Annotated in this window: 41 protein-coding genes and 1 pseudogene (2 of these 42 running past the window's edge); 11 read left to right on the forward strand and 31 right to left on the reverse strand. The window is 65.4% G+C overall.

Features of this window, described 5'->3' with window-relative positions; translation table 11 throughout:
* Nucleotides 1–955, reverse strand: the 5' portion of a protein-coding gene (locus N0B28_RS12725; protein WP_275732000.1) for an FAD-binding and (Fe-S)-binding domain-containing protein. 2,084 nt of this gene lie to the left of the window's left edge; 955 of the gene's 3,039 nt are visible here — the first part of the coding sequence; the start codon lies at nt 953–955; its stop codon lies beyond the left edge, outside the window.
* Nucleotides 956–1,114: 159 nt separating this feature from the next.
* Between N0B28_RS12725 and N0B28_RS12730 the strand changes: the two genes are divergently transcribed.
* From N0B28_RS12730 to N0B28_RS12740, 3 genes are all read left to right on the forward strand, one after another.
* Entirely contained in the window at nt 1,115–2,011 is an 897-nt protein-coding gene (locus N0B28_RS12730; RefSeq protein WP_078480977.1) for a LysR substrate-binding domain-containing protein, read from the forward strand.
* A 212-nt stretch (nt 2,012–2,223) separates the two neighbouring features.
* Nucleotides 2,224–10,815, forward strand: coding sequence for a glycoside hydrolase family 94 protein (locus N0B28_RS12735; RefSeq protein WP_275732003.1), 8,592 nt, complete (start codon nt 2,224–2,226; stop codon nt 10,813–10,815).
* Between the two features lie 26 nt (nt 10,816–10,841).
* Nucleotides 10,842–11,564 (forward strand): Crp/Fnr family transcriptional regulator, encoded by a 723-nt coding sequence (locus N0B28_RS12740; RefSeq protein WP_043862791.1) that lies wholly within the window; start codon nt 10,842–10,844, stop codon nt 11,562–11,564.
* A gap of 18 nt (nt 11,565–11,582) precedes the next feature.
* On the opposite strand, the gene N0B28_RS12745 is transcribed toward N0B28_RS12740, so the two are convergent.
* From N0B28_RS12745 to N0B28_RS12755, 3 genes are read right to left on the reverse strand one after another with little or no spacing between them, the layout of a single operon-like run.
* Nucleotides 11,583–16,655 carry an RHS repeat-associated core domain-containing protein gene (locus N0B28_RS12745; protein WP_275732004.1) on the reverse strand — a complete coding sequence of 1,691 codons (5,073 nt, stop codon included), beginning with the start codon at nt 16,653–16,655 and terminating at the stop codon, nt 11,583–11,585.
* Nucleotides 16,642–18,687, reverse strand: coding sequence for a hypothetical protein (locus tag N0B28_RS12750; RefSeq protein ID WP_275732006.1), 2,046 nt, complete (start codon nt 18,685–18,687; stop codon nt 16,642–16,644). The genes N0B28_RS12745 and N0B28_RS12750 overlap by 14 nt, the downstream gene beginning before the upstream one ends.
* A 47-nt stretch (nt 18,688–18,734) precedes the next feature.
* Nucleotides 18,735–19,223 (reverse strand): hypothetical protein, encoded by a 489-nt coding sequence (locus N0B28_RS12755; protein WP_146095014.1) that lies wholly within the window; start codon nt 19,221–19,223, stop codon nt 18,735–18,737.
* A gap of 557 nt (nt 19,224–19,780) precedes the next feature.
* On the opposite strand from N0B28_RS12755, the gene N0B28_RS12760 reads away from it, so the two are divergent.
* Nucleotides 19,781–20,488 (forward strand): MgtC/SapB family protein, encoded by a 708-nt coding sequence (locus N0B28_RS12760; RefSeq protein WP_043862787.1) that lies wholly within the window; start codon nt 19,781–19,783, stop codon nt 20,486–20,488.
* A gap of 6 nt (nt 20,489–20,494) precedes the next feature.
* Here the strand turns inward: N0B28_RS12760 and N0B28_RS12765 are convergent, their stop codons facing one another.
* From N0B28_RS12765 to N0B28_RS12780, 4 genes are all read right to left on the reverse strand, one after another.
* Complete coding sequence (locus tag N0B28_RS12765) at nt 20,495–21,412, reverse strand: pyridoxal-phosphate dependent enzyme (protein ID WP_054914512.1); 918 nt, start codon at nt 21,410–21,412, stop codon at nt 20,495–20,497.
* 52 nt (nt 21,413–21,464) lie between these two features.
* A complete protein-coding gene (locus tag N0B28_RS12770; RefSeq protein ID WP_054914513.1) occupies nt 21,465–22,151 on the reverse strand; it encodes a PAS domain-containing protein in 687 nt (228 codons plus the stop codon).
* Nucleotides 22,152–22,246: 95 nt separating this feature from the next.
* Nucleotides 22,247–22,516, reverse strand: a complete 270-nt coding sequence (locus tag N0B28_RS12775; RefSeq protein ID WP_043862785.1) for a hypothetical protein — start codon at nt 22,514–22,516, stop codon at nt 22,247–22,249.
* Between the two features lie 23 nt (nt 22,517–22,539).
* On the reverse strand, nt 22,540–22,749 hold the full coding sequence (locus N0B28_RS12780; protein ID WP_043862784.1) for a hypothetical protein: 210 nt from the start codon (nt 22,747–22,749) through the stop codon (nt 22,540–22,542).
* 220 nt (nt 22,750–22,969) lie between these two features.
* Here N0B28_RS12780 and N0B28_RS12785 point away from each other — a divergent pair, with 220 nt between their 5' ends.
* On the forward strand, nt 22,970–23,881 hold the full coding sequence (locus N0B28_RS12785) for a LysR substrate-binding domain-containing protein (protein WP_043862783.1): 912 nt from the start codon (nt 22,970–22,972) through the stop codon (nt 23,879–23,881).
* 125 nt (nt 23,882–24,006) lie between these two features.
* Here N0B28_RS12785 and N0B28_RS12790 read toward each other — a convergent pair whose 3' ends face one another.
* The 7 genes from N0B28_RS12790 to N0B28_RS12820 form a co-directional block, all read right to left on the reverse strand.
* On the reverse strand, nt 24,007–25,278 hold the full coding sequence (locus N0B28_RS12790; protein ID WP_078480984.1) for a DUF2599 domain-containing protein: 1,272 nt from the start codon (nt 25,276–25,278) through the stop codon (nt 24,007–24,009).
* A gap of 36 nt (nt 25,279–25,314) precedes the next feature.
* On the reverse strand, nt 25,315–25,809 hold the full coding sequence (locus N0B28_RS12795) for a DUF2599 domain-containing protein (protein ID WP_104572455.1): 495 nt from the start codon (nt 25,807–25,809) through the stop codon (nt 25,315–25,317).
* Nucleotides 25,810–26,092: 283 nt separating this feature from the next.
* Nucleotides 26,093–27,133 carry an ABC transporter substrate-binding protein gene (locus N0B28_RS12800; protein WP_043862780.1) on the reverse strand — a complete coding sequence of 347 codons (1,041 nt, stop codon included), beginning with the start codon at nt 27,131–27,133 and terminating at the stop codon, nt 26,093–26,095.
* 133 nt (nt 27,134–27,266) lie between these two features.
* Nucleotides 27,267–28,427 (reverse strand): acetylornithine deacetylase, encoded by a 1,161-nt coding sequence (argE, locus tag N0B28_RS12805; RefSeq protein ID WP_043862779.1) that lies wholly within the window; start codon nt 28,425–28,427, stop codon nt 27,267–27,269.
* A complete protein-coding gene (locus N0B28_RS12810) occupies nt 28,420–29,094 on the reverse strand; it encodes a DUF1028 domain-containing protein (protein WP_043862778.1) in 675 nt (224 codons plus the stop codon). Before N0B28_RS12810 ends, argE begins: the two co-directional genes overlap by 8 nt.
* 10 nt (nt 29,095–29,104) lie before the next feature.
* Nucleotides 29,105–29,515, reverse strand: coding sequence for a RidA family protein (locus tag N0B28_RS12815; RefSeq protein ID WP_003182257.1), 411 nt, complete (start codon nt 29,513–29,515; stop codon nt 29,105–29,107).
* Nucleotides 29,515–30,828: an NAD(P)/FAD-dependent oxidoreductase gene (locus tag N0B28_RS12820; RefSeq protein WP_255000942.1), complete on the reverse strand. Its 1,314-nt coding sequence runs from the start codon at nt 30,826–30,828 to the stop codon at nt 29,515–29,517. Before N0B28_RS12820 ends, N0B28_RS12815 begins: the two co-directional genes overlap by 1 nt.
* Before the next feature lie 184 nt (nt 30,829–31,012).
* On the opposite strand from N0B28_RS12820, the gene N0B28_RS12825 reads away from it, so the two are divergent.
* Nucleotides 31,013–31,528 (forward strand): GNAT family N-acetyltransferase, encoded by a 516-nt coding sequence (locus N0B28_RS12825; RefSeq protein ID WP_058540185.1) that lies wholly within the window; start codon nt 31,013–31,015, stop codon nt 31,526–31,528.
* Between the two features lie 61 nt (nt 31,529–31,589).
* Here N0B28_RS12825 and N0B28_RS12830 read toward each other — a convergent pair whose 3' ends face one another.
* Nucleotides 31,590–32,612, reverse strand: coding sequence for a DNA-binding protein (locus tag N0B28_RS12830; protein WP_116054003.1), 1,023 nt, complete (start codon nt 32,610–32,612; stop codon nt 31,590–31,592).
* A 177-nt stretch (nt 32,613–32,789) separates the two neighbouring features.
* On the opposite strand from N0B28_RS12830, the gene N0B28_RS12835 reads away from it, so the two are divergent.
* Nucleotides 32,790–33,752: a site-specific integrase gene (locus N0B28_RS12835; protein ID WP_275732015.1), complete on the forward strand. Its 963-nt coding sequence runs from the start codon at nt 32,790–32,792 to the stop codon at nt 33,750–33,752.
* 31 nt (nt 33,753–33,783) lie between these two features.
* On the opposite strand, the gene N0B28_RS12840 is transcribed toward N0B28_RS12835, so the two are convergent.
* A complete protein-coding gene (locus N0B28_RS12840; RefSeq protein WP_043862773.1) occupies nt 33,784–33,999 on the reverse strand; it encodes a TOBE domain-containing protein in 216 nt (71 codons plus the stop codon).
* A gap of 229 nt (nt 34,000–34,228) precedes the next feature.
* Between N0B28_RS12840 and N0B28_RS12845 the strand changes: the two genes are divergently transcribed.
* Together N0B28_RS12845 and N0B28_RS12850 are read left to right on the forward strand one after the other, a co-directional pair.
* Nucleotides 34,229–35,416 (forward strand): acyl-CoA dehydrogenase family protein, encoded by a 1,188-nt coding sequence (locus N0B28_RS12845; RefSeq protein ID WP_043862772.1) that lies wholly within the window; start codon nt 34,229–34,231, stop codon nt 35,414–35,416.
* 10 nt (nt 35,417–35,426) lie between these two features.
* Entirely contained in the window at nt 35,427–36,527 is a 1,101-nt protein-coding gene (locus tag N0B28_RS12850) for a sigma-54 dependent transcriptional regulator (RefSeq protein ID WP_043862771.1), read from the forward strand.
* On the opposite strand, the gene N0B28_RS12855 is transcribed toward N0B28_RS12850, so the two are convergent.
* The 13 genes from N0B28_RS12855 to N0B28_RS12915 all read right to left on the reverse strand — a co-directional run bounded on the left by N0B28_RS12855 (nt 36,528) and on the right by N0B28_RS12915 (nt 54,807).
* The gene (locus tag N0B28_RS12855; protein ID WP_238596448.1) at nt 36,528–37,937 is read right to left on the reverse strand and encodes an MFS transporter; all 1,410 of its coding nucleotides are present in this window, start codon (nt 37,935–37,937) and stop codon (nt 36,528–36,530) included.
* Between the two features lie 6 nt (nt 37,938–37,943).
* Nucleotides 37,944–39,164 (reverse strand): acyl-CoA dehydrogenase family protein, encoded by a 1,221-nt coding sequence (locus N0B28_RS12860; RefSeq protein WP_043862769.1) that lies wholly within the window; start codon nt 39,162–39,164, stop codon nt 37,944–37,946.
* A gap of 28 nt (nt 39,165–39,192) precedes the next feature.
* Nucleotides 39,193–41,031 carry an ABC transporter ATP-binding protein gene (locus N0B28_RS12865; RefSeq protein WP_275732019.1) on the reverse strand — a complete coding sequence of 613 codons (1,839 nt, stop codon included), beginning with the start codon at nt 41,029–41,031 and terminating at the stop codon, nt 39,193–39,195.
* Between the two features lie 3 nt (nt 41,032–41,034).
* Complete coding sequence (locus N0B28_RS12870) at nt 41,035–42,684, reverse strand: ABC transporter ATP-binding protein (protein ID WP_275732020.1); 1,650 nt, start codon at nt 42,682–42,684, stop codon at nt 41,035–41,037.
* Nucleotides 42,681–43,571: an ABC transporter permease gene (locus tag N0B28_RS12875; protein WP_063611979.1), complete on the reverse strand. Its 891-nt coding sequence runs from the start codon at nt 43,569–43,571 to the stop codon at nt 42,681–42,683. The genes N0B28_RS12870 and N0B28_RS12875 overlap by 4 nt, the downstream gene beginning before the upstream one ends.
* A 29-nt stretch (nt 43,572–43,600) precedes the next feature.
* Nucleotides 43,601–44,653, reverse strand: a complete 1,053-nt coding sequence (locus tag N0B28_RS12880) for an NADP(H)-dependent aldo-keto reductase (RefSeq protein WP_078480993.1) — start codon at nt 44,651–44,653, stop codon at nt 43,601–43,603.
* A gap of 22 nt (nt 44,654–44,675) precedes the next feature.
* Nucleotides 44,676–46,019, reverse strand: a complete 1,344-nt coding sequence (locus N0B28_RS12885) for an LLM class flavin-dependent oxidoreductase (protein ID WP_054914522.1) — start codon at nt 46,017–46,019, stop codon at nt 44,676–44,678.
* 25 nt (nt 46,020–46,044) lie between these two features.
* Nucleotides 46,045–47,280, reverse strand: a complete 1,236-nt coding sequence (locus N0B28_RS12890; RefSeq protein WP_104572449.1) for an acyl-CoA dehydrogenase family protein — start codon at nt 47,278–47,280, stop codon at nt 46,045–46,047.
* Between the two features lie 25 nt (nt 47,281–47,305).
* Nucleotides 47,306–48,238, reverse strand: a complete 933-nt coding sequence (locus N0B28_RS12895; protein ID WP_054914524.1) for an ABC transporter permease — start codon at nt 48,236–48,238, stop codon at nt 47,306–47,308.
* Nucleotides 48,235–49,950 carry an ABC transporter substrate-binding protein gene (locus N0B28_RS12900; protein ID WP_275732022.1) on the reverse strand — a complete coding sequence of 572 codons (1,716 nt, stop codon included), beginning with the start codon at nt 49,948–49,950 and terminating at the stop codon, nt 48,235–48,237. Before N0B28_RS12900 ends, N0B28_RS12895 begins: the two co-directional genes overlap by 4 nt.
* Nucleotides 49,951–50,005: 55 nt before the next feature.
* Nucleotides 50,006–52,135, reverse strand: a complete 2,130-nt coding sequence (locus N0B28_RS12905) for a TonB-dependent receptor (protein WP_229590261.1) — start codon at nt 52,133–52,135, stop codon at nt 50,006–50,008.
* Nucleotides 52,136–52,432: 297 nt separating this feature from the next.
* Nucleotides 52,433–53,572 (reverse strand): glycerate kinase, encoded by a 1,140-nt coding sequence (locus N0B28_RS12910; RefSeq protein ID WP_054914526.1) that lies wholly within the window; start codon nt 53,570–53,572, stop codon nt 52,433–52,435.
* Nucleotides 53,573–53,706: 134 nt separating this feature from the next.
* Nucleotides 53,707–54,807, reverse strand: a complete 1,101-nt coding sequence (locus tag N0B28_RS12915) for a sugar diacid recognition domain-containing protein (protein WP_258662855.1) — start codon at nt 54,805–54,807, stop codon at nt 53,707–53,709.
* A gap of 160 nt (nt 54,808–54,967) precedes the next feature.
* Here N0B28_RS12915 and N0B28_RS12920 point away from each other — a divergent pair.
* Both N0B28_RS12920 and N0B28_RS12925 read left to right on the forward strand, forming a co-directional pair.
* Nucleotides 54,968–56,271 (forward strand): annotated as a pseudogene (locus N0B28_RS12920) (MFS transporter).
* A gap of 135 nt (nt 56,272–56,406) precedes the next feature.
* Nucleotides 56,407–57,414, forward strand: a complete 1,008-nt coding sequence (locus tag N0B28_RS12925) for an aldo/keto reductase (RefSeq protein ID WP_043862758.1) — start codon at nt 56,407–56,409, stop codon at nt 57,412–57,414.
* Here the strand turns inward: N0B28_RS12925 and nahK are convergent.
* Nucleotides 57,392–57,671, reverse strand: partial view of a hybrid sensor histidine kinase/response regulator NahK/ErcS' gene (nahK, locus tag N0B28_RS12930; RefSeq protein ID WP_078481000.1) — the final stretch only. The gene runs 2,369 nt beyond the window's last position; only the last 280 of its 2,649 coding nucleotides appear in the window; its start codon lies off the right edge, out of view; the stop codon is at nt 57,392–57,394. The two genes, N0B28_RS12925 and nahK, sit on opposite strands and share 23 nt — an antisense overlap.

Below are 57,671 nucleotides of genomic sequence, written 5' to 3' on the forward strand. Positions count from 1 at the left end.
CCTTGGAGTCCACCGTCTCGATCGACAGCGGGCTGTGCGCCATCAGCGCCTTGGCGTCGCGCAGTGCATCCATGAACGCGGCGTACTGCACGTTGACCAGGATCGAGTGTTTGGGAATCGGCAGCACATTGAGCCTGGCCTCGACGATGAAGCCCAGCGAGCCTTCCGAACCGCACAGCACGCTGTTGAGGTTGAAGGTGTCCGGGGTTTCGCGCAGGTGCGCCAGGTCGTAGCCGGTCAGGCAGCGGTTGAGATTGGGGAAGATCGCCTCGATCAGCGCCGCCTTGCCGTCGGCAATGGCCTGGGCGCAGCGATAGACTTCGCCGACCTTGTCGGTACGGGCGGTACAGGCCTGCAACTGCGGGTTGTCGATCGGTGCGGTGTCCAGGCGAGCGCCGCCCAGCAGCACGGTGCTCAGTTCGAGCACGTGGTCGCGGGTCTTGCCATAGGTGCAACTGCCCTGCCCGCTGGCATCGGTGTTGATCATGCCGCCCACGGTGGCACGGTTGGAGGTGGACAGTTCCGGCGCGAAGAACAGGCCGTGGGGCTTGAGCGCGGCGTTCAGCTGGTCCTTGACCACCCCGCTCTGCACCCGCACCCAGCGCTGCTCGACGTTGATCTCGAGGATGTTGTTCATGTGCCGCGACAGGTCGACGATGATCCCGTCGGTCAACGACTGGCCATTGGTACCGGTACCGCCGCCACGCGGCGTGAGCACCACCGAGCGATGCTGCGGCTGGGCGACCAGGCGTGCCAGCAACTCGACATCCTGCGCGTCACGGGGGAACACGGCCGCCTGGGGCAGGCGCTGGTAGATGGAGTTGTCGGTGGCCAGCACGGTACGCAGGCCCATGTCGCGCGCGACCTCGCCCCTGAAGCCCTCGCTCTGCAGTGCATCGAGAAAACGCTGGTAATGGCTGGCGGGGACACGGTCGGGGGCAAGCAGAGCAATCATGACAAGGGATCCTGAGGCGATAAATGACGCAGCGTCACATTCAAAACACGTATGCTTGGCAGCCAGGCAAGGTCTGCCGCATGCTTTATGGGGCTATGTTCCCGTGTGCGGCGCGGGCCTACAACTGAATTTCGTGTGACTTTTGCATGAGCTTTATGAATGAATCCAAGACGACTCACCCCTTCCATGTCGGTGCTTATCGCGTTTGAGGCCTCGGCGCGCCATGGCAGCTTCACCAAGGCGGCCGAAGAACTGGCGCTGACCCAGAGTGCGGTCAGTCGCCAGGTGCAGGCGCTGGAGGCGCAACTGGAGGTGGCGTTGTTCAGCCGCGTGGGCCGGCATATCGAGCTCACCGCCGCCGGCGCCCTGTATCACCACGAGCTGGCCGCAGCCCTGGCCCGCATTCGCAACGCGACGCTGCAGACCATCGCCCACAAGGCCGGCGACGGGCCGCTGCACCTGGCGGTGCTGCCCACGTTCGGCTCCAAGTGGCTGCTGCCGCGCATGAATGACTTCTACCGCCGCCATCCCGGCGTGCTGGTGCACATGCATTCGCGCATTGCCCCGGCCGAGCAGGACAAGGATCAGATGCACGCCTTCATCAGTGTCGGCACCGGGCATTGGCCCGGTCATGTGGCGCATCGGCTGCTGTCCGAGACGCTGGTGGTGGTGGCCAGCCCTGGCGCCCTGCCCGGCTACGCCAGCCTGACGCCGGCGGACATCTCGCAGCAGGCCCTGCTCAGTGTGGTGTCACGCCCCCATGCCTGGGCCGACTGGTTCGAACAGAACGGCCTGCAGCACCGGGCCATGCGCATGGGGCCGGGCTTCGAGCTGACTGCCCACCTGATCCAGGCGGCGGTGGCCGGTATCGGCATCGGGCTGGTGCCACGCATTCTGGTGCAGGACGAGATCGCCAGCGGCGAGTTGGTGGCGTTGTTCGAGCCGGTGGACAGCGGGCGTGGCTACTACCTCACCTACGCCACGCGCTATCAGCAGTTGCCAGCGCTGCAGGCGTTCACCCAGTGGCTGCTGTCGGTCGAGTTTCCCGACAGCTGAGCGACGTTACCGGCGCCATGTAGGAGCCGGCCTTGCCGGCGAAGGCACCGACGCCGTTGCCACAAGGTGCGCGCTGCCCTCTTCGCTGGCAGGCCAGCGCCTACCGGGTTGCAGGGCACAAAGCCCACTGTGTTCGCTAGCGAACAGACGCCTGCGCCATGTGTCGCCACACTGGGGGCCAGACCCCGCGACGCGAGCACCTACAGGCCTTTATGGATAATTACTGGAGCCGTGCACGCGCCAGCCTGCGCAACGCAGGCCTTTGGCGCACCACACCCCGCAAGTTCGAATACGAAGCCATCCTGCGCTCCGAACTGTTCAGCGCCGAGCAGATGGCCGCCCACGGCACCTTTCTGGCCCAGCACCACGCCCTCAGCCCCCGCAGCGGCAAGGACACCCTGCTGGCACGGCTGGCCGACAACGAACGGACCCTGGCCAGCAGCTGCGCGGTGCTGATCGCCGAACAGCCCACCGCGCGACGGGTCACGCCGGCGGCCGAATGGCTGCTGGACAACTACTACCTGGTCGAAGAACACATCCGCATCGCCAAGACCCACCTGCCCAAAGGCTACAGCCGCGAGCTGCCACGCCTGGCCAACGGCGTGTCCAGCGGGCTGCCGCGGGTCTATGACATCGCCCTGGAAACCATCGCCCATGGCGATGGACGCGTCGACGTGGACAGCCTGAGCCACTTCGTCGAGGCCTACCAGAGCGTCACCTCCCTGGCGCTGGGCGAGCTGTGGGCCATTCCGATCATGCTGCGCCTGGCGCTGATCGAAAACCTGCGCCGGGTCGCCTCGCGGGTCATGGCCAGCTGGGCCGACCGCAACCTGGCCAACGACTGGGCCGACCGCCTGCGCGAGACCGCCGGGCGCGACGCCAAGAGCGTGGTGCTGGTACTGGCCGACATGGCGCGCTCGCAGCCGCCGATGACCGCCGCCTTCGTCGCCGAGCTCGCACGCCGCCTGCAAGGCCAGAGCGCCGCGCTGATCCAGCCGCTGACCTGGGTGGAGCAGATGCTCGCCGAATCCGGCCTGAGCATCGAGCGTCAGGTGCAGCTCGATGCCCAGCAGCAGGCAGCCGACCAGGTCTCGGTCAGCAACAGCATTGCCAGCCTGCGGCTGCTCGCCACCAGCGACTGGCGCGAATTCGTCGAGCACATGAGCCACGTCGAACGGGTGCTGCGCAGCGATCCTGCCGGCATCTACCCAGCCATGGACTTCGCCAGCCGCGATCATTACCGGCATGTCATCGAACGCCTGTCCCGGCACAGCGCACAGTCGCAGGCGGCAATCGCCCGCGCCGCCGTCGAACTGGCCGCCGGTGCGCCCAGCCCGCTGCCACACGCCAGCGCCACCACCCATGTGGGGTTCTACCTGGTCGGCGCCGGGCGAGCGCAGCTCGAGCGCCGCGTGCACGCCGGCGTGGCGCTGGGCGAGCGTTGGCGGCGCCTGCTGCATCGCGCGCCACTCACGTTCTTCCTCGGCCCGGTGGCGCTGCTCACGCTGGGCCTGAGCGCACCGCTGCTGTACACCACGCTGCGCGATGGCTGGCCACTGGCAGTGCTGCTTGCGCTGGCCCTGCCCACGCTGGTGATGACCAGCCGCCTGGCCATCGACCTGGTCAACTGGCTGGTGACCCTGAGCGTGACGCCCCGCCTGCTGCCGCGCCTGGATTTCAGCGAGGGCCTGCCCGCTGAGGCGCGTACTTTGGTGGTGGTGCCCACCCTGATGGCCAATGCCGCCGATATCGAGGAGTTGGCAGAGGGGCTGGAAGTGCGCTTTCTGGCCAATCGTGACGATTACCTGCACTTTGCCCTGTTGACCGATTTTCTCGATGCGCCCAGCGAAACCCTGCCTGAAGACGCCGCGCTGATGGCCCTGGCCGCCAGCCTGATCGAGGGCCTGAACCACAAGTACCCGAACGATGCGCGCTTCGTGCTGCTGCACCGTCCGCGGCGCTGGAACCCCGCCGAGCAGGTGTGGATGGGCGTGGAACGCAAGCGCGGCAAGCTGGCCGATCTCAATGCACTGCTGCGCGGGCACGGTGAGGGGCGTTTCATGTTGCAGGTGGGGGATGTCCAGGTGCTGGAGGCGGTACGTTACGTCATCACCCTGGACACCGACACCCAGCTGCCGCGCAATGCGGCCCGCCAGTTCGTCGGGGCCATGCAGCACCCGCTCAACCGCGCCCAGGCCGGCAGCGGCTACGCCATCCTGCAACCGCGGGTCGGCATCAGCCTGCCCAGCGCGGCGCGCTCGCTGTATGCGCGACTGTTCGGCAGCGACGCCGGCGTCGACCCGTACACCCGCGCAGTGTCGGACGTGTACCAGGACCTGTTCGAACAAGGCTCGTTCATCGGCAAGGGTATCTACGACGTGGATGCGTTCGAGCAGGCGCTGCAAGGCTGCCTGCCGGACAACCGCATCCTCAGCCACGACCTGATCGAGGGCTGCTACGCCCGCAGCGGGTTGCTCAGCGATGTTCAGGTGTTCGAAGAGTACCCGGCCCGCTACAGCGCCGACGTCAAGCGCCGCCACCGCTGGATTCGCGGGGACTGGCAACTGCTGCCGTGGGTGCTGCCCTGGGCGCCCACCGCTGGCGGCACCTATGCGCGCAACCGGCTGGACGCCCTGGCCCGCTGGAAGCTGTTCGACAACCTGCGCCGCAGCCTGGAGCTCGGTGCATTGCTGTGCCTGTTGCTGTGGGGCTGGCTGGCCTCGGGCCGGCCCGGGCTGTGGACCCTTGCCGCGCTGTTGCTGGTGTTGACCCACGCGGCGCTCGGCACCTTGCTGGAGATGCTGCGCAAGCCTGTCGACGTGCCCCTAGCGCAGCACCTGTGGGCGGCGCTGCGCGGCTGCGCCCTGCATTTCGCGCGCGCCGGCCTGCACCTGGCCTGGCTGCCGTTCGAGGCCTACTACAGCCTTGACGCCATCGTGCGCACGCTGTGGCGCATGCTGGTCAGCAAGCAGCGCCTGTTGCAATGGAGCCCGTCACGGGAAGTCGAACGCACCAGTGTCAATCGCCTGGGGGCTCTGTACCGCAGCATGTGCAGCGCCCCGATACTGGCTCTGGTCGTGGGCCTGTGCCTGCTGCCAAGCCCCATGACCCTGGCCCTGGCTGCGCCCTTGCTGCTGGCGTGGCTGGCCAGCCCGGCACTGGCCTGGTGGATCAGCCGCCCCTCCCCGCGCGCGCACTTCGACCCCACTGCCGAAGACCTGCGCTTTCTGCGCAACCTTGCGCGCCAGACCTGGGCGTTTTTCGAGCAATACGTCGGCCCCGACGACCACTGGCTGCCCCCCGACAACGTGCAGGAGCTGCCGGTTGCCCGCATTGCCCACCGCACCTCGCCCACCAACATGGGCATGGCATTGCTGGCCCACCTGGCCGCCCACGATTTTGGCTACCTGGGCGGCGGGCGGCTGCTCGAACGCCTGCAGTCCATGCTCGACAGCATGGACGGGCTGGAGCGTCACCAGCGCCACTTCTACAACTGGTACGACACCCTCACCCTGAAACCCCTGCCACCGCTGTACGTCTCCACGGTGGATAGCGGCAATCTCGCCGGTCTGCTGCTGACCTTGAAGCCCGGCCTGCTGGGCCTGGCCGACACACCGCTGGATGACCCGCGCCAAGCCCAGGGGTTGCTCGATACCCTGGACGTCTTCGGCCAGGCCTTGACCAGTGCCGGCCTGCCCGCCAACGAGGTACAGGCGTTATGCCGGCGTCTGCTGGCACCTCAGCCACACGATCTGGCGCAGCTGCTGCAGGACGCACTCGACCTGCCGGCGCCCGCTGACGATCCGGATGCGCGCTTCTGGTTCGACAGCCTGCAACGTCAGTGCACCGAGCAGCGCGACGAACTGCTGCGTTTTGCCCTGCCTGCCACCAACGAACCGGGCACGCGGCCGCCGACCGGTTGCTGGCGCGACCTGGCGCGGCTGGACGCCGAGCAGTGGTGCGCTGCCGATCGCCCGCAGGTGCTGCAGGTACAGGCCCTGGCCCGCCAGCGCATGCAGCAGGCGGCGCAGCTTGCCCAGCGCGTCGAGGCCATGGCCGACATGGACTTCGGCTTTCTCTACGATGCCCGCCGCGAGTTGTTCGTAATCGGCTACAACGTCGATGAGCGACGCCTGGACAGCGCCTTCTACGACCTGCTGGCGTCCGAAGTTCGCCTGACCAGTTTCGTGGTCGTCGCCCAGGGCCAGGTGCCGCAGGAAAGCTGGTTTGCCCTGGGGCGCCTGCTGACCAGCAATGCCGGGGTGCCGGTGCTGCTGTCGTGGTCCGGCTCGATGTTCGAGTACCTGATGCCGATGCTGGTGATGCCCAGCTACGAAGGCACACTGCTCGACCAGACCTGCCACGCGGCCGTCACCCGCCAGATCGAGCATGCCAGCCAGCTGGGCACGCCCTGGGGCGTTTCGGAGTCCGGCTACAACACCGTCGATGCGCACTTGAACTACCAGTACCGCGCCTTCGGCGTGCCGGGGCTGGGCCTCAAGCGTGGCCTGGGCGAGGACAACGTGGTCGCGCCCTACGCCAGTGCCCTGGCACTGATGGTCGCGCCCGCGGCCGCCTGCCACAACCTGCGGCGCCTGGCCAGGCAGGGGGTGGCCGGGCGGTTCGGGCTGTACGAGGCGGTCGACTACACCCCGGCACGCCTGCCCCCTGGAACGGATGCCGCCGTGGTGCGCTCGTTCATGGCACACCACCAGGGCATGAGCCTGCTGGCCCTGACCTCGCTGCTGCTGGGCCAGCCCATGCAGCGGCGCTTTGCCGCCGAGCCGGCCTTCCAGGCCTGTGCCCTGCTGCTGCAGGAGCGCGTGCCCAAACGCGCCACGCAATACCTGCATGCAGCCCAGGCGCCTACCGTCGACGATGCCAGCCAGGGCAATGAAACCAAGCTGCGCGTGTTCACCGACCCGGACCGTCGTCGGCCGGCCGTGCAACTGCTGTCCAACGGGCGCTACCACGTCATGGTCAGCAATGCCGGTGGCGGCTACAGCCGCTGCAACGACATGGCGGTGACGCGCTGGCGCGAAGACATCGCCAGCGACAGCCTTGGCACCTTCTGTTACCTGCGCGACGTGGCCAGCGGGCATTTCTGGTCCACGACCTACCAGCCCACCCAGCATCGCGCGCACAGCCAGGAAACCGTGTTCACCGATGCCCGCGCCGAGTTTCGCGTGCGCGAGTTCAACTTCGACTGCCACACCGAGATCGTGGTGTCCCCCGAGGACGATATCGAGCTGCGTCGCCTGCACCTGACCAACCGCGCCCGTACCCGTCGCACCCTGGAGCTGACCAGCTACGCCGAAGTGGTGCTGGCCTCGGCCATCAGCGATGCGCTGCACCCGGCGTTCAGCAAGCTGTTCGTGCAAACCGAGCTGGTGCGACCGCTGCAGGCGATTCTGTGCAGCCGGCGTCCGCGTGCCAGTGACGAAGCCGTGCCGTGGATGTGCCACCTGCTGGCAGCCCACGGGGCGGACATCGAGCAGATCTCCTACGAAACCGACCGTGCCCGCTTCATCGGCCGCGGCCGCACCCTGCAGGCGCCGGCCGCGCTGACTGACACCTGCGAGCAGCTGTCCGGCACTGCCGGTGCGGTGCTCGACCCGGTCGTGGCCATCCGCTGCCGTATCAGCCTGGAGCCTGGCCAGAGCGCCACCATCGACCTGGTCACCGGGGTGGCCGACAGCCGCGAGGCCTGCCTGCACCTGATCGACAAATACCGCGACCGGCACCTGGCCGACCGGGTGTTCGACCTGGCCTGGACCCACAGCCAGGTGCTGCTGCGCCAGCTCAACACCTCGATGGCCGATGCCCGGCTGTTCGAGCAGATGGCGGCCTCGGTGCTGTATGCCAACCCTGCATTGCGCGCCGAAAGCGCCGTGCTGGCCAGCAATCGGCGCAGCCAGTCGGGGCTGTGGGGCCAGGCGATCTCCGGGGACCTGCCCATCGTGCTGGTGCAGATCGCCGACCCGGCCAACATCGAGCTGGTACAGCAGATGGTCCAGGCCCATGCCTACTGGCGCCAGAAAGGCCTGGTGGTGGACCTGGTGATCTGGAACGAAGACCAGGCCGGCTACCGCCAGCAACTGCAGGACCTGATCATGGGCCTGGTGACCTCCGGGGTCGAAGCGGCCCTGCTGGACCGCCCCGGCGGCATCTTCGTGCGTCCTGCGCAGCAGCTGTCCAGCGAAGACCGCACGCTGATGCGCTCGGTGGCACGCCTGATACTCAACGACAGCCATGGCAGCCTGGCCGAGCAGGTCCACCGGCGGCGCATCGAGCCGGCCCTGGCGCCGTTCACCCCCAGCCTGCTGCAAGGGCCGCAGAGTGCCGGCTACACGCTGCAGCCGCTGGCCATGGCGCCCACGCTGGGCAACGCCTACGGCGGCTTCAGCGCCGACGGCAGTGAATACATCATCAATCATCGCCCGGGCCAGCCGACCCCGGCGCCCTGGGTCAACGTGCTGGCCAACCCCGGGTTCGGCAGCATCGTCTCGGAAACCGGCGGTGCCTACAGCTGGTACGAAAACGCCCACGAGTACCGTTTGAGCCCCTGGCACAATGACCCGGTCAGCGACCCCGGCGGCGAAGTGCTGTACCTGCGCGACGAAGATTCCGGGCAGGTCTGGTCGCCGACCCCGGCGCCCTGCCCGGGCAGCGGCGCCTACCGAACCCGCCACGGCTTTGGCTACAGCGTGTTCGAGCATGTGCAGGACGCCATACACAGTGAGCTGTGGGTGTTCGTGGCGCTGGATGCGCCGGTCAAATTCTCGCGCCTGGTGCTGCGCAACACCGGCGATCGTGCGCGACGCCTGTCAGCGACCTGCTACGTGGAATGGGTGCTGGGGGACTTGCGCAGCAAGTCGGCCATGCACGTCGTCACCGAAGCCGACCCGTTCAGTGGCGCACTGTTTGCGCGCAACGCCTACTCCATCGAATTCTCGGGTCGCGTGGGGTTTCTGGACTGCGACTGGCCCCAGGCCGGCCTCAGTGGCGACCGGGTCGAGTTTCTGGGGCGCAACGGTACCCTGGCCGACCCGGCAGCCCTGCGCCGGGCGCGCCTTTCGGGGCGCCTCGGCGGCGGCATGGACCCCTGTGGTGCGCTGCAGGTAAGCGTCGAGCTGGCGCCTGGTGAAAGCCGCGAAGTGGTGTTCCGCCTGGGCGCCGAGCAGGACGCCAAGGCCGCCACCCGGCGGGTGCAGCAGTACCGCGGCGTACGCGCCGCCAACGTCGAACTGGCGCGGGTCACGCAGCACTGGCGCACCATCCTGGGCAGCCTGCGCATCCACACCCCGGAGCCTGCGCTGGACGTGCTGGTCAACGGCTGGCTGATGTACCAGGTGATTGCCTGTCGCTTCCATGCCCGCAGCGGCTATTACCAGTCCGGCGGTGCATTTGGCTTCAGGGACCAGTTGCAGGACAGCATGGCCATGGTGCACGCCGACCCTGCCAGCAGCCGCGCCCACCTGCTGCTGTGTGCCCGCCACCAGTACGTGCAGGGCGACGTGCAGCACTGGTGGCACCCGCCGATGGATCGCGGCGTGCGAACCCGTTGCAGCGACGACATGCTCTGGCTGGCCCTGGCCACCAGCCGCTATGTGCAGATCACTGGTGACACTGCGGTGCTGAACGAGCCCGTCGGCTATCTGGACGGTCGCGCACTCAACAACGGCGAGGAGTCCTACTACGACCTGCCCGGTCATTCGCCCCTGCAAGAGCCCCTCTACCAGCATTGCCAGCGCGCGCTGGAGCACGGCCTTTGCGTCGGGGCCCACGGCTTGCCGTTGATGGGCAGCGGCGACTGGAACGACGGCATGAACAAGGTGGGTGAGCACGGCATAGGCGAAAGCGTATGGCTGGGCTTTTTCGCCCACGAGGTACTGCGTCGGTTCGCCGAAACGGCGCAGTTGCATGGCGATGCCCGCTTTGCCCAGCGCTGCGGCGAGCAGGCGCGGCGGCTGCGCAGCAATCTGCAGGCCCATGCCTGGGACGGCGCCTGGTACCGGCGTGCGTATTTCGACAATGGCCAGCCCCTGGGGTCGGCCAGCAACCAGGAGTGCCGCATCGACTCCATCGCCCAGAGCTGGTCGGTGCTGTCGGGCGCCGCGCCCATGGATCACTGCCGCAGTGCCATGGCATCGCTGGACCGCCACCTGGTGCGGCGTGATATCGGCATCGTGCTGCTGCTGGACCCGCCGTTCGACAAGGGCACGCTCGACCCCGGCTACATCAAGGGCTATGTACCGGGGGTTCGTGAAAACGGTGGCCAGTACACCCACGCCGCCGTGTGGGCGAGCATGGCGTTCGCCCGCCTGGGCGACGGCGCCCGCGCCTGGGAACTGATGCGCATGATCAGCCCCCAGAGCCAGGGCCATGCCACCCGCATCGAAACCTACAAGGTGGAGCCCTACGTGATGGCGGCGGATGTCTACGGTGTGGCGCCCCATGCCGGGCGCGGCGGCTGGAGCTGGTACACCGGTGCGGCCGGATGGATGTACCGGCTGATCGTCGAATCGCTGCTGGGGGTGGAGCGCCAGGGCAACACCCTGCTGCTGCAACCGCTGCTGCCGCCAGAATGGTCGGGCTTCAGCCTGCAGTACCGGTATGGCGCCAGCGTTTATCACATCGATGTGCACCGGGGCACACAGGCCGTACAGGTGCTGAGCCTGGATGGCGGGGTGATCGACGGCACAAGCCTGTCGCTGGTCGATGATGGCGCCGAGCATCAGGTCACCTTGCTGTGCGCTGCATCGGCAACCGCGACGTTACCCTTGCTAAAGGGAGTACCCTAGGGCCTTACCCTATGGATGCCGGCCCCATGTCCCATGATCCAGCCAGCGGGCAGAACCATCTGCTCGCCGCCCTGCCCGACCCGGTACGCGAGCGGCTGCTGCCGCACCTTGAGCAGGTTGCCTTGCCGCTGGGCAAGGTGATCTACGAGCCGGGCGACAGGCTGACGCATGTGTACTTTCCCACCGATGCCATCGTTTCGCTGCTGTATGTCATGGAAAACGGCGCCTCGGCGGAGATCTGCGTGGTGGGCAATGAGGGGCTGGTGGGCATTGCGGTGTTCATGGGCGGCGAAAGCACCTCCAACCGTGCCGTGGTGCAAAGTGCCGGGCTTGCCTGGCGCTTGCCGGGCCAGCGGCTCAAGGACGAGTTCGACCGCCATGGCGAGCTGTTGCTGCTGATGTTGCGCTACACCCAGTCGCTGATCACCCAGATGGCACAGACCGCCGTGTGCAATCGCCACCACTCGATCGATCAGCAGTTGTGCCGCTGGCTGCTGCTGTCGCTGGACCGCCTGACCGGTAACGAGCTGAACATGACCCAGGAGCTGATCGCCAACATGCTGGGCGTGCGCCGCGAAGGCGTCACCGATGCGGCCGGCAAGTTGCAGCGCCTGGGGGTGATCGAGTACAGCCGCGGGCACATCAAGGTGCTCGATCGGCCGCAGCTGGAACGACTGAGTTGTGAATGCTATGCGGTGGTGCGCAGTGAAACCCAACGCCTGTTGCCCTATTTGCCGTTACGTACCTAGTTTTCCATACCCAATACCCTACGGTACGTAACTCGTCACCGGTGCCAGGTTCTTGTAGAACCTCAATGCCTGATCATTTATTCCAAAGCAAAAGCCGAGAATCACATGGCTATCGTTATTGTTCAGGTAGCGGCCAAACTCCACCTCCGTCATTCCCTTGAGGTCGACTACCCTCACTCTTCCTCCCACTGCGCCACCATGGGTCGCCGTATCCGATAGGAAAAAATCTGAATTGATCAAGGTTGATCTGCGGATGCCATTACTGGCCCAGTTGGCTCCATCGGGTGCGCCGTGAGAGCCCGAAAAAATCAAGATCTCCCGTGGAACGGCATTCACACTCGTTCTACGGCGGAAATAATTCAGGGGCGTATTGAAGTTTTTTCCTGCAACGGGGCGGTTGCTACCGAAGATGATTTTATCCTGCCCCGTCGAAAAGCTTTTCCAGGCCCCCTTCGGTGCCGAACTCAGGGGTTGCGTGGTCACAGTCGGCAGGCTGGAAAACTTCGAAGCGCTTCTTTTCAGCAGTTGACCATTGCGCAGGCCACCCACTAGGCGATTGGCCTTCGCGGCAACTTTTGGCGCAGACGACCCAATCGACATACCTAACGAAGCCAGGCCTGTTCCGAACGATATCCAGCCCAGAATGCCCGCAGCCTTTTCGTTGCCACTGGCCTCAAGCGCCATCGACGCAGCTCCGCTACCCAGGGCAATGGCTTCCACCGCTACCGCTGCCACCGATACGGCTCCTGCAATGGATGTGGTGGCCACCGCCGCGACAGCGCCTGCCGCAGCACCTGCAGTACTCGCACCGGCACCGAGCAAAGCTGTGTACGCCGCACCTACCGCAGGCGCTGCGGTGCCGGCAGTCACGACCACTGCAATCGCCCCCATCACCAGCCCGATACCAGCCACGACCCAGTTCCACCACGCATGCCCGTCTGGGTCAACGCGGTTGACCGGGTCGCCGCTGCAATACGCATAGCGGTTCAAGCCGCCCGCACCATCGGGGCTTGCACTGTCGGGGCTGAGGAACATGAACAGGCACGGGTCGTAAGGGCGGTTGCTGCCGGGCATGTACAACAGACTGTCGGTTTCGCGCACTTCACCGGCGTAGCCCACCCGGCTTTGCGCGGTGCCGTTGTCCAGGCCATGTGCGCTGTAACCCACAAAGCAATTGCTCTCGCCGGTTTCAATCTGCACGCTGCCTTGCCCATCGCTGGCGCTGATCATAACCGTGCGTACCGCCTGGCTCAGCAGGGTCTGGGCGAACACGGTGCTGCCGGCACGCATCAAGGTCAACCAGCCCTGGTCGCTCTGCTCGTTGACCATACGCTGGCCGTCATAAAAACGGTGGCTCGTGGTGCCATTGACGCGGGTCTCGATCAGACGGCCCAGCGGGTCATACGCATAGTCGCAGGTACTGGTGCCGTCCTCCCGGCGCGTCAGGTGCCCCTGGCTGTCCCAGGACAATGCCCGCCACAGTTGTCCGTCATGCCGCTCCCTTGTCAGTTGACCAGCGGCGTCGTATTCAAGGTCGATGATCAGAGCCTGCGGCCAGCTGTGGGTGATCTGAACCGGACGATCTGCAGCCACATCGCTGTCGTAGGCGAACCTCATGTGGTTGCATTGACCATTCTCGTACTCGGTGTCGATCTGTTCATAACCGTCGAGCGCATTGAAACAGAACGTCTGGCGACGAATGCGCTGCCCGGTGCGGGGGTCGGTGACCAGATGAGGCCCTTGCGTGGTGGCTTCGACCAGGCGATTGCGCACGTCGTAGCGGTAGTGCTCTTCGCTCAACAAGGTAGCCTGCTCCGCCTCCAGCGATTCCCACGTGCGTGTCGCCACCTGATCCTGCTGGGTCCAGCTCAAGCGCTGGCGAAAGCGCTGCATACCCGAGATACCATGGCACACCCATGTCCGGGTGCACTCACGGCCCAGGAGGTCGTAGGTCAGGGTCTGCTGCTGGGACTGGCCGTGCTGGCCGTCGGTGGTGAGGGTCTGCGCCAACCGACCGAATGCGTCGTAGCCCAGTTGCAAGGCCAGCGGGCCGCAGTGCTGGCCACTGATACGCCCCACGGCATCGTAGGTGCAGTAAGTCATCTGGCCGTGTACATCGGCAAACGACAGCACGCGACCGTTCAACGAATACTGCCAGCCGCAGGTATGGGGCTGGCCTGCATGGTGCCAGTGCTCGGCACTGGTCACACCCGAGGCGGTGAAATCCCAATCTATCTGCCCCAGCCCGCCGGTGGCCCGGGTAAGGCGACCGTGGGGCGGGCTGTAGGTGAAGGTACTTTCACTGTTTTCGCTCGGCCGTGCGATGCGCTTGAGCTGATAATCCAGCTCGGGTTCATAGCCGAAGTGCGTGACACTGCCGTTGGAGCGTGTGAGTGCTTCGGGAGGAATCTGCCCCGGCACATACGCCAGGGTTTCCTGCTGCCCGCCGCAATCACGCGTCAGGGGGCGATCCAGGCCATCGAAGGCCTGCTTGAGCAGCAACGTCTCGCGGGTTGCGGTGCATAGTGAAAGGGTTGCTATGGCATCGCCATCGCTGTGGGGTGCGAAGCGCCATTTCACGCGGCTGTGGTCTTGCAGGGTACGCTGCGCGACCCGGCCGTCACGGTCGTAGACGGTGGACGTGGTGCGCTGCTCGCCATCGGGCGTCTCTATCGTATGGGCTACCGGACGCTGAAGCGCATCGAGTGTCCAGCGCTCCCGGCGCAACAACGGGCCACCCCCAGGCTCATGCAGCTCCACACGTTCGACACTGCCGCTTGCATTCAGGTACAGCGTGGTGCGAGGCCCTTGCTCCCCCGTGGCGCTCTGTTGCCAGGACACTTGGGTACGCTGGATGGGGTCGTGCTTTGTATGGTCCACCGTGCCGTCTGCATGCTGCACCCGGCACACGGAGCCCCAGTCATCGTAGGCGGTGAGCACCGTACTGCTACAAAACGGGGTGTTCTGGGCGGCCGCCCAGTCCTGCGAGGTCTCACTGGTGACATTGCCCTGTACGTCGTAGGTCACTCGGCGCACTTCACGCAGGGGGGCACCGGGGCTGTCCAGAAACTCGAGCAGTTCGCGCACCGGGCGTCCCTGACCATCCAGCTCCACACGCAGGCGCTGGCCGTTGCTGTCGGTCTGCTCGACGTACACCGTTCGATCACGCTGCAGGCCAACCAGCTGGTAGGTACAGCGGGTGCTGGTCGCATACGGCGTGTTCGCGCTTTCTATGCGGCGTATGGTGCGGCCCAGTGCGTCGTGGTCAAAACGGGTCACGGTACCGTGTTCGTTGCGTTCTTCGATGGTCAGGCCCGTCAGCACGTGGCGCAGGGTCGATGAGCTGATTACCAGGTGGTCATGGCTGATCCGTTGCTGGGTTTCGCACAGCAACGGGCCTTCGAAGGTGCGCAGGAAATTCGTGGTGGCGGCGTAGCCGTTGTAGAGCGTGACACTGGATATCGGTAGGCCATGGAACGGGCTGTCGGCTGCCTGCTCGACACGCTGCAGGATTCTGGCCGTTTCAACTTCCCCGCTATCAATCGCTTCCCGAGCCACTTCGCTGTCCAGCACCAGGTGCTGTCGATCCTCTGCCTGGCGCTTGTGCAGCCTGACGTAGGCATAGTCGGTGTGCGCCACATGACCCGCCGACCGTGCATCGGGTGCCGGGGCAGTAGTGGTGAAGCGCTTGAGCCAGCGCACGAACCTTCCCCCGTCATCCGGGCAGCCCTGCGCGCCACCCAGCGGATAGTATTCGCGGCTTTCGCTGCGCCCATCGGCGAATCGCTGGTTCAGTACATTGCCATAGGCATCGTATTCGCACGTGTCGCGTTCCTCCCTGAACCGGTTGCCGGTTTCATAGCGGGTAATGCGGGCAATCGGCAGCTGACACCAGGCCGGCTGGTCGTCCCAACCCACTGCAGGGTCGTCTGCGTACACGCTCTGCTGGCAAACCCTGCACTCGCCGCGCACGGTCAACTTCTGCGTCTGCAGGTGATAGTGATTCCAGGTGTATTCGACACTTTGCACCTTGCGCCCCTGTTCGTCGTGCAGGGTTTGCAGGCATCCATAGTCATAACGTGGCAGAAGATAGAGGTTGTCCTTGCCGTCTGCCCATTCACCTGCCGAGACACCCCCGTAGCCAAAGCAGTTGTTGGAGCCGATCAGGGCGTAGGTGGTGTAGGCCACCGGCTGGGCCGCACCGGGGTCGTGCCGATGCGTGGACACCCTGGGCAAAGCGGTCAGCGGCGCGCCCTGTGGCAGCCGAAGCCCATTGTTCCCCGTGGCGTAATCGACTTCGTCCGTGCTGCCCAGCGGCCCCAGCACCTTGCTCGGGAACAGCAATCGGCTTTGCGGATCCTGCCAATAGGTGAAGGCCCAGCGGTTGCCGCCATCAGGCAGGATCAGCTCATTGAGCCGGTCACTTCGCAGCAGCGTGACGACTGTGGTGCTGTCAGAACCCGGAAACATCACGAAGCGGGTTTCATCCCTATCATGCTGGACGTCCAGCAACAGACGCTGCTCGTCGCGGATGGTCCACAGCAGGTAGGGGCCACTGCCTGCAAGCCATTCAAGGTACGCGCGGCGCCCCTGGGCAGAAACGATCTGCTTGAGCATGGCCATGCCGCTGTTGTCCTGGACCTCGAGGTACTCGCAGACGCCATCCTTGTAGTCGATGCGAAAGCAGCGAGCCCTGTCGTCAACGGTGAACACCTTGAACGAACACAGCTTCTGGTCTTCGAACACCAGTTGCCCGCCCTTGCTCAAATCCGAACGGTCGCTATCGAACTTGAACGTGTCGCCCGAATTGATCCGTAGCTGACCGGTATTGAAATCAAGCATGGACAACCCGAGCGTCCAGCCGAGGCCATACCCGCTGTCGGTGTGCGAGCCCAGTGGGCTGAAATGCAGCGCAGGTTGAATGACCGGCCCGGCAAGGTGGTTGGCGTGCAGTGCCGGCAGCTCGCAAGCCAGCGTGAACTGGCTGGTTCTGGGGTCCACGCCGGTGCTTACATGGCTCAGAAAATTACTCGCCTGGGTGTAGAGCGCGCCGGCGCGCAGGCGCCGGGTAACGTCGTCAGGCCTCGTCATCCGTGGCGCTCCGGCTTTCGGCACCCGTTGCCAGCGACAGTCGCAGGCTGCGTGAGCCGGACGCAGAGGTATCGGCGTAATGGATCATCAAGGTGTGGTCGTTGCCATACGCGTCAACGAACAACAGCGGGCGCGGGCCACCTTGCTCTCGGGAGGACTGGCTATGAAACGGTATGTTGTTGCCCCCCTGAAGTACCACAACGACGCTCTGCGGGCGTATCCTTGACACGCTGGGCACTGGCCTGAAGTCGTCGCCCAGCTCGATCAGAGGGTTGTAGGACACCTCGCTGTGGCCCGGGGCGGCGTAGCCGACGTGGGAGGCCCGGGTGTCACTGGGCGAACGCACGGCCCACTGGATCATCCCGAAACCCGTAGGTTCCACGGCACGCAAGGCCACCCAGGTGCTCAGCACATATTCCCAGATGAAAAGATCGGAATTTCCCTCACCGCCTACCAGTTCCCGCTCAAAGCTGTAGTCGTCAAGGCCGAACACAGGGATGGGCTTTGTGCTGATATCGACGTGCTCGTCGAAACTGGTTTCGCTGCCGTCCGTGACGTAGAAGTACTCTTCAGCGCCCTGTATGCGGATGATGCCCGCCCAAAGGGTGACATTGGTGCCCGCAAGGGCACGGGAATGCACGTAGAACCGGCGGGTGTAGACGGCAAGTGCTTCGCCCTCTGAAGCTGCATGCGCGCTGGCCTGTGCTGACGTGCCTGGGTAGTAGTCGTAGGCGTTGCGTACCGTCCTGTAGAACCATTGGGCTTGCCCGTTATCCTCGCACTGCAGCGCAGTGTAGGTACCGTCATCGTTGCGTAGCAGCAGGCACACGCTGTCGAGCTCTTGCTGGGAGACGTCCTGATTGGTGCGTGGCTGTATTTCCACTACAACTTCCACCTGCTGGCGCAGATTCGGGTAAAGGTGTCCCGTTGGCGAGCCTAGTCTCATACGTATCTGCGACAGCCAACTCCCCAATGGTGGCGCAGCTCGCGAAGATGCAAGCGCCTCGAATGATCGGGGAGGCACCCCTTCAACGGTCAAGGTATACCCCCACGGTGCCTGGTTGCTTGCATTCGGGTCTTCGGAATGCAGGTGCACCGACAGATCGAAGCGGTTGCCATAGACATCCATGCCGTAGGTGTAGCTTTGCTGGAGTCTCTTCAGAACGACGTTGAAGTAGGCGATCATGCCCACCGCAATACAGATTGCGTCACGCGGTGATCTCAGGGGGCTGAGAAGGTCGTAGTAGGCCATCATCATTTCGGTTGAGCCCACGATCGTGGGGGTCGATGCCGTGCTGTTGGGGGCTCCGATGCAGGTTGCCTTGTTCAAGTGGAGCGACGATCCATAGGCGGGTTGTTGCATGCTGTGGATCTTCACGACATTGGCGGTTCGTGGGTTCTGCAATGTAACGTAGGTATTTTCGACACGTGCCGCACGCCCTCCGGCCTCTGAGGAGGCGCCCTGGAACACCACCACAGGCCTGGATACGACCAACCCGTGCCCTACCCTGTATTGCGTTGGTTCTACAGCCTCTATCTGAACGCTGCTATTGAAACGCCCTCCTTCGCCTTGGCCACCATACGGGACATCAAGATTGTTGGTCGTCCAGACTCTGCTTTGCACTCTGATCCTGGCTGCAAACTTGAACACCGTGCGCGCATCAACACTGGGGTCCAAATGCAGGTAGCGTACAAAGGTCTGATAGTCATTGCTGTCAGTATGTTTTTTTTTTGAAGTCTTGCCACTTCTGACGGTGCCTTCATCATAAGGCAGTATCCCGGTTTCGGGCGGCTGCGTCCCAGAAACCCACCCCCCGGGCGCGGTGGTGTACGGAATTATCTCGAGGCCGCCAACTGGTAACAGTACCACTTCGCCATACGAGTTACGGGCTTGTAAGGTTATGATCACTTTTGATTTTTGACGACCATTCGCGAACAGATGTGCTTTGGCATTCTGTTGTCCTCTGAACGCATCTGCCTCGATCAGAAAATAACTCAAGGTTGCAACTGCAGTGTCTGTAACGTGGGCCATGATGTCGCTTCCTGCGGTTGAGTGGAACGGGTTGCCGGGAGTGTGCTTTATCCATCGGCTGATACATAGACGCAGGACACCTTGCCCTCCAGCTTCCCATCCTTGAAGCCCTCGGAGATGATGCCCCGGGTTACCTCCTGGCCAATAGCGACATAATGGGCCTTTGAAACACTTATTTTTGCAGTCATCTGACCATAGATCGGATTGACGATTTTGTAGTGCGAATAGGACTCATCCGAATTACAGTGCCCGGCATTGTAAATGCCGAACCTTACGCCATCCCGAGGGTTTTCAACGGCGAAGTTATACATCTCGTCATTGTCGCAATCATTGTTGGCAAAGCGATGCATGCCGACGGTCATCTGGATAGTGCATCCCCCGCTGTTTTTTTTGTACAAATGCAACACTGAAATACCCTGTGGTGCAGGAGGAGGCGTTGTGGACTTATTCATGAAAAGGATGATGACCAGCGAGAGCACAATCATTATCACGAAAAGCGTGAAAGCAATAAGGGTGCGCGAAAAATGGAGGTTCATGAGGATGCCCTTTATCTGGCAGCGTGGCATTCAGAGTGTAAGATCACTGCCCTCCCGGTCAAGTTGCTAGTTAAACAAGTTCATGCTGAGCACCTGTGTTTTCAGACTGGTAATATTGCCAGTTGCAAGGCATGAAACGTGTATGGCAACACTGGGCACATCGAGTGAAAGTTACGCGTGCTGAACCCTCTGCCCAGGCTGGCACACTCATTCACTTGCAACAAAAGCCTTGACCGGCTCGCACCATGGCGTTACGTTCTCGCCCGCATTTTTGCAAGCCTGCACAGGAGTCCTGCATTGGACAGTTGCCCTAGTCGATTGCGACAGGTACAGCCGGCGAGCTAGTCCAGCAGACCCTTCTGCCACTGCTCGCCGAACACGGTGGTCAGTGGCGATCCGCATCCCTGGCGGGATGACGCATCTTCATTTCCCCTCCCCGCTTGACGCCCCTCATCGTGACGAGGTGTGTCGGCTGCTCGTACCCGTTGCCATCCCCGAAATCTTTACGCGCACAAGTGCGCTGACGCCGGCTGTCTGCCGGTGCCTTGAGGTGGTTCATGGATTGGAAAGTATTCTTGCTGCGCGTGGCTGTCGCGCTGGTACTGGGGGCGCTGATCGGCGCTGAACGTCAACTGCGTCAGCGCCTCACCGGGCTGCGCACCAATGCGCTGGTGAGCACCGGCGCCTGCCTGTTCGTGCTGGTGACCCAGGCCGTACCGGGCATGCTCCCGGCCGACGCTTCGCGGGTGGCGGCCTATGTGGTGTCGGGCATCGGTTTTCTGGGCGGCGGCGTAATCATGCGCGACGGCATGAACGTGCGCGGCCTGAACACCGCTGCCACGCTGTGGTGTACCGCCGCCGTCGGTGTGCTGTGCAGCCTGGGGTTACTGCTTGAGGCGAGCCTGGGCAGCCTGATGGTTCTATGCGCCAACATCCTGCTGCGTGACATCGCCCAGCGGCTGAACCAGCAGGATGTGTTACCGGCCAGCGAGGCCGAGCAGCGTTACGAGGTGCGCATCGTATGCCGCGCCGAAGACGAGATCCAGGTACGCAGCCTGATGCTGCACAGCTTTGGTAGCAGCGGCCTGCGCCTGCAATCACTGCACAGTGAAGACCTGCCCAACCCGGCCAAGCTGGAGGTGCGGGCCGAGTTGATGGGCGACCCGCAGGCGCCCTCGCAGCTCGAGCACCTGGCCAGCCGGGTGAGCCTTGAGAAAGGCGTCAGTTCGGTACGCTGGCAGGTATTCGAGCTGGCGTCGGACTGACCCGCTTCAGCAACTGGCGCGCCACTCGCGGATCTGTTCGTGGGTGGCCGTCACCCCGCCGCACACCACCACCAGCACCGACTGATATGCCTTGAGTGCCTCACTCGGTGCATAGGCCAGCGCCAGCGCTGCACCACAGGCCGGCTCCACCAGGATACGGTGGTCGAGCAGAAAACGTTCGCAGGCATCCAGCGCCTGAGCGTCAGTCACCACATGGCTGTGAATCGGCCGTTGCTGGCTGAGTTCGAAGGCCTGCTGGCATACCTGCTTGGCCCCCAGCGAGGTCGCCACGCTGGTCACTGCGGGCAGGGCCGTCGGGGCCTTGCTGGCCATCGCGGCAGCCAGCGAGGCGGCGCCGTCGGTCTCCACGGCAAATACCGGCACGTCAGCCCAGTCGTTACGTGCCAACCCCTCGCACACCCCGGCCAACAGGCCGCCCCCGCCCACCGAGAGCACGATCGCATCGGGCTTGAACCCACTGATGACCACCTCGTCGATCAGGCTGGCATGGCCTTGCCATAGCAGCGGATCGTCGAAGGGGTGGATGAAGGCCGCGTCGTCGGTGAGCAGCGATTGCGCATAGGCATTGGCCTCGTGCCAGGCGCTGCCGTGCACGATGACCTCGGCGTCCTCCTGGCGAATCAGCTGCCTGGCGCGTTCGGTGGTGGTTTGCGGCACCACCACGGTCACCGGCAAGCCCAGGCAGCGGCCCGCATAGGCCACCGCAATACCGGCGTTGCCCCCCGACGAGGACACGAAGCGGCGCTTGCCTTGCCTGGCATAGGCCTGGCAAGCCAGGCCCACGCCACGCAGCTTGAACGAGCCACAGGGCTGCAGGGCGTCGAGCTTGAGCCACACGTCCTGGCCGCTGGCCAGGCTGAGCGGGCGCGAAGGTACCAAAGGGGTTTCGAGATGCAGGGACATACCAGGCTCCAGGTCAGGCCAGTTCGACGATCGATTGAATTTCAACGCTTGCTCAGCGGTTGCGGATTTCATCGAGGTAGTTGTAGATGGTGTAGCGTGTCACCCCGAGTGCGGCGGCAGCTTTCTCGACGGCGCCCTTGACGATGAACAGTCCGCCATCGTGCATCTGGCGCACCGCCTCGAGCTTCTGCGCCTTGGCGATACGCCGGCCCTGGCTGCGTGCGTCGTGCAGGGCGGCATCGATGATCTGCGCCATCAACTGCTCGAGGTCGGGTTGGTTCTCGGTGGGCTCGCCGGGGGCTGCCCCGGTGCCGGGCAGCAGCTGTTCAAGGCACGCCTGGGCGGCGGCGATGCCACTGAAGTCGGTGTTCACGCACAGGCTGGCATAGGGCTCGCCCAAGGCGTCGCGGAACACCGCAGTGGCACTGCGCAGGGTCTTGCCGTCGCGGCCCAGGCTCGGGTAGTTGCCCACCACCACCGGGGTATGGCTGCCCTTGTCGCGCAGGGCCTGCAGCACCGCATTGAACCCCTGGTCTTCACGAGGCCCGGCCAGTACCGGGCTGCCGATCTGACGCCCACTGACATGCCCGTTGGCAATGGCAATCACCGAATGTTCCGGCCGGGTCAGGTCGTGCAGGACCACCTCGGTGGTGCGTCCCAGCACAGTGCCAAGCATCTGCACCGTTGCGTGCAGTACGCCCAGCACCAGCTGGCGTTCAGGGGTTGTATCGAGGGCCATCGAGCGCACCACAAGAAAAAACGAACCGAGAAAATATCAACATAAAGTTTAATTTTCAACGGTTCGTTAAAATCATCGCAGCACAAAATCGCCTGCTAGCCACCATCGGTATCGATATCGGCATCAGTGCGCGGCTTGCGCTCACGTTGTGGCTTGAAGTCAGGGCTGTAGGGGTTTTCCTTGTGAGGTTCGGGTGTATTGCTCTGCTCCTGCCCTCCTTCGTCCGGGCGTCCGGCATCCTGCAGCGGCACCTCCACATCGCGTTCAGGCAGGCTCTTGCCATCGTCCGGGCGTTTCCAGGTTTGCGGCAGCGGTTGTGGCTGGTCTTCAGCAACGGGCTCGCGGTTGCGCGGGTCATGAATCATGCTTGGCGTCCTCCGGTACAGGTTCAGCGTCGTTCATCCGACAGTGGCGTCGGCTCGTCAGGTTCGGGCACTGACGGGTTGGTGTCGGGAATGCCCTCGACGTCGTTAGGGTGTTCGCGGCGATCGTCGTCGCCACGCACGTTCGGGTCAGTCACCGGGTCGTGTTCGCGTCGCGGGTCGTTGAGCGGGTCCTTCCACAGGGGGTCATCCTGCGGGCGTGGATCGATAGCCATGGCGGTCACCTCAGGTCGTGGTCCGACAAATGCGGGCCCTGCAGTTTTTCGAGGCCCCTGGACGTGGTAGGTGCCAGCCAGCCGATCAATGGTCAGGGGCCGCGTACTCGCCAGCGAAGGAAAAATATGCTCTGTGCCCCGCAAAATCCGCTGCAACCTGCGGGGCACGCAAGGCCAGCACGCGGTAAGGTAGGCAAAAACTAAAACCTGAGGTGTTTGCGTGGCGTCCTATACCCTGCGTCAGCTTAGATATTTCGTCACCACGGTCGAATGCGGCAGCGTGGCCGAAGCCTCGCGCAAGCTGTATATCGCACAGCCATCGATATCCACGGCCATCAAGGGGCTCGAAGACGGGTTCGGCGTACAGTTGCTGATTCGGCATCATGCCCAGGGGGTTTCACTGACCCCGGGCGGTGCGCGGTTCTACCGCAAGGCTCAGGAACTGCTGCGCATGGCCCATGAGTTCGAGCAGAACGCCCTGGCGGACAACGACGTGGTGAGTGGGCAGATCGACATCGGCTGTTTCGAAACCGTCGCCCCACTCTATCTGCCGCGGCTGATCGCCGGGTTTCGCCAACGCTTTCCGGGCGTGGAAATTCGCCTGCGCGATGGCGAGCAGCAAGAGCTGGTACAGGGGCTGACGGCCGGCCGCTTCGACCTGGCGATCTTCTACCAGCATGACCTGGACAGCACCATCGAAACCGAGCCGCTGACCGCGCCGCAAAGGCCCTACGCCCTGCTGCCTGCTGGCCATCGCTTCGCCGGTCAAGCCCAGGTCTCGCTGCGCGACCTGGTACTTGAGCCGATGATCCTGCTGGACGTGCAACCCAGCCGTACCTATTTCGTGAGCATTTTCGAGGAACTGGGCCTGAACCCGAACATCGTGTTCGGCTCGCCCTCTATCGAGATGGTGCGCGGCATGGTCGGCCAGGGTTTCGGTTTCGCACTGCTGGTGACGCGGCCACGTTCCACCATCAGCTATGACGGCCAGCCACTGGTGTGCGTGGATATCGCCGAAGACGTGACCGGTTCGGCACTGGTGGCCGCCTGGCTCAAACGTGCGCAGCTGACCAAGCCTGCGCAGTTGTTCGTGGATTACTGCAAGGAGCAGTTCAGGCTGTGGCTGGCGTGAAAGCGGGCCGATCACTGCACGCTGTAACTGCGTCTGCCTGCCAAGTGCTTAGTTTCAGCAGGTATCAATAAAGCGACAACTCACGACCTGTGCTCGGCCGCAATAAAGTGCGGGCCTGCAACAACCTAGGGGTTGCAGTTGGCCTTGACCGCCGCCTCGTGGGACACATAAGGGCGATGCGGCTCGATGAACCAGGATGCCTTGGTTCGGTACGTGGTCAGCAGGCAGACGAACTGGCGACGCATGCTGTTGGTGTTGCTCCACTGCCGGTCACTGCCGGCCTTGTTCAGCAGCTCCTGGAACGCCAGGTCGGTCTGGTCTGCGGCGATAGTGCGGGTACAGGCGGAAGGCTTGATTTCCAGGCTCCACTGGTTGCCATTGATCGCGCCCCATTTCACCGAGTCTATGTAGCGCGGGCAGCGGCCTGGTACCGGTTTCGGAGGCACGACCCCGGTCGACCCTGTTTCGGCTTGATCGGCAACGATAAAGTCGAAGCGAAAGTGATCATTGATGTTGGCAGGTGGCGTCAGCCGCACAATGGGCACGATGATGCCGGTGTCGGCCCGAAACTCCTTCTGGTTGAGCCTGGCAGCGGCCAGCCCGTTCGGTACCCCTGCCGGCCAGTGGGCAGGCACACCCACTGGCATATAGAAGAATGCCTGGATGGGCAGGGTTCTGGCACGACCCGCCGGCCATGTCGTAACAACAAGTTCGTTCTGCTCGCTGAACCCTTCTGCGGCCAGTATGTTTTTCATCTGCAGCATGAGCATGAAGTAACCGGCACTGTTGGCAACGCCCCTGCGCATGTCGAAGCCGCATTGATTCAGCGGGCGGTACTTGGCGGGCTGGTACCAGATCCCGAGCCATTGTTGAGGCGTGGTGACGCCCTGGCTCTGGCATGGCCGACTGTGTGGGTAAACAACTCCCTCGTAGACCATGGTGCCGCAGGGTGTGTTCCTGAACCAGTTCCAGCCATCCATGCTGTAGGCACACTGCACCATCAGCAGGTCCTTGCCCGCTGGCCTGCGGTCCTGGGGATACATGATCAGACCGTCGTTGAAGCCCCACGCCACTGATCTGAACCTTGCGTCGTAACGTATGTAGGAGAACGACGTTCCGCCACTTCTCGCCGAGGTCGGGCTAGGGTCCCAGATGCGAAATGCCCCGGGGTTCTGCGGCCGCTGGGTGACGCGCATCAGGACACCGCTGCATAGAAACGGCGGTTTGCCTGAATCACCGCAATGCGAGTTGCCTGCGCTGTAGTTGTACCTGAGGTCGGCTACGGTGGCGTTGCCGTCCTCCAGCGAGCTGCGTGGTGAGCCAGGCGCCCACTGTGCCAACCCCGGCGCACTGGCTGCTACGCACCCCAGAAACATCAACATCTTTAACCTGTTCATGGTCCACTCCTTGTGCTGCAGTGCTGAAACTGCCTGTCAACGTGGCGTCGGATTGCAACCGGCAGCCACCGATACGCGATGAGACACATCGGGTCGAAAAGGCTCCAGGTTCCAGGTTTTCTTGTAGCGGGCGGTGGCCAGGTGGCACACCAACTGACGACGCATGCCGCCCCCGTTGTCGAGGCGCCAGCGCCAGTCACTGCCGTAGCGCTTGTACAGTTCCGCGTAGGCGGCGTTGGTTTCGTCCTGGTGGATGCGTCGCCCGCAATAGGTAGGCGTGAGCTCCAGGGTCCAGGCGTTCTTGCGGATGCCTGGGTCGTAGCGGTAGCTCCACTGCCCCGACTCGAAGTAGCGCGTGCAACGTGCGCGCGCAGCGGCTTCGCCAGGCGAAGCGTCGACGGAGGAAAGCTCGCTGCTCGACGCCTGGGTGCCTGGCGCATGAGGCGTCGACTGCTGGCTCGGATGGATGCAGCCAGTCAGCAGTACTGCTGCCAGCAAACAACAAGCTCTGGTGGCAAGATGGATGGGCATCACCGGCTCCTTTGGCAGGATTGCCCATGTCGATCACACTTCAGGGGTTGCCGTTGGCTGCCATTGCGGGCTGGTGACGCGCATACGGGCGGCGCGTCTCGATGTTCCAGGGGGGCTTGTTCGGTACGGACAGGCCGGGCCAGCGTATGTCGCAAGGTGTTCATGTCGCTCTCCCACTGTCTGCCCAACGGCAAGGCAAACAGTAACGGTGAGCAACACCAGCCCGCTACTGACAGAAGTATCAGTAGCGGGGGCTAAGGCCTGGGTGGGATATTGGCTCGAATCAGCGCGCCGCCCAGGCATTGAAGCGTTGTTCCAGCTCCTCGCCATGGTCAACCCAGAACGCCGCATCCACTGCTCGCGCCTGGGCCAGGTTGGCTTCGGCAGTGGGCAACTGCTTCTGTACTTCGGCTGGCAGCAAACCCAGGGTCTGCTTGTTTACCGGGCCATACGGAATGTTTTCCGAGAACACCTTCTGCGCCTGTGGCTGGCTGGCGAACGCAATGAAATCCTCGGCCAGTTTCTTGTTCGGCGTACCCTTCACCACCGCCCAGTATTCAGGGTCGAACAGGCTCTGCGGCCACACGATGCTCAGCTTCATGCCCTCCTTCTGCGCAGCCGCGATGCGCCCGTTGTACGCCGCGCTCATCACCACATCACCGGCAATCAACCACTGCGCAGGTTGCGCCCCGGCTTCCCACCACTGGATGTTGGACTTGATCTGGTCCAGCTTGGCGAACGCGCGGCTCACCCCTTCAGGGGTGCCGAGCACCTTGTACAACTCATCGGGCTTGACGCCGTCGGCGAGCAAGGCGATCTCCAGGGTGTACTTGGCGCCCTTGCGCAGGCCGCGCTTGCCGGGGAAGTCCTTCACGTTCCAGAAGTCCGCCCATGAGGTCGGCCCCTTGGCCAGCTTGGCATGGTCGTAGGCCATCACCATCGACCATACATAGGTGGCCACGCCGCACTCGGTGAAGGTGCCGGGCACAAAATTGGCCTGGTCACCGAAACGTTGCGGGTCGAGTTTCTCGAACAGGCCTTCATCACAGCCGCGCAACAGCTCGGGGCTTTCGACCTCGACCACATCCCAGCTGGTGTGGCCGACGTCGACCATGGCCTTGATTTTCGACAGCTCGCCGTTGTACTCGCCTGCCACCACGGTGCCCGCACCGCTGGCATTGAATGGCTGGAAGTAGGCCTTTTCCTGTGCCTGCTTGGTGGCGCCGCCAAACGAGATGACGGTCAGGTTCTGCGGGGCGGCAAACACGGCACTGCTCAACAGGGCCAGGGCAAACGGAACGCTGCAACGCAAGGATCGGGTCATGGCTCACTTCCTCGACTAGGCCGGCACGCTCGTGCGCGCCGGCGGGGTTTTGTTAGGCGACCGCGGGTACGGTCGTCCTGCTCTACGGCAGTAAAAGGTGCAACGTTGGCCGGCTCGTATGCCGATCTGTGTGTTATGTCTCGCTCAAAAACGCCGCCAGACGCTCCATCAACCGGTCACAACCAGCCAGCTGTTCGACGCTGACGTATTCGTCCGGCTTGTGTCCCTGGTCCATGCTGCCCGGCCCGCAGACCACCGCCGGTATCCCGGCCTGGTCGAACAGCCCGCCTTCGGTGCCAAAGGCCACCGTGCTGAAGGCATCGCTGCCGCACAGCCGGGCAATCAGCTGCGCCGCCGCGCTGTCCGGTGGCGTGGCAAGCCCCGGGTAGCTCGACAGTGCTTCGAAACGAATGCCGCTGTCGGCATTGACCGCCTGCATCGCCGGCACTACTTCACGCGCGGCAAACGCCTGCAATTCATCGGCCACCGCTTGCGGGGCGAACGCCGGCAGCGCCCGCACCTCGAAATCGAAACGGCAATCGGCCGGCACGATGTTCAGCGCCGTGCCGCCCTGGATCGTGCCCACCTGCACGGTCGAAAATGCCGGGTCAAATCGTTCGTCGTGAAGCTCCGGCGCCGCCAGGCGCGTACCGATTGCGCCCAGCTGGCCGATCAGCCGCGCCGCCTGCTCGATGGCGTTGACGCCATAGGGCGCGTAGGCCGAATGACAGGCCGCGCCGTGCACATGGCAGCGCATGGCCAGCTTGCCCTTGTGCCCGAGCACCGGCTTGAGTTCGGTGGGTTCGCCGATCAGGCACAGCGCCGGCATCGGGATACGCCGTGGCAACACCTCGAGCAGGCTGCGTACCCCCAGGCAACCCACCTCTTCGTCATACGAAAACGCCAGGTGTACCGGGCGGCGCAACGGGCTTGCCAGAAACAGCGGCACCGCCGCCAGCACCGAGGCCAGGTAGCCTTTCATGTCGGCAGTGCCCCGGCCGTACAGCTTGCCGTCCTGCTCGCTCAGGTCGAACGGCGGCACCGTCCAGGCCTGGCCGTCCACCGGCACCACATCGGTGTGTCCGGACAGCACCACGCCGCCCTCCACCCCCGGGCCGATGCTGGCCAGCAGGTTGGCCTTGGTGCGTTCGGCGTTGTAGATCAGCTCGCAGTCCACCCCCAGATCGTCCAGGTAATCGCGCACGAACTCGATCAGCGCCAGGTTCGAATCCCGGCTCACCGTGGCAAAGCCGACCAGCTGCGCCAGCAGGGTGCGGCTGCGCCATTCACTCATCGCCGGGCACTCCGTAGCTGGGCGCCTGCGTCGGGTCCAGGGCGCGGGTCAGGTAGTCCTGCAACTGGGGTTCATAGGCGGTCCACAGTTTGTGCAGTTCGCCGATGGGATTCTCGTCGGCCCAGTCCACCCGCAGGTCGACGATCGGCCAGGTCAGGTCGCCGACCACCGACAGTGCCGCCGAGTGCACCGCCCCGGCCTCGCCGCCTGCGGCCTGCCCCGCCTGCAATGCCGTGAGCAACCGGGCGGCCAGGCAGCCCTCGCTGCGCTCGAAGGCCTCGACCATGCGTTCGATCACCGCGCTGCTGGCCAGCAGGTTGCCGGCGGCCACGCATTGATCGCCTGCCACTGCATTGTGGGTGCCCAGTGCGTGGCTGCCACTGAAGAGTGCGGTGCGCCCCTGGGCATCCACCACCGCTACCTGACGGTACTGGCCATAGCCATTGCTCGACAGCGCCTGGTCCAGGGCCGTGGCGGGGGCCAGCCCGTCGGCCAGGCCATCGAGTATCTGCGGGCCCAGCGCCGGCAACGTGATGTTCTGGCTCGACACCGCGCCCACGCCGGCGCGCAGCCAGGGGCAACGCGCCCCCACGGCGATGCTCGACGAGCTGATGGCGATACCCAGCTGACCGGTTTCGGCGCAGCGTCCGACGATAGAAAAAGTCATGTGCCGCTCCTTATTCGGGGATCACCGCGATCACGTCGATTTCCATCAGCCACTGCGGTTGGCCCAGGGCACTGACCACCAGCCCGGTGGAAATCGGAAACACGCCCTTGAGCCATTTGCCGACCTCCTGGTACACCGGCTCGCGGTAGCGCGGGTCGATCAGGTAGGTGGTGGTCTTGACGATGTGGCTCAGGTCGCTGCCGGCTTCTTCGAGCAGTTGCTTGACGTTGCGCATGGCCTGTTCGGCCTGGGCCCGCGGGTCGCCAAGGCCGACGAGTTGGCCGTCGAAATCGGTGCCCACCTGGCCACGCACGTAGACCGTGTTGCCGGCACGCACGGCCTGGCACAGATCGTTGTCCAGGGTCTGGTTGGGGTAGGTATCCTTGGTGTTGAACATGCGGATGCGGGTATGGGTAGGCATCAACGTACTCCCAGTTTCTGGACGTTGGAATCACAGTGGGCGGCAGCCTCGCGTTGCGCGGCGTCGCGGTAGTCGAAATAGGTGCGCTGTTTCACGATGTGCTCGGCGATGTGCCGGGCGTCGTGCCACACGCCCCAGATAAAGGCGGAGCCACGGCGCGACAGCCACGGCAGGCCGACGAAATAGATCCCCGGTTCGCGGGACACACCGCGCTGATGCTGTGGCTTGCCGTCGGGCTTGAAGGCATCGACCTTCAGCCAGCTGTAGTCGGTCGAGTAGCCGGTGGCCCAGATGATCGAGCTGACACCGGCCTTGGCCAGGTCCAGCTCAAGAATCGGCTGGGTCAGGCACTGCGGGTCGGGCAGCATGTGGCGTGCTTCGGGTTCTTCGGGCAGGTCCAGGCCGTTGCGTGCAATGTAGTCGTCGGCGGCATCGAGCAGCGCCAGGTAGTTCTCGTCGCCGCGGGCGATGTTCTCGGCCAGGTTGGCCTCGAAGCTGACCACACCTTGATCGAATGCGCGGGTCAGGCCCACCAGCGTGATGCCCTGGTGGGCCAGCTTGCGAAAGTCCACGGTATGTCCGCCACGGGCACCGCTGACCGCGATGGTCACGTGCTCCTTGCCGGGCTGCACGCCTTCGGCGTCCCACAGGCCGAGCACCCCCAGCCACCAGCAGAAGTCGCGATTGCGGTAGGCGCGTGGCGGGCGATCGTGCGCGCCCACCGACAGGTACACCTGCTTGCCGGCGCGCTGCAGTTCATCGGCGATCTGCACACCCGAGGAGCCCGCGCCCACCACCAGCACCGCGCCTTCGGGCAATTGCCGGGGGTTGTGGTAGTCGGCCGAATGCAGCTGGGTAATGCCGGGAAGCTGCGGAGCGATGGGCGGGATCACCGGGCGCTGGAACGGCCCGGTGGCCACCACCACCTGGTTGGCCTCGATCAGGCCCATGGAGGTCTGCACCGTAAAGCCCGAGCGACCTTCGTTGCGTTCGACCTTGAGCACTTCGACACCGGTACGAATGGGCGCGTCGATCTTCTTGGCATAGGTCTCGAAGTAGGCCGCCACCTGATCCTTGCCGGCGAAGGCGTCGGCATCCAGGCCTTCGAATTCCAGGCCCGGGAAGCGGTCGTGCCAGGCCGGGCCGTTGGCCACCAGCGAGTCCCAGCGACCGGTGCGCCAGGCTTCGGCGATGCGGTTGCGTTCCAGCACCAGGTGCTGCACCCCGAGGCGGCCCAGGTGCTCACTCATGGCCACGCCGGCCTGACCGGCGCCTACTACAAGCGTATCAATTCGGGTTTTTTCAACGGTCATGGCTGTGCGCTTCTGCATGAGGGGGTTGCCCGCATTCTGTGCGCCGCCGGGTATTAGCGAAATTATGATTTATGTCGCCACTGGCAAGGAAAAAGCGTGCCCCCGTATTGCCCATGCCGGGGGCGCTTGCACAACCCTGGTGCTTTGCACAGACTGCGTGGGTTCCCATTGCAGAGCGTGCCCGATGTCCTTTTCCATTCGCCTGGCGACCCCTACCGATGCTCCCCTGCTGCCTGACATAGAGCGCTCTGCGGCCCAGGCCTTTGTGCAAGTGCCGGCACTGGCGTGGATTGCCGAGCACACGGTGCTCAGCAGCGTCGAGCACCTGGAGTTCGTGGCTGCCGGGCTCGAGTGGGTGGTGGTGGATGGGCGGGACCGCCCAATTGGGTTCGTGTGTGCCAGCGCGTTCGATGAGTCGCTGCACATAGAAGAGCTGGCGGTGGATCATGCGCAGCAAGGCCAGGGCCTGGGTCGGCGATTGATTGCGGCCGTGCGCGCGCATGCCGAGGCCCAGGGCTTCGCGGCCCTGACCCTCACCACCTTTGTGGCGGTGCCGTGGAATGCACCGTTTTATGCACGGTTGGGTTTCGAGAGACTGGAAGAGGCGTCGTTAAGCGGTATGTTGCGCCGGCAGATGGCGTACGAGGCTTCGCGAGGGTTGCAGGGGCGGTGTGCGATGCGCTTGTCATTGCGCGACTAGCTGGCGCCCCAAGACGCCGGCAAGGCCGGCTCCTAGATTCGCTACAACGCACCCTGCCCTGTCAGGGGTGAGTCGGCAGCCCTGTCTGCTCGGCTTCAGCTTGGTCTGAGGCTTGCTCCTTTGCCTTCAAGGCCTCCAGCTCTGCATCGCGCTGCTCGACCTGCGCCTGCAATTGCTCGATCACCTGCTGTTGCTGGCGTTGTTCACCCGCCCCCTGCTCCACCTGCTGCCCCAGCACCTGGTTCTGCCGCAGCAGCTCCTCCCGCGCACCCAACGACTGCGCCAGGCTGGCCATCAAGGTCTTGATCTCCTGTGCCTGTTGCGCCTGCTGGTCCTGCAGCGCCTGCCGCTCACGCTGCACCTGCCGCGCCTCCACCAGCAAGCGCTCGTTGTCGCGGTTGAGCCGCGTCAGTTCGTCCTGCTTGACGATCAGGCTCTGCTGCAACTGACGCACCTCGACCTGCAACTGCTGTACCTGCGCCTCATGCCGGCGCTGATCCTGCTCGCGCTGCTCACGGGTGGCGGTGCGGTAATGCTCCAGCGCATCGCGGGCATGCTGGTGCTTGTCTTCCAGCGACTGGATCTGCTCGTCCTTGTCGTTCAGGCGCAGGTTCAACTCACCTACCGCCTGATTCAAGGTGGCATTGCGCGTCTGCTCGGTCTGCAGGGTACTGCGGGTCGTGGCCAGCTGCGCCGACTCACCCGCCAGCGCCTCGGCCTGAATCTGGTGTTGCTGCTGCAGGGTCGCCAGCGCCTGCTGGATCGCCTGCAGTTCGCCCTGCAAGGCCGCCTTTTCATGGTCGAACACGTTCTGCGCCGCTTCGATACGTGCGTCGCCCTCCTCCACCAGTTGCTGGGCCAACTGACTGACCAGGTTGGCCAGGGCTTCGCTCATGCCCGGCTTGTCCGCCGCCAGTGTCGGTTGCTGCGCGTCCAGCTCCTTGAGGTAGCGGTGAATCGTGGTCTTGGACCCGGTGTTGCCCAGCTCGATGCGTACGGCATCGATACTGGGGTGTTCGCCACGGGCCAATAGCGCCTGACGCGCCTTCTGCACGATTGCCTTGTTGATACCGCCACGGGCCATGGGTGCTCCTACTATTTCGTAATGTGGTACGTACTATGTAGATACATACTAAATGAAATTGAAAAAATGCCTATAGAAATCAGAATAAAAGATGAAATAATCACGGCTTATCACATGTGATAGGCAAAAAACGCCCGGTTTCAGTAGCTCAGCCGTACACCGATGGAGAACCTGCCGATGAACAAGCTCGATCGCTACCTGGACGCAGCCGTAAGGGACAACACGCGGCGCAGCTACCGCGCGGCCGTGGAGCATTTCGAGGTGAGCTGGGGTGGCTTTCTACCGGCCACGGCCGACAGCATCGCGCGCTACCTGGCCGATTACGCCGAGCAGCACTCGATCAACACCTTGCGCCAGCGCCTGGCTGCGCTGGGCCAGTGGCACACCAGCCAGGGCTTTCCCGACCCCACCAAGGCGCCGCTGGTGCGCCAGATGCTCAAGGGCATACGCGCGGTGCACCCGGCGCAGGAGCGCCAGGCAGCCGCCCTGACCCTGGAACACCTGCAGCGCACGGTCGACGCACTGCACACCAAGGCCGCACAGGCGCAACAGGCGCACTGCCTGCCCGAGCTGCTGCGCGCACGGCGCGATGTCGCCCTGCTGCTGATCGGGTTCTGGCGAGGGTTCAGGGGCGATGAACTGGCGCGCCTGCGCGTTGAGCACATTCAGGCCCAGGCGGGCGTGGGCATGCAGCTGTACCTGGCGCAAAGCAAAGGGGACCGGCAGGGCCGCGGAGTCAGTCATCGCACCCCTGCCCTGAAGAGCCTGTGTCCGGTACAGGCCTACATCGACTGGATCAGCGTGGCGGGCATCGCCCGCGGGCCGGTGTTTCGCAAGCTCGATCGCTGGGGCAACCTGGGCGAGCAGGCGCTCAACAGTGGCAGCCTGATCGTGCTGCTGAGGCGGATTTTTGCAGATGCCGGGCTACCCGCCAGCCTCTACAGCAGCCACTCGCTGCGTCGTGGCTTTGCCACCTGGGCCAGTGGCAATGGCTGGGACATGAAAGCGCTGATGGCCCACGTGGGCTGGCGCGACGTGAAATCGGCGCTGCGCTACGTGGATGCGTCGGTGTCGTTCGGGGAGCTGGAAGTGTTGCCGGCCAGAAGGGACGTGCTGACAGCCGACCGAGCGTCGCGGTGAGGGCCACCCGGCGCTCACCGTCACACCCCTCTCACAGCTTCGCGATCGACACCTCGGTCGACTTCACGAACGCGATCACCTCGCTGCCAATCCTCAGTTCCAGCTCATGCACCGACCGCGTGGTGATCACCGAGGTGACGATGCCGGCCTGGGTCTGCACGTCGATTTCCGAGACCACCGGCCCCTCGATGATCTCCTTGATGGTGCCCTTGAACTGGTTACGTACGTTGATCGCCTTGATGGTCATGGTGTGGCTCCTTAGCAGTTGGGAGCACCGTCGTTGCAGTGCGTGAATGCAGAGTGCACCGCAAAGATAAAAATCAAAAAGAATAAATAACGACAAATATAGATCCGTATGGAATATGAAAAGCTGTATATCAACATTCCTAAACGTTATTTATTTAAGGTTTTTTAGATCATTTAGCATCGACAGGGCCCGGCCTTGAGGCCCGAACCTTTTTGCACAGGTAACCCGCGTGAGCGCCACGTTGCATACCCCTCGATCGACCCCGCTGCAGATTGCCCGCGACCTGGCCCAGACATTCAGCCGCAGCGTGGTAGAGCGCGACCGCAAGGGCGGCACGCCCAAGGCCGAACGCGATGCCCTGCGTGCCAGCGGCCTGCTGGCCCTGAGCATCCCCCGCGAGTTCGGCGGGCTGAACGCCACCTGGAGCCAGACCTTCGATGTGGTGCGCGAATTCGCCCGGGTCGACAGCTCGATTGCCCATGTGTTCGGCTTTCACCACCTGATGCTGGCCACCGTGCGTCTGTTCGGCGCACCTTCGCAATGGCAGCCCTGGTACGAGCTGACGGCGCGCAAGAACTGGTTCTGGGGCAATGCCCTCAACCCCCTCGACACCCGCACCATCGTCAAGCACCACGGCAGCTGGCGTGAATTCTCCGGCAAGAAGAGCTTCTGCTCGGGCGCCAGCGATTCACAAATGCTGATTGCCTCGGCCGTGGACGAGGCTGCCGGGGGCAAGCTGCTGATTGCCGCGATACCCAGCGGTCGCACCGGCATCACCCTGCACGACGACTGGCACAACATGGGCCAGCGCCAGACCGACAGCGGCAGCGCCACCTTCGAACGGGTGCGCGTGGAAGAAGGCGACCTGCTGCTCGACCCCGGCCCGCTGAGCACGCCGTTCGCCTGCCTGCGGCCGCTGATCGCCCAGCTGCATTTCGCCAACATCTGCCTGGGCATCGCCGAAGGCGCCTTCGAAGAAGCGCGCCAGTACACCCTCAACGAGACCCGGCCCTGGTTCAAGTCCACAGCCCTTGATAGCCGCGACGATCCTTATGTACTGGGCCACTTCGGCGACTTCTGGGTACGCCTGCAAGGCGCCCGGCTGCTGCTCGACAACGCCGCCGGCGAACTCGACCGGGCCTGGGCCAAGGGCGCCGCGCTCGGCGCAGACCAGCGCGGCCGCGTGGCGGTGGCCATCGCCACCGCCAAGGTGGCGGCCAGCCGCGACGGCCTGGAGCTGTGCAGCAAGGTCTTCGAGGTCACCGGCGCCCGCGCCACGCAGGCCTCGGTGGGGCTCGACCGGCACTGGCGCAACCTGCGCACCCAGAGCCTGCACGACCCGCTGGATTACAAACTCCACGAACTGGGCGACTGGGCCTTGAACCAGCGCCTGCCGATTCCGACGTTCTATTCATAGTGTGACTGCCATGCAATTGTTGACCCTACCGCCCTCGCCCGCGTTGGCCACCTCGATCCGCGCCACCGCGCAGGTGTTCGAAGACCCCAAGTCACGTGCGCTGCTGGCGCATCTGCAACAGGTGGCGCCCAGCGAAGCCAGCGTGCTGATCATCGGCGAGACCGGTACCGGCAAAGAGCTGGTGGCGCGCCACATTCACAACCTCAGCGGGCGACGTGACAAGCCGTTCGTGGCCGTCAACTGCGGCGCGTTTTCCGAATCGCTGGTCGAGGCCGAGCTGTTCGGCCACGAGAAAGGCGCCTTCACCGGCGCCCTGGCGGCCAAGGCCGGCTGGTTCGAAGAGGCCAACGGCGGCACCCTGTTCCTCGACGAGATCGGCGACCTGCCGATGCCGATCCAGGTCAAGCTGCTGCGCGTGCTGCAGGAGCGCGAAGTGGTGCGCCTGGGCTCGCGCAAGAGCATTCCCATCGATGTGCGGGTACTGGCCGCCACCAACGTGCAGCTGGAAAAGGCGATCAATGCCGGGCACTTTCGCGAAGACCTCTATTACCGTCTGGACGTGGTCAGCCTGGAGCTGGTGCCGCTGCGCGAACGCCCCGGCGACATCCTGCCGCTGACCCGCCACTTCATCGATGCCTACAGCCAGCGCCTGGGCTACGGCCAGGTGCGCCTGAGCGCCCAGGCCGAGCACAAGCTGCGCACCTACGGCTGGCCGGGCAACATCCGCGAGCTGGAAAACGTCATCCACCACACCCTGCTGATCTGCCGCGACGGCCTGATCGAGCACGACGACCTGCGCCTGTCGAACATGCGCATCGAACGCCAGGACGACAGCCCCAGCCAGGACGACTCGGCCCAGGCGCTGCTCGAAAGGGCCTTCCAGAAACTCTTCGAGGAACAGGCCGGCGCGTTGCACGAACAGGTCGAGGACGCGCTGTTGCGCGCGGCCTACCGCTTCAGCCACTACAATCAGGTGCACACCGCCAACCTGCTGGGCCTGACCCGCAATGTCACGCGTACCCGCCTGATCAAGATCGGCGAACTGGCGGTCAATCGCCGCCGGCCCACCGGCGCCACCCAGGGCGAGCGGGTGCTCAACCTGTCGATCTGATCAGCCACGCGCGGCATACACCGCATTGCCGGCGTCTGCTGCCAGGCGCCGGAACACCAGTGCCGAGGCCATGCACGCCAGCCCGCACAGCAGCATCACCCAGGCCACGTCGCTGGTGACGGGGGTGGCGTGCCCGCGCAGGTTCATCAGCACCCCCAGCAGCGAGGCGGCCAGCCCCACCGACAGGCTCATGCTCAACTGCACCGTCATCGCCGACAGGCTGCTGGCCCGGCTGCTCAGCGCCGCCGGTACATCCGCATAGGTCAGCGCGCCCAGGGTGCTGAACTGCAGCGAACGGATCACTGCGCTGGCGAACAGCATCAGCACGATTACCCAGTACGGCGTATCGCTGGTAAAGCTGGCACAGGCCCCCAGGGTCAGCCCGGTGAGCAGCGCATTGCCGGTGAGCGTGCGACGGATGCCGAAGCGGCGCACCACGCGCACTGCCAGCAGCTTCATCAGAAACGCCCCCGCGCCACCCGCCAGGGTCAGCAGCCCCGCATGCAGCGGGCTCAGGCCAAAGCACAGCTGAAACATCAGCACCAGCAGGAACGGGCCAGACGAGGTGCCCAGGCGCAGCAGGTTGCCGCCCCAGAAGCTGATGCGGTAGCTGGGAATGCGCAGCAGCGACAAGTCCAGCAGCGGTTCGGCGCAGCGCCGTGCATGGCGGATGTACCACGCGCCGCACAGCAGCCCCGCCGCGATCATCACCGCCACCCACGCTCGCGGCAGCAGGCCGTGGCCCAGCGCCTCGAAACCGAACACCAGCGCCCCCAGCGCGGTGCCGCTGAGCAGCAGCCCGCGCACATCCAGCGCCCGCGCACGAACCCCGGGATAATGCGGTACATGGCGCAGCACCAGCACGATGCCCACCAGGCCGATGGGCAGGTTGATCAGGAAGATCCAGTGCCACGACACGAACGTCACCATCAGCCCGCCCAGCGGCGGCCCGATCATCGGCCCGATCAGCGCCGGAATGGTCAGGTACGACAGGTTGCGCATCAGGTCTTCGCGCGGCGACCAGCGCAGCAGGATCACCTGCCCCACCGGCACCATCATCGCCCCCGCCGCGCCTTGCAGCATGCGCGCCAGGCACAGCTGCAGCAGCGAGGTGGAGGCCGCGCAGGCCAGCGACGACACGATGAACAGCACGATCGCCACCACGAACAGCCGTCGTGGGCCGAAGCGGTCGGCGGCCCAGCCACTGACCGGCACGCACAGCGCGGCGGCCAGCATGTACAGCGACACCACCAGGTTCATGCGCACGCTCGGCGCGCCGAAGTCGCTGGCCATCTGCGGCAAGGCCGTCATCACCACGGTGGAGTCGATCAGTTCCATGCACAGCGCGCAGCCGATGATCATCGGCACCTTGCGCGAAACCGGCCGCAAGGCCGGCAGGGGTTCGGCCATGGTCACTCAGAACAGCCCCGAGGTCGGCGGCGGCGTGCCCTTGAGGTACCAGGTGCCGACCGCCGAGGCCTTCCAGTGGCGCGGGTTGTGGTTGGCCACCGTACGCGCGTTGCGCCAGTGCCGGTCGAGGTTGTGGCTGCGCCCGGTGGTGGACGCACCGCCCACATCGAACAGCAGCTCGGCGGCCCGCAGCGCCGATTCGGCGGCAATGTACTGGGCCTGCGCCACGTCGATGGCGGCCTGATCCACCGCCTGCGGGTCCAGTTGCAGGGCCCAGGCGCGGTCGATCACCGCTGCAGCCTTGAGCACCACCGCTTCGGCGGTGAAGGCGCGCGCGGCCACTTCGCCCACGCTCAGTTGCACATAGGGGTCGTCCACCGACTGGCTGGCGCTGCTGTGCTTGATCGGTCGCGCATGCTCGCGGGCAAAGCGCACTGCATCCTCCTGGGCATTGCGCGCGATGCCGGCCTCCACGGTGGCGAGGAACAACTGCAGAAACGGGGTGACGATGGTGCGCTTGCCCTCCTCCACGGTGCGCGGACGAATCTCGCTGGCCAGCACCTGCACATCGTTCAGGCGCGTGGTGCCACTGGCGGTCAGGCGCTGGCCCATGGCGTCGAAGTCGTCCACCAGCTCCAGGCCCAGGCGATCGCGCGGCAGCACGAACGACACCGGCCTGTCCTGTTCGTCCAGCGCCACGGCGCTGACCCAGTCGGCGTACAGCGCGCCCGTGCTGTAGTACTTGCTGCCGCTGACGCGAAAGTGCTCGCCATCGGGCACGATGCGTGCGCTGATCGCGCCATTGGCGCCGCCCACCTCCCAGCCTGCGTTGCCCAGCACGGCGCCGTCCAGGTAGCGTGCGAACCAGCGCTGGCGCTCCTGCTCTGCACCGCTGTGGTCGGCGGCCAGCAGCCCTTCGACGAAGGCAAAGCCCGGGCGCAGGGCCTGGGCCACATTGGAGTCCACCGAGGCCACCCGTAGCAGCAGGCCGATCACGTCGCTCACCGAGCCGCCGGGGCCACCGTAGGCGAGCGGGATGCGCACGGTATAGAGCCCTGCGGCGGCCAGCTGGCGTATGGCGTCATACGGCAGCTGGCGCTCACGTTCACGCTCGGCTGCACCGGCCGCAATCTCGGGAAGCAAGGCATCCAGGCGTTGATGCAGGTGCGCAACGCTGGTCAGTGCGTGTTGGGGGGCGTGTTTGGGGACTTCGGACAAATGCGGCATGGGCGCCTCCTTGGGCGTTTGAAAACTCTCAGGCAGATTCGGTAGCGGGTGTTTCGTCGACCTGGCCAGCGGCCTGGCGACTCCACAACCGGTGGTACTGGCCGCGCTGGCGCAGCAGCTGTGCATGGCTGCCGTCCTCGATCAAGCGGCCCTTGTCGAACACCAGGATGCGGTCCAGGTGCGCCACCGTGGACAAGCGGTGCGCGACCACCAGCACGGTCTTGCCGCGCATGATTTCGTCGAGTTTTTCCTGGATGAAACGCTCGGTGAGCGAGTCCAGGCTGGAGGTGGCTTCGTCCATCACCAGGATCGGGGCGTTCTTGAGCAGCACCCGGGCAATCGCGATGCGCTGGCGCTGGCCACCCGACAACTTGACCCCGCGCTCGCCCACCAGCGAGTCATAGCCGTGTTCCATGCTGTCGATGAAGTCGTCGGCGCCGGCGCGGCGGCTGGCATGCACCACGTCCTCGAAGCTGGCCTCCAGGCGCCCGTAGTGGATGTTCTCGCCGATGCTGCGGTGGAACAGACCAGGTTCCTGGGGGATCAGGCCGATCTGCTGGTGCAGCGAATGCTGGGTCACTTCGCGCACATCGCGTCCATCCACCAGCACCTGGCCGCTGTTGACGTCGTACAGGCGCAGCAGCAGGTTGAGCAGGCTCGACTTGCCCGAGCCCGAGGTGCCCACCAGGCCCACGGTCTGCCCCGCCGGGATCACCAGGTTCAGGTGCTGGAAGATCGGCTTGTCGGGCGCATAGCCGAAGCTCACGTCGCGAAACTCGATGTCGCCGCGCACTGGCGGCAGCGCCCGTGCGCCGGGAAGGTCCACCACCTCGTGGGGCCGCACCAGGGTGCGCACGCCGTTGGCGATGTTGCCGGTGGCCTCGAAGAACTCCAGAAAGCGCCGCGACAGGTTGCTCACGTCATTGATGATCAGCAGCGACAGGCTGGTGGCCATGACGAAGGTGGCGATGTCGATGCGCCCCACGTACCACTGCTGCAGCGCAAGCCCCAGCATGCCCAGCTTGAGGGCCACGCCGCCGGCCGACTGGAACCAGCGGATCTTCTCCATGTACCAGAACGAGCGGTAGGCCGCGTCCACCTCGCGGTCAAGGTAGTGCCCCAGGTAGCCGTGCTCGAACGGCTGGCGGGCGAACAGGCGGATGTTGGTGAGGTTGCTCACCGCGACCACCACCTTGCCGTTGCTGGTGCTGCGCGCCGCCGAATACTGCTGTGCCAGCGGGTGGCTGCGCCGCGCCAGGACATAGCAAATGCCAATGAACAGCAGCGACCAGCCGAGCATGAACGCGGCCAGCAGGCCCGAGGCGCTCCACAGCAAGGCGGTGGCCAGGCTCAGGGTCAGCGCCAGGCCGAGCATGTCGAACAGCAGGATGCCCAGGGTCTGGTTGACCCCCAGCGCCACCTCGGCGATGCGGTGCGCCAGCGCCCCGGCGAACTCGCTGCTGACAAAGCGCTGGGAGTGGCGTTGCAGGTAGGCGAACAAGGCATGGGTCACGGTGCGCCGTTGCAGCGGCAGCACCTTGATGTGGCAGGCGGCGGCGCTGCGGGCGCTCAGCAGTTCCAGCACCAGCAGCGTGCCGAACAGGCTCAGGGGCGCCACCAGCCCCGGCAGCGCGGCGTGCACCGAGGCGGCCTCGGTCACCTGCCGGGTGATCAGGCCCAGCGCCCAGGGGATCAGCACCGCGCTGACCACGGCGATGCACTGCAACAGCAGGATGCTTGAGTACCAGACCTTGTAATTGCCGATGCACAGGCGCACGAAGGCCAGCGGCGTGTCCGGCAGGTGGTCGATCTTCCAGTGGTGCAGCCGTCGTCGCGGCGTGTGGCGGGTCGAGAAATGCAGGCTCATGGTTCAGATCGCCAACTTGAGGAATTCGAACGAGGTACGGCGGCGGCTTTCCAGGTGCGGAATGGCCTCCAGCAAGGCCAGGGTGTAGGGATGCTGCGGGTGGTCGAACACGTCGCGCACCGCCCCGCTCTCCACCGCCACGCCGTCCTTCATCACCAGTACCTCGTCGCTGACCTGGTTGATCACCCCCAGGTCGTGGGAGATGAACAGGCACGCCAGGCCCAGGCGCTGCTTGAGGTCGTCGAGCAGTTCGAGGATCTGCGCCTGCACCGACACGTCCAGCGCCGACACCGGCTCGTCGCACACCAGAATCTGCGGCCCGGCGGCCAGCGCACGGGCAATCGCGATGCGCTGGCGCTGCCCGCCCGACAGCTCGATGGGCCGCCGGTCGAGCAGCGCCGCGTCCAGGCGTACCAGGCCCAGCAGTTCTTCGGCTCGCCTGCGCCAGTCGGCGCGCTTGTGCCCGGCCACCTCCAGCGCCTCGAACAGCACGCGCTGCACGTTGTAGCGTGGGTCGAAGGAGCTCAGCGGGTCCTGGAACACCACCTGGATGCTGCGCCGCAACTGACGCTTGTGCGCCTCGGAAAGCTTCAGCCAGGGCTGGCCCTTGATCTGGATATCGCCGCTGTCGGGGGTTTCCAGGCCAAGGATCATGCGCGTCAGGGTGGTCTTGCCCGAGCCCGACTCGCCGACGATGCCCAGGGTCTTGCCGCGGCGCAGTTGCAGCGATACCTGGTTGACCACGGTGCGCAGCTGCCCGTCCGGGCCCTTGAACGCCTTGCTCAGCTGGCGCACCTGCAACAGCGGTGGCTCCTGGGGCGGCGCCACGATGGCCAACGGCGTTCGTGCTGCCCCCGGCGTGCGCCGAAAGTGCACCGCCCGGCCGGCACGCAGCAGAAACTGCGTGTAGGGGTGCTGCGGGTCGTGCAGCACCGCCTCGACGCTGCCCTGCTCGACGATCACGCCGTTGTGCATCACCGCCACGCGGTTGGCCAGGCGCGACACCACCGCCAGGTCGTGGCTCACGATCAGCATCGCGGTGTTCTCGCCGCGCAGCGATTCGAGCAGGCTCAGCACCTGCGCCTGTACCGTGGCGTCCAGCGCGGTGGTCGGCTCGTCGGCAATCAACAGGCGCGGGTTGCAGGCGATGGCCGAGGCGATCAGCGCCCGCTGGCGCAGCCCGCCCGACAGTTGATACGGGTACTGGCGGGCGCGCAGTTCCGGCTGCGGCACGCCGACGGCGCGCAGCAGCTCGATCACCCTGGCCTGGCGCTGCGCGCGGTCGAGCCCGGTATGCAGCTGCAGCGGCTCGGCGATCTCCTTGCCCACCGGGCGCAAGGGGTCCAGCGCGCCCAGGGCATCCTGCATCACGAAGCCGATCTGCGCGCCGCGCACCTGGCGCCAGGTGCGCTCGTCGAACTCGCGCAGGTCGTGCCCGGCAAAGTCCAGGCGGCTGGCCTGCACCTGGGCATGGGCGCCGGTCAGCCCGGCCAGCGTGCGTGAGGTGACACTCTTGCCCGAGCCCGACTCGCCCACCAGCGCCAGGCACTCGCCCTGGTGCAGCTGGAAGCTGATGCCCTTGAGGGTGGGCACGGCCTGGGCGCCAAAGCGCACGTGCAGGTCCTGTACATCGATAAGCGGTGCGCGACTCATGGGCGTTTACCTTCGCTGCGGCGCAGCAGTTCGCGGCCGATCGTACTGATCGAGACCACGGTCAATGTGATTGCCAGGGCGGGCCAGGCCACCAGCCACCAAGCGTTGGCCAGGTAGTTGCGGCCCACGGCGAGCATGCCGCCCCACTCCGGCTCCGGCGGCGGCGCGCCAAAGCCCAGAAAGCTCAGGGCCGCGCCCGAGACGATGTTGCCGCCGATGCCGATGGTGGCCAGGATCAGGATCGGCTTGATCGCATTGGGCAGTACATGGCGCAGGATCACCGCGTGCCGGCCCAGGCCCAGGGTGGTGGCGGCCTCGACATAGCCGGCACCGCGCACCACCAGGGCCTGTGCGCGCACCAGGCGTGCATAGCGCGGCACGCTGGCGATGCCCACGGCGATGATGGTGTTCAACTGGCCCTGGCCGAAGAAGGTGATGATCACCAGGGCCAGCAGCAGGTCGGGGAATGCCAGCAGCACATCCACCCCGCGCATCACCGCACCGTCCAGCCAGCGCGGGCCGAGCCCCGCCGCCAGGCCGAACAGGGTGCCCAGCAGCAGGCCGATGGCGGTGGCCGACAGGCCCAGCACCAGCGACGGGCGCACCGCGTACACCAGCCGGGTGAGGATGTCGCGGCCGTTTTCGTCGGTACCCAGCCAGTACAGGCTGTCGGGGGCACGAAACGCCTGGCGCGCACTGGCCTCCAGCGGGTCGCCCGCCACCAGCCAGTGCGGCTGGATGGCCGCAATCACCAGCAGCAGCACGAACAGCCCGGCCAGCACCAGGCCCGGGCGGATGGCCCAGCGCCGCACCTTGCGCCGCCGGGCCACGAACAGCGGCTCGGCGGCAATCAGGCCGACGCTCGCGCTTTGATTGATGGGCGCCATGGGCACCTCCACAGGCTAGGGGTTGCGGCTCAGGGCGCCGGGTTCGGGGTGTGCGCGTGGATCTGCTCGATGCGCGCCAGGGTCTCGCCGCTCAGTTGCAGCTCAAGCGCGCCGATGTTCTCGCGCAGTTGCGCCAGGCTCGTCTGCCCGGTCAGGGCGCTGCTGACGAACGGCTTGCCGATCACCGCAGCCAGAGCCAGTTGCGCGGGGCTCACGTCCAGCTCGCGGGCCAGTGCCACGTAGGCGGCAATGGCCTGCTGCGCCGACGCACTGTCGTAGCGGTTGAAGGTGCGGTACACCGACGACAGGCGCGAACCTTCAGGCCGTGCGCCGCCCAGGTACTTGCCGGTGAGCGCGCCGAAGGCCAGCGGCGAATAGGCCAGCAGGCCCACCCCTTCGCGGTGGCTGAATTCCGACAGGCCGCCTTCGTACAGGCGGTTGAGCAGGCTGTAGGGGTTCTGGATGCTGACGATGCGCGGCAGCCCCAGCACCTCGGCCTGGCGCAGGAACTGCCCTACCCCCCACGGGGTTTCGTTGGACACGCCGATATGGCGGACCTTGCCCGCCTGCACCTGCTCGGCCAGCACCTGCAGGGTTTCGCCGATGGCAATGGCCTGCGGGTCGTCGACATACGGGTACTCGCGCTGGCCGAAGAAGTTGGTGCTGCGGTCGGGCCAGTGCAGCTGGTACAGGTCCAGGTGGTCGGTCTGCAGGCGCTTGAGGCTGCCGTCCAGCGCGGCGACGATGTTGGCGCGGTCGTGGCGGCTGAGGCCATCGCGGATATGCGTGCCGCTGCCGGGGTTGCGCGTGGGGCCGACGATCTTGCTGGCCAGCACGATATCGCTGCGCCGGCCGGTCCGGGCCAGCCAGGTGCCGATGAAGCGCTCGGTGCTGCCCCAGGTGTCGGCATGGGTCGGGGTCGGGTACATCTCGGCGGTGTCGACCAGGTTGACACCGTGGTCCAGCGCCAGGTCCAGCTGCTGGTGGGCGTCCTGCTCGCTGTTCTGGTGGCCCCAGGTCATGGTGCCCAGGCCGATGACGCTGACCTTGATGTCGCTGTTGCCCAGTGTGCGGTAGTTCATGGGGTGTGCCTCGCTAATCGGTTCAGACGGCCTCTGCCGCACGTTGGTACTGGCTGGCCGGGTACGGCAGGCCCAGGTGGTCGCGCAGGGTGCTGCCGGTGTATTCACGGCGGAACACCCCGCGCTGCTGCAGCAGCGGCACCACCTGGTCGACGAACACCTCGACCCCCGAGGGGAACATGTCGGGCATGATGTTGAAGCCATCGGCGGCGCCGGCGCGGAACCAGTGCTCCAGGGTGTCGGCGACCTGTTCCGGGGTGCCCACCAGCAGGCGGTGGCCCACCAGGATGCGCCGCGACAGTTCGCGGATGGTCAGGTTCTCGCGCCGTGCCAGGTTCAACTGGGCTTCGAGAAAACCGTGCGAGCCGCGCTCGAATTCGCTGACCGGGCCAATACGCTCCCACGGCAGCGGCGCGTCCAGGTCCAGTTCGTCGGGGGGCAGGCCGATGCGAAACGCCAGTTGCTGCACCAGCCCCGCCTCGCCGCTGTAGGCGTTCAGTTCATCGAAGCGCGCACGGGCTTCGGCCTCGGTGCTGGCGATCACGGTGGACAGCCCCGGCATGATCTTCAGGTGGTCGGGGTTGCGGCCCCACTGGCGTGCGCGCTGTTTCATCTCCTGATAGAACGCCTGGCCGTCGGGCAAGGTGGTCTGGGTGGTGAAGATCGCGTCGGCATAGCGCGAGCCCAGGGCCTTGCCGCCCTCGGACGAGCCGGCCTGTACCAGCACCGGCCGGCCTTGCGGCGAGCGCGGCAGGTTGAGCGGCCCCTTGACCGAAAAATGCTCGCCCACGAAATCGATGCTGTGCACCTTGTGCGGGTCGGCGAACTGGCCGCTGGCGGCGTTGCCGATGATCGCGTCGTCCTCCCAGCTGTCCCACAGCTTGAGGGTCACGTCGATGAACTCGTCGGCCCGCGCATAGCGGTCCACATGGCGCGGCGCACCGGCCAGGCCGAAGTTCTGCGCGGCGGCGTCGCCGGCGTTGGTCACCACGTTCCAGGCCGCCCGGCCGCCACTGATGTGGTCCAGCGAGCTGAAGCGCCGCGCCAGGTTGAACGGGTCGTTGTAGCTGCTGGACGCGGTGGCGATCACCCCGATGTGCCGGGTGGCCAGGGCCACGGCCGTCAGCAGCACGGTCGGTTCCAGGCGCCCGGCCGGGTGCTGGGCGATGTCGCCCGCCAGCGCCGGGCCGTCGGCGAGGAAGATCGCGTCCAGGCACCCCCGCTCGGAAATGCGCGCGATATTGCGGTAGTACTCGACGTCGAGGTAGGCGTTGGCCGGTACTTCGGCCTTGCGCCAGGCGCTGGCATGCGCGCCGAAGCCGAGGATGTTCATGCCGATGCTCATCTGTCTTGCGGTCTGGCTCATGGCTGCTGCTCCTGAATGAAGGCGGTTACACCGCGCTGGCTTCGTCGCGCACGGTGGTGCCGTCCTGGGCATGCAGCGCACGCCAGGCAGCACCGGGGCTGACGCCGTTGAGGTAGTAGTTGCCCAGCGCGCGCTCGCGGTAGATCGCCGGGTTGTGCGAGGCCAGGGTGCGCGCATTGCGCCAGTGCCGGTCCAGGCGCCGGGCCTGGCTGGTGGCCGACGCGCCGCCCACCTCGAACAGCAGGGTGGTGACTTCCAGCACCTGCTCCAGCACGATCTGCTGGGCCTGGAAGGTGCGGATATCGGCCTCGACGTAGTCGGCTTCCTGGGCGCTGTCGTTCAGCTCGGCCTGGTGTACCCGCTCGAGTACCTCGGCGGCAGCCAGCACCAGGGTTTCGCTGGCATAGGCCAGGCTCGACAGGCGTCCGATCACCCGCTGCACCAGCGGGTCGTCCTTGGGGCTGGACTGGCCCGGCACGCCGAAGGCGCGGGTGCGGCCCTGGACGAAGGCGGTGGCATCACGCAGCGCGGCGCGGGCGATGCCGGCCAGGGTGGCGAGGTGGAACAGCTGGTAGAACGCCGAGATGTACGACTCGGCGCGCAGCTCACCGGGCTTGAAGCGGCGCAGCACATGCTGCTCGGGCACCGCCACCTGCTCGAAGCGTGTGGTGCCGCTGCCGCTCAGGCGCTGGCCGAAACCGTCCCAGTCGTCTTCACGGGTCACGCCGGGGGCGTCCACTGCCACCACCACGCTGACGAAATCCTTGTCGTGCATGGCCACGGCCGCCACCCAGTCGGCGTAGATAGTGCCGGTGCAGTAGTACTTCTCGCCGTTCAGGCGCCAGCCCTCCTCGGCGGCCTCCAGGCTGACCGAGTTGGTGCTGCTGTCGCTGCGCTCGGCCATTGCCGCGCCCCACAGCTGCCCGGCCACCACCTTGGCGAACCAGTAGTCCTGGGACGCCGGTTCGCGGGCCGAGAGCCGCCCTTCGACGAAACCGAAGTGCGCGCGCACGATCTGCGGCAGGTTGGAGTCGGCCTCGGCCAGGTCGATCAGCAGGCCAAACAGCACCGGCAGGCTGATGCCGCCCCCCCCATGCGCCTGGGGCACGCGCAGCGCCGTGAAGCCGGCATCGCGCAGCAACGCCACGGCCTCGAAAGCCAGTTCGCGCTGCTGTTCTCGCGCCACCGCACCCTCGCCGATCTGTGCGAACAGCGGCTTGAAGCGCGCCTGCAGCGCAGTGTAGGAATTGGATTGGGTCATGACAGGTCCTTGCTTGGGGGTGGCATCACACGGCCTTGGCACGCGGGTCCACCCAGTGATTGATCAGGTCGACGAGAAAGTTCACGACCACGTAGATCGCCGCCGCCAGCAGGGTGATGCCCAGCAGCAGCGGCACGTCCTTGGATGTTGCGGCGTCGAGCATCAGCCGGCCGATGCCCTGGCGCGAGAACAGCAGCTCGATCACCACCGCACCGCCGAGCAGGCTGGCGAATACGAAGCCGGACAGGGTCACCAGCGACACCAGCGCATGGCGCAGCGCGTGTTTGAGGCGCACGCCGGTTTCGGACATGCCGCGGGCGCGCGCCATGGCGATGAAGGGTTGTTCGAGAATGTCTTCCAGTTCCTGGCGCAGTACCTGGCTGAGCACCGCCGCCACCGGCAAGGCCAGCGCCACGCTTGGCAGTATCAGCGCCTGCCAGCCGCTGGAGCCGGACGGCGGCAGCAGGTGCCAGCCGAATGCGAACACCAGCAGCAGGCCCAGGCCGATCACGAACGAGGGTGCCGACGACAGCACCAGCTCCGTGCCCGACACCAGCGAGCGCAGCCATGGCGCGCGATTGGCGGTGAGCACCGCGACCAGCACGGCCAGCAGCACCGCCAGTACCGCCGCGGCCAGCGACAGTTGCACGGTGGCGCCCAGTTGCCCGGCGATGATCTGCCCCACCGGGATGCGCAGGCGGTACGACTCGCCCAGGTCGCCCTGGGCCAGGCGCCCCAGGTAATGGCCGTACTGCACGATCAACGGCTGGTCCAGGCCGTATTCGGCGCGCACCTGGGCGATCAGCTCGGCACTGGGCATCGCCTCCGGCCCGCCGAGGATGGCCAGTGCCGGGTCGCCGGCGCTCAGGTTCAAGGCCAGGAAGGTCAGGGTCGCCGCGCCCCAGAGCACGCCGATGCCGGCCAGCAGCCGACGGAGTATCAGGCGCAGGGTGTTCATCGGGCCTCCTGGTCGAGCCATATGCTGGTGAAGAACGGGGTGTTGTGCGAGGTATCGAAGATCACGCCCTTGACCGCCTTGCGGTAGGCCACCAGCACATGGCTCTCGTACACCGGTACGGCCGGCACGGTTTCCACCAGGCGTTGCTGCGCGGTGCGGTACAGCGCGGCGAGCTCCACCGGGTCGGTGGAACGGCGCGCCGCCGACAGCGCCGCATCGAGGGCGTCATCGCGAAAACGCCCGGCGTTCTGGCCGATGAGCTTGGGCGTGCTGATCGCATTGCTGTGGTAGAGGATGTACAGCCCGTCGGGGGTGTTGGTGTGCCAGTAGCCGCCGGCGATTGCCTGAAAGTTGCTGGCATAGCGACGCTCGGTGACCTGGGCCAGGGGCAGCAGATCGATGGCCAGCTCGAAACCGACCTTCTTGAGGTCGGCCTGGATGGCCACTGCCACGCTACCGGGGAAGGCGCCGGTCTCGTACATCAGCAGGCGCGCCGACAGGCGCTGGCCGTCCTTGACCCGGTAGCCCCTGGCGTCACGTTCGCTCCAGCCGGCCTGGTCGAGAATGCGGTTGGCCTCGGCCACGTCATAAGCCAGCACATCCTTGAACGTGGGGTCGTAGTAGCGGGTGTTGGCGGCCAGGAAATCGCTCTTGGGCTGGTACTCGCCAAAGCCGGTGATCCAGGCCAGGCCGTCGCGATCGATGGCCTTGGCCACGGCGCGGCGCACCTGCACGTCCTGGAACGGGAACTGCTCGACGTTGAAGGTCAGGCTGCGAAACGGGTTGGCCTTGCGGATGCGGCTGCTCATCTGCAGGTCGGGGTTGCTGCGAATGGCCCTGGCGTTCTGCGCCGGCGCGTCCACGGTGAAGTCCGACTGGCCGGACTCGAGCGCGCTGAAGCGGATCATCGGCTCGGGCACGATGCTCAGTTCCAGGCGGTCCAGGTAGGCCTCGCCGTTGTGCCGGGTCACCGGGGGCGCCCAGTTGTAGCCCTTGCGTTTGACAAAGGTGGCGCCCTGGTCGCGGGTGTAGCTTTCCAGCACGAAGGGCCCCGAACCGATGGCATGCTCGGCGATGGACTTGGGCGCCTCGAGGATCTGGCGCGGCGAGATCATGCTCAGCCAGGACTGCGCCAGCACGTCCAGGAACGGCGAATAGGGTTCGCGCAGGTGCGCCTCGAAGGTGTACTCGTCGACGATGCGCCCGTCCACGTAGGGCGCGATGTACGCGGCGGCCAGCGGCGACTTGGTGGCCGGGTCGCGCATGTGCTCCAGGTTGATCTGCACGGCGCGGGCGTTGAATTTCTCGCCGTCGCTGAAGGTCACGTCATCGCGCAGGTGGAAGGTGTAGGTCTTGCCGTCCGGCGAGATGTCCCACGACTTGGCCAGCCACGGCGAGATGTTGCCCTGCTCGTCCTGGTACAGCAGGCAGTCGAACAGGATGCGCCCCAGCCACTGCACGTTGCCGTGGGAAATCGAATGCACGTCCAGGGTGGTGGTGTCGGACGCCGTCGAAATGCGCAGCGTGCCGCCCGGCTTGCCTGGCGCGGCTTCGCGGTAGTCCTCGGGGGCGTAGCTCAGGCTGCCGTCGCGCAGCACGCCGTCGGCGCTCGATACGCTGTTGCGCGGCGCTTCGCTGGCCGGCTTGCAGGCGCCCAGCGCCACCACGCTGGCGAGTACGACCAGGCGTGCGAGCCTTGTGATCAGGGTCATGTGCTTCCTCCGCCAGCACCGCGTGCAGGTGCACGTCGGTGCTGGCCGCGCTGGCTTAGAAGTTGTAGGTCACGCCGGTGAAGGCGCCGAAGCCGTCGCCCGGGTACAGCGACGCGACGTCCCTGCCCTGGGAGTTGTAGGTCGGCAGCACGGCGGTCACGTAGTCCTGGTCGGTGATGTTCTTCAGGTCCAGGTACACCTGCCAGGTCTTGCCCGGGTCGTCGTAACCCAGGCGCGCGCCCCACAGCGTGTAGGACGGCGCGTAGAAGCTGTTGGCGTAGTCCACCGAAGTCTTGGAGGCGGTGCGCACGTTGACCCCGGCGTAGAAACCGCTGGCCCACTGGTACTGCAGCTCGCCCTGATACACGTGCTTGGGCAGGCCCGGCAGTTCGTTCTTCTTGAACAGCGGGTCGTTCTCGTAGTGGAAGTCGTTGAGGGTGTAGGCCTGGCGCCAGGTCAGGCTGTCACCGTTGGCGCCTTCCCACAGGCGGGTGCTCAGGCCGGCCTCGATGCCCTGGTGGATGGTGGGCGTGGCATTGGAGGTGGACACCACCGCAGCAGAGGTGGCAGTGGCCGGCAGCACTTCGACGTTGAGCAGCTCGTTCTTGACCCAGGATTTGTAGAACGCCAGGCTGCCGTCGAAGATCCCCGACTTGCCCTTGATACCGAACTCCACGGTGTTGGCCGCTTGCGGCACCAGTGGCTTGGCATAGTTGCTGGTGACCCCGGAGCCGGAGCTGGACCAGGAGCTTGGCGGGTCGATGGTGCGGCTGGCGTTGGCGAACAGTTGCACGTCCGGGGCGATGTAGTAGCGCAGGCCGATACGCGGGGCCAGCTTCCACTCGTCGTACTTGTAGTGGCTGGGCAGGCCGCTGGTGTTGGGGCGGTCGCTGTAGGTGACGTTGATGTCACGCTTGATCTCGATCGCCGACACGCCGGTGGCCAGGTACAGGTTGTCGGTCAGGCCCAGGTCGTTGCCCAGGGTGAACACATGGTCGAACGAGCCGTCGTACTCGACCTGCTTCTGCAGAATGCCCAGGTCCTTGTCGCCCTTGTAGGTGCGTGCGCCGGAACGGATGTGCTGGGTGCTGCTCCAGCCCGCGGTGGTGGTGCTGGGCAGGCCGAACAGCTGGTCGGTGCGGCTGTACTTGAGCGAGTAGTTGATGTCGCGCCAGTCCCAGTAGTTGGGGTTGACGGTGCTCTTGCGGCTGAGGATCTGCGGGTAGTTGTGGTACACCAGCCCGGCTTCGAGGGTGGCATCGTCATCGAAGGTGTAGGTGGTCTTGCTGCCGACCCAGGTCGAGCCGCGCTTGGTGGAGTCGCCACGGGTGGCGTAGGTGGCGGCGTTGGTCTGTTTGGAGTTCTTTTTGAGCTGCGCCAGGGTCAGGGTGCCCGAGTTCTCGTGGTATTCCTCGCGGTAGCGGATGTACAGACGGGTTTCGAGCTTGGGGTTGAAGCGGTAGCCGAAGTTGCTGACCACCCCCTTGGCCTTGGTGAAGGTGAAGTCCTGGTAGCCGTCGCGGCGAGCGTTGTCGACGCTGACGTAGTAGTCGGCATTGCCGGCCACGCCGCCGGTGCTCAGGGTCTGCTTCTGCCAGCCGAAACTGCCGCCTTCGAGCTTGATGCGGTTGCCCGGTGCGGTCAGCCCGGAGTTGGTCACGAAGTTGATCGCGCCCCCCAGTGAAAGTGCGCCGTATTCGAAGGCGTTGGCACCGCGCAGTACTTCGGTGTAGTTCAGGCCCTGGGTATCCAGAAGTTCATAGGGCGTGCCACCGGCGCCGGTCAGTGCAAGGCCGTCGAAGAGAAACTTTGTGCCTTCGCGAAAATAGCCGGGCGAGGTATTGGCGCCGGAGCCGCGAATGGAAATCTTGATGGCATCGTTGCCACCGGCAGCTTGGGCGTAGACGCCGGGCTGGTACGCCAGGGTGTCTTCCAGGGTGGCCGAGCGGCCCTTTTCGACTTCAGCCTGGGTGACCAGGCTGGTACCGCCGGCGACCTCGTCGAGTTTGCTCTGCGCCGCCTGCACAGGGCTCTGTTTGGCGGCCTGCACGGTAACCGTACCCAGGCGCTTGTCGCCGCTGGTGTCGGTGTCGGCAGCCGAGGCCAACGGGATGAAGGTTAATAGTGCGCTGCTTACAGCGAACAGGGATGAATGTCGCAATACTGCCGAAGTTGCCCAATGCACGCGTTTCAAGGTCTTGCTCCCCACCTGATTAAAATTAGGCGAGTTTCTATTGGTATAGTCAATCTCACAGGGACTATTGCAGCGAGCGTGCCAACTGGCGAAGTGCCTTGTTTAAAGGGGTTTAGTTATAAAGCGGCAAGTAATCGAGTGTTGTATTCGAGGGCTAGTGTCGGGAGGGTGTTGCCAGGCGAACAGTTGCCAGTTGCTGATCTATGTATATAACCGGCAAGGCCGGCGCCTACAGGTTGGCCGCTGTCTGTAGGCGCCGGCCTTGCCGGCGAAGCAGTAGTGGGCTTGTTACAGACCCTGGTGCAAGGCCCACAGCCGCGCGATGTCCCGCGCCCTGTCACGCAGCAGCGGCGCCGCCTGCTCGCACGCCTGCTGCAGGCTCATCGGCCCGCTGGTCAACGCAAATGCCGCATCGATGCCATGCTCATACAGCGCCTGATAGCCCTCGCCCAGGGTGCCGGCAATCACCACCACCGGCACGCCGTGACGCCTGGCTATGCGCGCCACACCGAACGGGGTCTTGCCGCGCAGGGTCTGCGCATCGAAGCGCCCCTCTCCGGTGATCACCAGGTCGGCACCGCGTACCGCCGCCTCCAGCCCGGCCAGCTCGGCCACCACTTCGACCCCAGCACGAAACTGCGCGCCCATGAAGGCCTTGGCCGCAAAGCCCATGCCGCCCGCTGCGCCACAGCCCGGAAACGCCCGAACGTCTTCCTCCAGCAGGCCGGCGCAATGGTCGGCAAAGTGCCCCAGTGCATGGTCGAGCAAGGCGACCTGGGCGGGGCTCGCCCCCTTTTGCGGGCCGAAGATCGCCGAGGCACCATTGGCCCCGCACAGTGGGTTGTCGACGTCTGCGGCCACTTCCACCTGCACGTCGAGCAGGCGCGGGTCCAGCCCGCTGCTGTCCAGCCGGGCCAGGTGCGCCAGGGCCAGGCCGCCCGGTGCCAGTTCAGCGCCCTGGGCATCGAACAGCCGCAGCCCCAGCGCTCGCAGCATCCCACTGCCGGCATCGTTGGTGGCACTGCCGCCGATGGCCAGGATGATGCGCTGTGCCCCGGCATCCAGCGCCGCGCCGATCAGTTGCCCGGTGCCATAGGTGCTGCTGCGGCAAGCATCGCGCTGCGCGAGGCCGAGCAGTTGCAGGCCGCTGGCCTGGGCCATTTCGATGATGGCGGTGTGGCTGTCGGCCAGCCAGCCCCAGTGGGCCAGTACCGGTGTGCCGAGCGGGCCCTGCACCTGCAGGCTGCGCTGTTCGCCGCTGCAGGTCGCCACCAGGGCCTGCAGGGTGCCCTCGCCGCCATCGGCCATCGGGCAACTGACCAGCTCGGCCTGTGGCAAGGCATCGGCCAGCCCCCGGGCGATGGCAGCGGCCACGTCTTCGGCGCTCAGGCTGTCCTTGAACGAGTCGGGGGCGATGACGATTTTCATGCGGTGTGCTCCTTATCCAGATGAGCTGCATGCTGACAGTTGCGCCGGCGGCGGGCGTCGGTCGGATGCACAGGCGGGCGCAGGGTTATTTGTTCAGTTGGACAATGCACCGACCAAGCGGCCCGCACAGGCAATCAACTGTGCACGGGCAACAACTGCAACCCCAGGTACAGGCTCAGCATCCCTTCCAGCCGCATCGGGTCCACCCCGCTCAACTCGGCCACCCGTTCCAGTCGGTAACGCAAGCTGTTGCGGTGAATGCCCAGCGCCTCGGCGCACGCCTGGCTCTGCCCGTCGTGGGCGCACCAGGCCCGCAGGGTGGCCAGCAGCTGCCCGTTGCTGTCCTTGGCACGCAGCCGTTGCAGCGGTTGCAGCAGTTCGTCCAGCGCATCGTCGTTGCGATGACGCCACAACAGCGCCGGCAGCCGATAGCGCGCCAGGGTCAGCAGGCGCTGGCGGGGCAGTACCTCGCGCCCGTAGGCAAGCAGGTCGCGCACCCGACGATAACCGCGGCGCAGGTTGTCCAGCCCTTCGGCCGGGCCAGCAACTGCCAGGCGCTGCACGGTCCAGCCCTGGGCCTGCATCTTGTCCAGCAGGCGCTGTTCGTCCAGCGCCACCGTCGCCGGGCGGCACCACAGCAACGACTGACGTGCCGGGCTCACGCACCAGCTGTCGGGGTAGCGCAGCATCAGCCAGGCCGCCAGCGGCTCGGCGGCCGGGCCCTCCTCCAGCTCGAACAGGCACGGGATACGCGTGAGCTGGGGTTTGAGACCCAGTTGCCGAGCCTCGTCCACCAGCCGGGTGGCGTCGCCGTTGCCGCCCAGCAGCAAGGCCAGCAGGTCGTCGCAGCGCTGCTTGCGCCACTGCTGCTGCACTTGCAGGTGCCGTTGGGCCAGCAGCATCTCGGCGGTCATGCGCACCAGTTCGGCGTAGGTGCGCACCTGCTGCGGGTCGCCGGTGATGCCGAGCACGCCGATCAGGCGCCCGTCCAGCAGCAGCGGCAGGTTCACACCCGGCTGCACACCCTTGAGGCACCTGGCGGCCTCTTCGTCGAGCTCGACGATGCGCGCGTTGGCCAGCACCAGTTGCGCGCCTTCGTGGCGGGTGTTGATACGCTGCGCCTCGCCACTGCCCAGGATCAGCCCCTGGCTGTCCATGACATTGACGTTGTAGGGCAGAATGGCCATCGCACGGTCGACGATATCCTGTGCCAGGTCGTGGTCGAGCTCGAACATGGGCGGATCCTTGTGGTCGCAATGGTTGGTCGAGGGCACAGCGGTGCAGCGCAAAGGCTGTGCAAAAGCACAAAGACAGCGTCCTCTGGCTCAAACAGACTCGTCATGACAACTGCCTCGACGCAGTTGCGGCGATAAACATAAAAACAGAGAGAGAATCATGTCATACCGCCCTGCCCCTGACCAAGGCCACGACATCGACCGCAACGCGCTGTACCGGCGCATCACCCTGCGGCTGATCCCGTTCATCTTCATCTGTTACCTGTTCAACTACCTGGACCGCGTCAACGTCGGCTTCGCCAAGTTGCAGATGCTCGACGCGCTGAAGTTCAGCGAAACCATCTACGGCCTGGGTGCCGGCATCTTCTTCATCGGCTACGTGCTGTGCGGCCTGCCCAGCAACCTGGCGCTCAACCGCTTCGGGCCACGGCGCTGGATCGCGCTGATGATGATCGCCTGGGGCACGCTGTCGACCTGCCTGCTGTTCGTCACCACCCCCATGGAGTTCTACGTGCTGCGCCTGTTCACCGGCGCCGCCGAAGCGGGGTTCTTCCCGGGTATCGTGCTGTACCTCTCGCGTTGGTTCCCGGCGCAGCGGCGCGGGCGCATCATGGCGCTGTTCATGTCGGCGATCCCGGTGTCGGGGCTGCTGGGCGGGCCGTTCTCGGGGTGGATTCTCAACCACTTCGCCGCCGGCCAGGGCGGCCTGGCCGGCTGGCAATGGATGTTCCTGATCCAGGGCGTGCCTACCGTGGTGCTCGGCTGTCTGGCGATCGTGCTGCTCAGCGATGGCTACGCCAAGGCCGGCTGGCTGACCCCGGCGCAGCGCCAGGCGGTTGAGGCCGACCTGAACGCTGACGCGGCGGCCAAGCCGAAAACCGCCAGCGACAGCCTGCTGTCGGTGCTGGCCAACCCGTTGATCTGGACCTTCGGCTTCATCTACTTCTGCATCCAGAGCGGCGTGTATGCGATCAACTTCTGGCTGCCATCGATCATCAAGAACATGGGTTTCGACGATGCCCTGCTGATCGGCTGGCTGAGCGCCATCCCGTACCTGCTGGCCGGGCTGTTCATGCTGCTGGTGGGGCGTTCGGCAGACCTGCGCAACGAGCGGCGCTGGCACCTTGTGGTGCCGATGCTGATGGGCGCGGTGGGGCTGCTGATGGCGGTCAACTTCGCCCACAGCCCGGTGATCGCGATTCTGGGCCTGAGCATCGCGACCATGGGCGCGCTCACCGGCCTGCCGATGTTCTGGCCGATGCCCACTGCCCTGCTCACTGCGGGCACTGCGGTGGCGGGCCTGGCGATCATCAACTCGGTGGGCCAGATGGCGGGTTCCTCAGCCCGTACCTGGTGGGCTGGATCAAGGACCAGACCGGCTCGACCGACGTGGCGTTGTATTCGCTGGCGGGGTTGATCGTGGTGGGCAGCCTGGTGGCGCTGCGGGTGTCGCGCTCCAGCTGACGACCGCTTCGCCGGCAAGGCCGGCTCCTACGGGCCTGAGGGCCGTTCACACGATTGTGCGGGAGCCGGCCTTGCCGACGAAGCTTTCAACCCTGTAAAACAGCTCGACCCCCTCCCGCAAAAGGATGCTCGAGCATGATCTACCGTCCCCTGGGCCGCAGTGGCCTGCAGGTTTCCGCCCTCACCCTGGGCAGCATGATGTTCGGCGAGCAGACCAGCACCGAAGACTCGCTGCGTATCATCGACAAGGCCTGGGACCAGGGCATCAATTTCATCGATACCGCCGACGTGTACAACGCCGGCCGCTCCGAAGAAATCGTCGGCGAAGCCATCGCCCGCCACCGTCACGACTGGGTGCTGGCCTCCAAGGTCGGCTTCGGCCCGGTCGACGGCCTGCCCAACCGCAGCGGCCTGAGCCGCAAGCATATCTTCAATGCCATCGACACCAGCCTCACGCGCCTGGGCACCGATTACCTGGACATCTACTACCTGCACCGCGAAGACCACGCCACCCCGCTGGAGGTCAGCGTGGCAGCCATCGGCGACCTGCTGCGCCAGGGCAAGATCCGTCACTGGGGCGTGTCGAACTTTCGCGGCTGGCGCATCGCCGAGGTGTGCAACCTGGCCGAACGCCTGGGTATCCCCAAGCCTGTGATCAGCCAGCCGCTGTACAACATCGTCAACCGCCAGGCCGAAACCGAGCAGTTCACCGCTGCAGCCTTTCACGGCCTGGGCGTGGTGCCCTACAGCCCGCTGGCGCGTGGGGTGCTCAGCGGCAAGTACGCCCCCGACGCCACCCCGGACGCCAACAGCCGCGCCGGGCGCCAGGACAAGCGCATCCTCGAGACCGAATGGCGCAGCGAGTCACTGGCCATCGCGCAGAAGATCCACGCCTATACCCAGGCCAAGGGCGTGGGCATGGTCGAGTTCGCCATTGCCTGGGTGCTCAACAACCAGCACGTCAGTTCCGCCATCGTCGGCCCGCGCACCGAAGCGCAGTGGGACACCTATGGCGGTGCGCTGCAGGTGAAGATCACCGCCGAAGACGAAGCCTTCATCGATTCGCTGGTTACCCCCGGGCATGCCTCCACCCACGGCTACAACGACGCGGCGCACTTCGTCAGCGGGCGCCAGCCACGCTGAGTTCGCAACCGATCAGGTGGCTGATGGCGGCCTTGAGCTTCATCGGCCGCACCGGTTTGTGCAGCAGGCTGTGGCCCAGGTCGCGCACCTGCTGCTTGAGCTCCACGCTGTAGTTGGCAGTGATCATCAGGGCCGGCAACGGCGTGTGCCGCTGCGTATTGATCGACCCGACCGCCTCCAGGCCATTGCGGTCGTTGTCCAGGTGATAGTCGACGATCAGCAGGTCGGCCCACTCGCTGTCCAGTGCCACCTGGCGG

The organism is Pseudomonas sp. SD17-1 (assembly GCF_029201585.1).
Lineage (GTDB): Bacteria > Pseudomonadota > Gammaproteobacteria > Pseudomonadales > Pseudomonadaceae > Aquipseudomonas > Aquipseudomonas palmensis.

Coding starts and splice junctions, on each gene's coding strand:
- N0B28_RS12730 (WP_078480977.1), top strand. CDS start 1,115: ATGAATCCAAGACGACTCACCCCTTCCATGTCGGTGCTTATCGCGTTT.
- N0B28_RS12735 (WP_275732003.1), top strand. CDS start 2,224: ATGGATAATTACTGGAGCCGTGCACGCGCCAGCCTGCGCAACGCAGGC.
- N0B28_RS12740 (WP_043862791.1), top strand. CDS start 10,842: ATGTCCCATGATCCAGCCAGCGGGCAGAACCATCTGCTCGCCGCCCTG.
- N0B28_RS12745 (WP_275732004.1), bottom strand. CDS start 16,655: ATGACGAGGCCTGACGACGTTACCCGGCGCCTGCGCGCCGGCGCGCTC.
- N0B28_RS12750 (WP_275732006.1), bottom strand. CDS start 18,687: ATGGCCCACGTTACAGACACTGCAGTTGCAACCTTGAGTTATTTTCTG.
- N0B28_RS12755 (WP_146095014.1), bottom strand. CDS start 19,223: ATGAACCTCCATTTTTCGCGCACCCTTATTGCTTTCACGCTTTTCGTG.
- N0B28_RS12760 (WP_043862787.1), top strand. CDS start 19,781: ATGGATTGGAAAGTATTCTTGCTGCGCGTGGCTGTCGCGCTGGTACTG.
- N0B28_RS12765 (WP_054914512.1), bottom strand. CDS start 21,412: ATGTCCCTGCATCTCGAAACCCCTTTGGTACCTTCGCGCCCGCTCAGC.
- N0B28_RS12770 (WP_054914513.1), bottom strand. CDS start 22,151: ATGGCCCTCGATACAACCCCTGAACGCCAGCTGGTGCTGGGCGTACTG.
- N0B28_RS12775 (WP_043862785.1), bottom strand. CDS start 22,516: ATGATTCATGACCCGCGCAACCGCGAGCCCGTTGCTGAAGACCAGCCA.
- N0B28_RS12780 (WP_043862784.1), bottom strand. CDS start 22,749: ATGGCTATCGATCCACGCCCGCAGGATGACCCCCTGTGGAAGGACCCG.
- N0B28_RS12790 (WP_078480984.1), bottom strand. CDS start 25,278: ATGAACAGGTTAAAGATGTTGATGTTTCTGGGGTGCGTAGCAGCCAGT.
- N0B28_RS12795 (WP_104572455.1), bottom strand. CDS start 25,809: ATGCCCATCCATCTTGCCACCAGAGCTTGTTGTTTGCTGGCAGCAGTA.
- N0B28_RS12800 (WP_043862780.1), bottom strand. CDS start 27,133: ATGACCCGATCCTTGCGTTGCAGCGTTCCGTTTGCCCTGGCCCTGTTG.
- argE (WP_043862779.1), bottom strand. CDS start 28,427: ATGAGTGAATGGCGCAGCCGCACCCTGCTGGCGCAGCTGGTCGGCTTT.
- N0B28_RS12810 (WP_043862778.1), bottom strand. CDS start 29,094: ATGACTTTTTCTATCGTCGGACGCTGCGCCGAAACCGGTCAGCTGGGT.
- N0B28_RS12815 (WP_003182257.1), bottom strand. CDS start 29,515: ATGCCTACCCATACCCGCATCCGCATGTTCAACACCAAGGATACCTAC.
- N0B28_RS12820 (WP_255000942.1), bottom strand. CDS start 30,828: ATGACCGTTGAAAAAACCCGAATTGATACGCTTGTAGTAGGCGCCGGT.
- N0B28_RS12825 (WP_058540185.1), top strand. CDS start 31,013: ATGTCCTTTTCCATTCGCCTGGCGACCCCTACCGATGCTCCCCTGCTG.
- N0B28_RS12830 (WP_116054003.1), bottom strand. CDS start 32,612: ATGGCCCGTGGCGGTATCAACAAGGCAATCGTGCAGAAGGCGCGTCAG.
- N0B28_RS12835 (WP_275732015.1), top strand. CDS start 32,790: ATGAACAAGCTCGATCGCTACCTGGACGCAGCCGTAAGGGACAACACG.
- N0B28_RS12840 (WP_043862773.1), bottom strand. CDS start 33,999: ATGACCATCAAGGCGATCAACGTACGTAACCAGTTCAAGGGCACCATC.
- N0B28_RS12850 (WP_043862771.1), top strand. CDS start 35,427: ATGCAATTGTTGACCCTACCGCCCTCGCCCGCGTTGGCCACCTCGATC.
- N0B28_RS12855 (WP_238596448.1), bottom strand. CDS start 37,937: ATGGCCGAACCCCTGCCGGCCTTGCGGCCGGTTTCGCGCAAGGTGCCG.
- N0B28_RS12860 (WP_043862769.1), bottom strand. CDS start 39,164: ATGCCGCATTTGTCCGAAGTCCCCAAACACGCCCCCCAACACGCACTG.
- N0B28_RS12865 (WP_275732019.1), bottom strand. CDS start 41,031: ATGAGCCTGCATTTCTCGACCCGCCACACGCCGCGACGACGGCTGCAC.
- N0B28_RS12870 (WP_275732020.1), bottom strand. CDS start 42,684: ATGAGTCGCGCACCGCTTATCGATGTACAGGACCTGCACGTGCGCTTT.
- N0B28_RS12875 (WP_063611979.1), bottom strand. CDS start 43,571: ATGGCGCCCATCAATCAAAGCGCGAGCGTCGGCCTGATTGCCGCCGAG.
- N0B28_RS12880 (WP_078480993.1), bottom strand. CDS start 44,653: ATGAACTACCGCACACTGGGCAACAGCGACATCAAGGTCAGCGTCATC.
- N0B28_RS12885 (WP_054914522.1), bottom strand. CDS start 46,019: ATGAGCCAGACCGCAAGACAGATGAGCATCGGCATGAACATCCTCGGC.
- N0B28_RS12890 (WP_104572449.1), bottom strand. CDS start 47,280: ATGACCCAATCCAATTCCTACACTGCGCTGCAGGCGCGCTTCAAGCCG.
- N0B28_RS12895 (WP_054914524.1), bottom strand. CDS start 48,238: ATGAACACCCTGCGCCTGATACTCCGTCGGCTGCTGGCCGGCATCGGC.
- N0B28_RS12900 (WP_275732022.1), bottom strand. CDS start 49,950: ATGACCCTGATCACAAGGCTCGCACGCCTGGTCGTACTCGCCAGCGTG.
- N0B28_RS12910 (WP_054914526.1), bottom strand. CDS start 53,572: ATGAAAATCGTCATCGCCCCCGACTCGTTCAAGGACAGCCTGAGCGCC.
- N0B28_RS12915 (WP_258662855.1), bottom strand. CDS start 54,807: ATGTTCGAGCTCGACCACGACCTGGCACAGGATATCGTCGACCGTGCG.
- N0B28_RS12925 (WP_043862758.1), top strand. CDS start 56,407: ATGATCTACCGTCCCCTGGGCCGCAGTGGCCTGCAGGTTTCCGCCCTC.